The sequence below is a fragment of the Nitratireductor aestuarii genome (assembly GCF_014641695.1).
Classification (GTDB): Bacteria; Pseudomonadota; Alphaproteobacteria; order Rhizobiales; family Rhizobiaceae; genus Chelativorans; species Chelativorans aestuarii.
This window is the reverse complement of the sequence record NZ_BMIF01000010.1, coordinates 112,603-162,734: the sequence shown is the minus strand read 5'-3', so window position 1 is coordinate 162,734 and position 50,132 is coordinate 112,603. Positions and strand designations below refer to the sequence as shown.

Genomic DNA, 50,132 nt, shown 5'->3' with positions numbered 1-50,132 from the left:
ACCATTCACCATTCCAGCTTCTTGATTTTGAAAACATGCGTTTTGCCGACCTGGTGGTTATTGCGGGGTGGCTGCACCCGTTCCCATTCCGAACACGGCCGTGAAACGCCCCTGCGCCAATGGTACTCTGTCTTAAGACACGGGAGAGTAGGTCGCTGCCAGGTCTGCCAAACGCATGTTCTTCAAAACATTCTCTCTTCACAGCTCAAACTCGAAGGCCGCTCACCGCGGCCTCTTGTTGTTGGAACAGAAATACTTTGACGCGGGGTGGAGCAGCCCGGTAGCTCGTCAGGCTCATAACCTGAAGGCCGCAGGTTCAAATCCTGCCCCCGCAACCAAGATCAAAGCGCCGAGGCACAAGCCCGGCGCTTTTTTTGTTTAGCGACACGTCTAAGGCCCGGCATGAGACACGCTGTTCTGTGTGAAGGCCCGCTCGGGTGTTCTTCTGGCTCAGAACCTGAAGGGTGAGGAGGATCAGGAATTGATCCAGTGGACCAATTCCCCGACGAACGGTTCAAATCCTGCCCCCGCAACCAAATCAAAGCGCCGAGGCATCAGCCCGGCGCTTTTTTTGTTTAGCGGCACCTCTAAGGCCCGGCATGAGACACGCTGTTCTGTGTGAAGGCCCGCTCCGGTGTTCTTCTGGCTCAGAACCTGAAGGGTGAGGAGGATCAGGAATTGATCCAGTGGACCAATTCCCCGACGAACGGTTCAAATCCTGCCCCCGCAACTAAATGAAAGCCCGGTCGCTCAACGCGCCGGGCTTTTTCGTTTCCCGCCTGATGTTCTGCAACAAGTGTTCGCTCATGGCTTCCACAAGTGCGTGCTCGCTCAGCTTGGAGAAGCCAACTGCTACATCTGGAAAGAGCAAGCTCGGTGAGTGAGAGGCTACTTTTCAGCTGGTGGCAAATAAAAAAGGCTATGGTCAGCTATCGACTGCGACGAAAGCCAATGTCGTTAAACGGCTGTCGCGCCCGACGTTAAGAGGCTCCCTGTCATATCGCTCATAAGGTGTCTTGTTCACAAAAGTAAGCTGGAAGCCTAGTTGCTGCATAAGTAATATATAGTCCTCCGGGTTTCGATTGAAGACAGGCGGGTTTCCTTCACGACGCCACCGGGTATCCATAATTTCGGAAATAATAATTCTGTGTTTTCCTTTTAGCGCTTCCTCGAGCAGGAATGGCAGCGCCTGGTCGGAGACATGCAAAAGGACCGTGTAAAACAACGCTGTTGGTGCCTGAGGGTAGGCATAACCATCGTCATAGAGTCTGAAATTATGGTGCGGTAGTAAGCGCCGCGCCTGAAGAATAGCATTCGGATTGATGTCGACGCCGATATATTCGGTGGGAGAGAACAGGGAGGCTATCCTGCCAACGCCGCATCCGATTTCGAGGAGTGGCCATTCTCCGTTGATAGCCTCGCGTAATACTTCTGCAATGTCGAACCCCTCCGGGAATTCTGTGCCTGCTTCTGGTTTGATGTGCGCTGTACCTTGTGCAATCCAGAACGCCTCCTCTGATCTCCGCCAGGGAACATGTGAAGTGCGTAATTGAATACCCCGTTCAGTAAGTGCCAACTGAGGTTGAGGGCTTGAACGGCCGTCATTCTTGGGCCGGCGAGATGCCTGCCAATGTTTGATAACGGGCGGACTTTCTTCAGGCGCGTCAAAAATCTGCAGATACGGTCTCGGAAGCCAGTATGTTTTCAAGGCTTCGGTAGCGGCAATGTCGCACCAAGCAGATTGCAAATTGATTTGATCCCAGGCAATAGGATCTGCCTCGCAGCGTAATACCCATTGATCCAGGAGTTTGCGTGCAATAGGCGACTTGCCGAAGTAGGTGGTGCCGCTGCAAAATTCCCAGCCCTGCCATTTATGAATTGCGAAATCAGCGTCAATTTCGGCAAAAAGTGCGGGATATGCCTCCACCGTTGCGTCTGCGTCGAGCCAGACGATGGGTACCGTGGAGTTTTCCCAGGCATCGCGCATGAAGCGCGCTTTCTGAGAGCAATCATACTCCCATACCCCGGAAGTCTTGATGGGCGTAAGGGAATATGGGACGCGCCATTTCTCCAGTGAAGCGCGCAGTTTCGATGCATGGTCCACATATTCATTATCTTCAGTGAAGTAGGACACCACAAGAAACGGATGCGGTGACGCTTTCTCGTCCTTCTGAACCGGGAGGATCCTATCGATCAAATGGGAAATAGGATTTTTTCTCACCGTGAGCTCCATGTAAGCATCCTAATAGTCATCCGCGTTTACTTCCGTCAATCAATCTAGCGGTAAATGCTCGCTAGCACTTCATTAGGAGAATCCGGACAATTCCATCCGTTTGGCAGTAAAGTGCATCAGCCGGATATTTGGTAATAAGAAAAAAGTCGCGGGAATGGATGGGTGTAGTCGGATAAGCAGTGAAGTTATTCGGAAAAGAGGTTTAACCGATAAACGACATTTTTTGGGAGGGGCGGACAATCGCCACTGCGCTTTTCGATGACAGCGATAGCGACGTCCTTGAACCACGCAAGAACCCAGCGCGGGTGGGCTTCGCACCATCATTCGCAACGAAACCGGTGAGAGCGGGTGCGGGGGCTGCGCCCCCGAAAATCAACATCTCGGTTGGGCTTACATCAGGGAAGTCTAGGCGTCGGCTTCATCGGGTGGCGCACGGCTGCTTCTGCTTATTAAACATTATTTCCATACCCTTGACGCTTCGCTCCCGCATGCTACAGGTTCAGGGCGGTTTATTAGCACAGCATACTGTTTATGCGTCGAGCTAACGTATTCGACGCAGTCGATTTAGGGGCATAAGATGAAATTGAGGGGTATGGCGGTTTTGCCGACTGCGATTGTCGCGGTTGGTTCAATCGGTGCAAGCTCAGCGCTTGCAGTCGACATCGTTATTGAAGATGGTCAGATTGCGGGCATAACCCAGACCCTTGAAAGCGTCGGTGATACGCTGACAGTTGAGGCTGGCGGCACTGTTTCCACGGTAGACGGCGCCGTTGTGATGGATGCCGATTCTCAGGTTCTGAACAACGGGGGCCTGATCGAAGCGGCTGATGGAGACGCAGTCACGATCAACGGAGACGGCTCGACCGTCAACAATGATGGGACGATCCAGACCTATGGTTATGCAGCCTATGGGCTTTACTCCACGGGCACTTTCACGACCATCGCCAACGAGGGCGATATCTTCACCTTCGGTGAGTGCGGCTATGGCGTCTACACGACTGCCGGCGACTTCGTCTTCATCAACAACGGCACAGTTGCTACTTTCGCCGATGAAAATTCCTATGGCGTCTATGCCGAAGATGCCGACGATGTAGTAATCACCAACAACGGGCTGATCGAGACGCGGGGAACCGACGCTTACGGCATTTATGTCTACGGTTCGCACGCGGTGATTACAAATAACGGTATCCTGCGTACAAGTGGCGAGGACGGTATCGGTGTCTACGTCTATGATGACACCGAAGACAGTAGGACGATGCTGTTGAACTACGGCAGGATCGAAGCAACCGGTGAGGGCGCCCAGGCCGTCTACGCCAATGCGGCCGGCATGGCCGTGGCGAGCAGCGGCACAGTCATCAGCAAGGACGCGGAAGCCTTCTACATGGGGAAGGCCGACCAGATGCTGATGCTTGTGGCAGGTTCTGTGACTGAGGGCGGGATCTACTTTGCCGAGCCCGATACGGCGACGTTGTACGTGGATTACGGCTTCGATGCGCGGCTGACCATTGACGGCATGCCGACAACGATCATCACCGACCGCCAGATTCTTGCAGAGAACAACGGTGTGCTCACCGTCCTGACCCCGGGCCTCGTACATGGCGGCAATACCGTAGCCATTGAGGCCAACAGTGCGGTTTCGGGCGCGGTTCGCGGCCACATGAGTGGGCGCCGACTTGGCGCGGCGGGCGATATGGTTCCGCTCGGCTATGCCGCGACCCCTGCGGTTGTACGCACGGCAGAGGCTGATGAAGGCTATACCGCCTGGGCTCGCGGATTTGGCGCGGCTTCTTCGCCGCGTGGCAGCAGCGAAGGCTTCAGCACCAGCCTTGGCGGCGGTGTTTTCGGCTTCGACAAGCGCTATGCTGACGGCAGCCTCGTTGGTGCATTCCTCGGCTTTGGCGATGGTGTAGCGCGGCTAGCCATGGGTTCGCGTGTGGACACGACCACGATTATGGGCGGCGCCTATGGATCGTTCGCTCATGGCTCTACCTTTGTTGATGTGACTGCCGGTCTCGGCGCTACCACCAGCAACAGCTCGCGCCGCATGAACGACAATATGGCAGAGGGTGGCATCGTCACGGCCTACGGCGAATACAACGGTATCTTCGTGAGCCCGTCGATCACCGTCGGCATGGATCACGAGCTGGGCAACCTGCGCCTGACCCCGAGCATGACTCTGCTCTATGCCGCCATCCATCAGGATGGCTATTCCGAGACGTTGTCGGAGCTTTCCGTCGGGTCGCAGTTCACCCATGTGTTTTCGGTGAACGGCGAACTCGAACTCGGCACGCTGCGCTTTGGTGCAGGCGAGGAAGGCTGGAGCGCCAGCGGCAAGCTCGGTGCAGAAGGCACGTTCATCGACGGCCGCAAGGTCGACGCGTCGCTGATCAACACCTCCTATGAGATCGCAGGGATGTCGGCTTCGGAAGCCCGTGGCTACGTCGGCGTGGACGTTGGCTTTACCAAGGGCAACTATGATTTCTCGCTGGTTGGCAAAGCGGGTTACAGCTCGGAAGGCGTAGCCTCCGCAAGCGTCCAGGGTGGCCTCAGCTACAAATTCTGAAGGCGTCAGAGAACGTGAAATAACAAACAGCCAGATGGGGGCCCCGTCTGGCTGTTTCTTTTTGAACCTCACGAAGGCAAAAAAGAAGGCGGAAGGAACTTTCCTTCCGCCCCAAGGGGTGCCGCATCTCCTGGATTGGTTTTAGAGCAATTCCAGGAAAAGTGGGAACCTGTTTTTCCGTCCGGAATTGCGTTAAAACAATGGCTTATGTCATTTCAGCGTTTCTGTGAAACACTGAAATGATCAGTGCGTGTCGAAGATCGCCTGATACTTCGTCAGCACCTCTTCCGTAGCCTGCTTTTCCGCGGCAGTCGGGTTGAGCGGATCCTTCGCTGGCGGAAGCATGCCGAACTTCATGATGCATAACATCAGCAGCATGCGCGCCTTCACCGAGGTGAGATTGGAGCCTGCAATGAAGGGGCCGCCACGGATGGCAAAGCCTTCCGTTGTACCACGCCCGACATTGACGACCGGGAAGCCCGAGTAGACGGCCTGGAGCAGAATGCGTGACTTGGCTGTTGCGGCAGGTTTGCCATAGGGGTTGAGGCCTTCGAGCACGAAGCCTGAGAGCGGCGCGTTCTTCAGCTTGTATTCCATGAAGGCAATCGTATCGACTTCCTGCGCCGGATCGCTCTCCCAGTCATCCTCGATGTAGCTTGCGTCCTTGACGATGGAGACCTTCGGGATTGCGGTTTCGAGAAGCTTGCCTTCCGCATCCTTGATGGCAACGGTGATCGTCTCGATGCCCGAAGGGGTGCCGCGGAGGCCTGTCACGCTGGACGGCAGCTTGGTGATGCTCACCTCCGACTGCCAGGTGTGCTTCGTCGCGGGGATGTAGCGCAGCACGGAGCCCGTGCCGCCACCGGCAGCACCCAGAATGCCGCCATGGCCGCCAGCAGCGGCGTAGCCGCCGGGACGCGCGTCCACCTTCGTCACCTCGCGAGCCGCAAATACGCGCTGGTCCTGCACCATCACGATGCCCGCGCGGTTCTTGCCATCTTCGTCGGCCCAGACCTTGGAGCGGAGCCACTCGACAGAGTCGGCGAGGTTTTTCGGCCCGTCGTTGCTGATCTGGCCATGATAACGCTGGGAAGCGTTGCCGCAGATCGGCACCTTGATGTCGAGCGCAAGGCTGAACCAGTAGACCGTTTCCTCAATGCGGGGGCTGCCTTGCGTCCAGATAGCGCCATCATATTCGCCGGAGCCCAGGATTTCCTGCGCCATGTTGGTGATGCGCGCGAGCGTCATGCGGGGCGGCGAGGCGTTGAGATGCGCCGGACGATAGTGGAAGAAATCCTTGCCGGGAGTTTCGGGCGCGATGTCGCCTTCGCCCTGGTCCGAACGCTCTGAAGCTGAAAGGCCCTTGGTGTAGCCGCCGGAAGGGGCCAAGCGGAAGTAATCGACCTCCGCATAGTTGGAGATCGTGTTGCCGATGCCGAGCGAGTCGATGCCGAGCCGGTCGACCTCATCGAAGGTGCGCTTGCCGTCCGGCATGAACGGCTGACGGCTTTTCGCGCGCTCGACGCGCGCGCCGGTGCCGTCCGTCTCCCACGGCGAGCCATCGGCCTGCAGCGCCATATAGGGAAGGGGGTAGTATCCGTCCTCGGGCTTCAGCTCTACCTTGAAAACCGGCTTGTCGGTTTCCGATCGGCGCTCACGGGTAAACTCGCCGTACTCATCAAGGTAGCCGTCCGGTTCGGCGTAGAGTTCGGCCAGATCCTTTTCGAGCGGATGGGCGGAAAACTGTTCGACGTAAACGACAACCGGCGCAGCAAGCTTCTGCGGGCGCAGCACGTCGTAGCGAGAGGGGTTGCCTTCGACGTCTGTGAGCAGCGGCAGACCGTGCCGGGCACGCGCCTTGTTGGAGGTGACGAGCGGCGGCGTGTTCTGGATGGTCGCATTGGGACCTGCCAGATGTGCGATCCGGATCTTCTTGCCCGGTCCAGTGTTGCTTTGGGCCATTTTTCGTTCCCCTTATGGTGTTTGTTCGAGCACGCCCTGGCTCGTAAGGCAGGTCTCGTCATCAAGTTCAAAGATGTGCCGCTCGAAGCGCTCGAGGAGCGCCCCCATCTCTTGCCGCTGGGCGGCGAATGCGGGGCTCTTGTCGCGAGCCGCCAGATCTGCCTGATAGGCTGCCTCATCGGCAAAGCTGCACTCCCAGCGAACGTCCGGGCCGGCACCGCCGCGATTGACGAAGACGCGGCCTGGCGGCAGGCCCATCATCTCTCGCAGGCGGCAGCCTTCCCGCCGCCGCTCCAGCACCGCCTGGGCGAGCCCTTGCCTGGCGAAATAGTTGGTGGATTCGACGATCATCGCGGTTCACTGAAATTCGAGCGTCAGCATGGTTTCCGGCAGCTCTTCCATGCCGAGCGGCTGAGAGCCTGCGGTTTCCTTGAGGATTGCGAAGGTCTTCCTGAGCGTCTCCGCCGTGTCGGGTTCAAAGCTTTTCAGCAGATCGCGGCGCATCTGGTCGCGGTAGACTACCAGTGCTCCGGGCGACAGCTTCATGTTGGCGCCCTGTTCCTGCCACACGCTGTCATCGGTCATCAGGATGTCGAACACTTCCTTGTAGGCGGCGACAAAAGCCTTGAGGTTCTCCGGCTTTTCCTTGGCGTAGCGTTCGGTCGAGGAGATGATCAGGTAGGGCGCGAGCGGCAGGCCGAGCTCTTCGGTCACATCGCGGATCGTGAAGATCTCCTTGAACTTGCCGCCTGCGACCATCTCGGGCGAGATGGAAGAGAACATCAGCGTCGCGTCGATCTGGCCCTGTTCAAGCGCACCGCGAAGAAGGGTTGGCGCACCTTCCTGCAGCTCAGCTTCCTTGGAAAGTTTTATGCCGTATTTCTTGCTGGCGGCGGCTTCGACGAAGATCCAGTCGGTGCTCGTATGCGAGAAGATGCCGAACTTCTTGCCCTTCAGATCGGGGATGCCCTCGATCTCGGAGTCTGCCGGCACGACGATGGTCGTGACATAGGTGATGAAGGGAGCAATGCCGATGACGTCGATGCCCGCGTTGCGCATCAACGCGAGGCCGTTCCAGTCCTGGATCGCGATTTCAGCGCTCCCGGTCTGCAACGCAGCACTCGACGCCTTGCTGTCGGCAAAGGTGATGCGCTCCAGTTCGAAGCCGTATTTCTTGTCCAGTTCGAACTTCTGGATCACGAAGGGAATGAAGGACTGCGAGCCGTAAGGGCTCGCCATCATCCGGATCTTCCCACCATCGCCGATCGGCTCAGCATGGGCGGCGCCCAAGGATGCGGCGGCCAGGAAAAGAGCTGCGGCGGTGGTGTGGAAGCGCTTCAAGAGCGACATGTTAAGCTTCCTTGAGATTTGGATTCCTGGGCTGAGGGGCAGCCCCAAAAGGGCTGTCCGTTAGGCTTTGAGCTTGTCGCTTACGGTTGGTAGTCGAGCGTCAGGATCTTGTCCGGCATGGTGGTCATGCCGATGATTTCCGGGCCAGCGGTATCCAGCAACACCTTGAAGGTCTCGTTTAGGATGCCGTTCATCTCGGGCGTGAAGGTCTTGATGAATTCCTTGCTGGCGTTCTGGCGGAAGACCTCTGTCGCCTCCGGTGCGAGCTTCAGGTTTTCGCCCTGTTCCTTCCAGACTTCCTCGTTGGTGAGCAGAATGTCGATCGCTTCCTGATAGGCCGCGACGAAGGCCTTGGTGTTCTCGGGATGGGCCTCCGCGTATTTCTCGCGCATCGTGTAAACGAGGAAGGGCGCTTCGGAGAAACCGAGCTCTGCCACCACGTCATGGATGGTCATCATGAGCTTCGCCTTGCCGGAAAGCACCATGTCGGGTGTCAGCGAGTTATACTGGAGCGTGGCGTCGAGCTGGCCCTGTTCCAGCGAACCGCGCAGCAGTGACGGTGCGCCCTCCTGGACTTCCACCTCCCTGGCGAGGTCGATGCCATAGTTCTTCTTCGCCACGGCCTGCACGATGATCCAGTCGAACCCGGTCTTGCTGAAGGTGCCGATGCGCTTGCCCTTGAAATCAGCCAGCGTCTTGATCTCGGAGTCTGCCGGCAGCAGAACCGTGTTCACGTAGGAAAGGAACGGCGCCACGCCGATCACCGGCACGTTCTGGTTGCGCAGGCGCGCCAGAGAAATCCAGTCCTGAACGACGGCCTCGATGCTTTCGCTTTGCAGCGCCGCGACGGAAGCCTGCGGATTGGTGAACGGGATGACTTCGAGGTTGAAGCCGTACTTCTTGTCGAGCTCGAACTTCTTGATCACAAATGGCGGATAGGACTGCGTGCCCACTGGATTGGACATGAGCCTGATCGTCGAACCGTCGCCCTTCGGGGCTTCGGCTCCGGCGGAGGTTGCGAGGAGGGCGGAGCCGGCGATGGCTGCCGCTGTCATCAAACTGCGAAAGAGTTTCATGCGAGTATTCCCCTGTGCTTGTTGTTGATGGGCAAGCGCCTGGTCACTCGACCAGCTCGCCCATGTGTCTCCGCAGGCTCTCCACGACCCGCTTGCTCTGCTCGAACAGCGCGCTGTCCTCGTAGCTGCGTGGCCGTGGAATGTGGGTGAGGTTGATCTGCTCCTTGATCCGTCCGCCCGGGCCGGGGCTCATGATGTAAACGCGGTCACCGAGATAGGTGGATTCAAAGGCGTTGTGGCTGACGAAGAGGATGGTCGAGCGGAAGGCAGACCAGATGTGCAGCAGACTTTCGCGCAGGCGGCGTGCGGTCAGCTCGTCAAGCGCGCTGAATGGCTCGTCCATCAGCAGGATGTCCGGTTCGATGGCGAAGGCGCGGGCGATCGAAGCGCGCTGCTGCATGCCGCCCGAAAGCTGGAGCGGATAGAAGTCGGCGAACTTCGAAAGCTCGACGAGGCTCAAAACCTTGTCGATGCGGCCCGGCCATTCGGTGCGGGCAAAATCCGCTGCCTCCAGCACGAACTCGATGTTCTGGCGCAGCGTTCTCCAGGGCATCAGCCGAGCCTCCTGAAAGACATAGGCGATGCGGAAGCCAGCACCGATCTGTTCCGTGAGCGACTTGCCCTGGATGGAGAATTTGCCCTCGAAGGTGGTGTCGAGGCCAGCAACGATGTTGAGCAGCGTGGATTTTCCGCAGCCCGACGGGCCGAGAAGACCGACGATCTCGCCGGCGGCGATTTCGAGTGACACGCCGTCGAGCGCCTTCCAGCCACCCTTCTTTCCCCGTCCGGGAAACTGCTTGTGAATGTCGGTCAGAGAAATCTGGGACATCGTGGGGACCTTGGGTTCGCGGATATGGTAGTTCATGGCTGTCCCCTTACTGCTTCTTCCAGCGGAAGATGCGGCGTTCGATGGTGCCCAGGATGGCGACTTCGATGAAGAGCATGACGAAGACGAAGCTGAGCGCGTAGGCCAGCACCTCGGTCATGTTGAACATCTGGTAGAAGAACTCGATGCGGTAGCCGACGCCGCTGCCACGGCCGAGCAGCTCGACGAAAAGCACCATCTTCCAGATGAGGCCGATGCCGAAGCGGGTGGAGGCCAGCAGCATTGGCGCGATCTGCGGCACCATGACGGAGGCAAACTGCTGGCGGCGCTTGGCGCGGAAGGCCTGCGCCATGCCCAGCAGGCGAGGGTCGATACCCTTGACGCCTTCGCGGATGTTGATGGCGAGAACCGGGATGACCGGTGCGGCCGCTCCGATGACGGCGGCGGTGTCGTTCAGCCCGATTATCATGTAGAGCGTGAGGATCGTCACCAGCGCCGGCACGGTGATGCCGCAGACGATCCAGACGTGGAAGAAGACGCCCGCCGTCTTCGACAGCGCCATGGAGAAGCCCAGCACCAGCGCAACACACATGGAGATGAGAAAGGCGGCGGCGATGCGGCTCAGCGTGATGCCTATGTCGATCCAGATGTCCGGCTTGGCGAGGTTCGCGGCAAGCGCCTGGACCACTGTGGTCGGGGCGGGCAGGACGCTCGAGGGAAGCGACCAGGCGCCAACCTGCCAGATGCCGACCAGCGCCAGGACCGAGAGAAGCGAGATCGCAGTGTTACGGGTCTGCTCGGCATTGATGATGTCTGAAAGTGTCAACTCCCGGCCACTGGCCGCTACACTGCTGAAGAACGTTGTGATGGCCATGGTCGCTTTTCCCTTCGGCTAGCTTTCGAGCAGGTTTTCGCGCAGCGTCTGGTACCGGTATTCCTTGCGGAACCGTCCGCGCCGCTGCAGTTCGGGCACCAGGAAGTCGACGATGTTGAGAAGGTCGCGCGGCACGGCCGGCGGATGGGCGATCATGAAGCCGCCCCGCTCGCCGGTGGCGACAAACACCTCTTCAAGGTAATCGGCCACCTGGGCGGCTGTTCCCACGATCGCATGGTCGTAGCCAGCCGTGTGGTGGCGGATGATCTCGTAGAAGTCCTTCTTGGTGATGGTCTCCTTGGGATCAATGCCGGCTGTCGTATTGAGGAAGGCGACCGGCGAAGCATTACGCTTCACGATCTCCGCGTTGATCTCCTCGACGGTGAAGCGGTCCGGCAGGGTGGAAAGGTCGTAGCCTAGCCCGTGGGACATGAAGGCGCCCACCGCTTCCAGCGGAACGGCTGAGAGCAGCTGCTGGTGACGACGCTTGGCATCCTCTTCGGTCTCGCCGACGATCAGCACCACGTCCCACACAATACCGACGCTCAAGGGGTCGCGCCCCTCGGCGGTGAGTGCCGCATCCAGCGCCTGGCGATGTCTCACCTGCTTTTCGAGCCCGGGGCTTGCCGCAAAGACCATATCGGCGAAGTTTGCAGAAGCCCGGATGCCACGGGGCGAAGCGCCAGCCTGCACCAGCACGGGGCGACCCTGGGGTGAGGGGACGCAGGGAAGCGGTCCCATAACATTGAAGAACTTGCCGCGGTGTTCGATGGCCTTGACCTTCGAGGGGTCAGCCATCTGCCCAGTCTCGCGATCCCAGATAAAGGCATCCGGCTCGACGCTCGCCCAGAGCGACTTGCAGACGTGCACAAACTCTTCCATGCGCTCGTAGCGCTGCTCGTGCGCCATCAGCTCGTCAAAGCCGTAGTTCTGTGCATCGGCCTTGCGCGATGAGGTGACGATGTTGAAGGCCATGCGACCGTTCGTGACGTGGTCGAGCGAGTTTAGAAGCCGCGCCGTGTAGAACGGATGCATGTAGGTGGAGGAATAGGTGAGGCCGAAGCCGATGCGCGAGGTGATCTGCGACAGCGCCGCGATATAGGGGCTCATGTCCTGGCGCGGCCAGCCAACACCCCAGTGTACGGCAGCGTCGCGGTTGCCCTTCCAGGTGCTGGGGATGCCAGTGCCATCGCCCCAGAACATGAAGTCGAGCAGGCCGCGCTCGGCGATCAACGCCAGTTCCTTGAAGATGCGGATATCGGGGTAGGTGGCATTGGTCCAGGAACCAGGAAGGCGCCAGCGGCCTTCAAGCTGTATCCAGGAGAGGTCGTAACCAAGATGCATCTTTGCTGTCATGGAAGGGTCCGTTTGGGTAAGAGTCCGCCCATCCCGCACCGAGACCGGTGCTGGCGAGTTCCTGTTCAGGGTTGCGCGTTGCGCTGGTTCTTGGGCTAAGCCGCAGCCGCCATCGCGGGTGCGTCGGCGACGACAATGTCGTGTCGCGCCAGCATTGACTTCAGCTTCGGCAATACTTCTGTTCCGAAGAACTTCAGATCTTTCACAAAGTCGACGAAAGTAAACTGGATGCCGTCGATGCCGCTCTCGACAATCATCTCGCAGAGCTTCTGTGCCATGGTGTCCGGGGATCCCATGACGGGCGTGCCGGAGCCGAAGCCCACGGTGTTGGGCTGGCGCAGGTGCGAGGTGCGGTCCTTGTAGGAGTCGCGGTTGTCCCGTTCGAAGGAGCGGATCAGGTTTTCGACCGCCTCGACGTCGAGATCGTCACGGATCGCCTCGAATTCCCTGTCGGCTGCCGCGTCCGTTTCGCCATGGACGAGGAACATGGAGGTGACCACCTTCACCTCGCGGCCCTGGGCTGCTGCGGCCTCCCGCATCCGCAGCACGTCCGCAGCGCGGAGGCCGACGAACTGGTAGTCGGAGTGCTTGGCAGCGAAGGCCATTCCGTCGCCGGATAAACCGGCGCTGACGATCTTCGGGTAGGGTTTGCTCAGCGGCTTGGGGTTGGACACGCAATTGTCCAGTGTGAAGAACCGTCCCTCGAAAGTGCTGCGCTCCTCGGACCACAGCATCTTGGCGACCGACAGCCACTCATCCGCATATTCATAGCGATAGTCGCTGTATCCATCCGGCACGACGCCCATCTGCTCAAGTTCTTCGAGCGTATTTCCCGTGACGACATTGATGCCAAAGCGCCCTCCGCTGATGTTGTCCACGGTTGAGATGATCTTGGCCGCGACCGCGGGGTGGAACAGCAGCGGGTTGATGGTGGCGAAGAGCTTCAGCCGTGTCGTGAGCGGCGCCAGCGCACTCGCCATGGAGATAGGCTCGATGGTATTCTCCCAGAAGCCGCTTGCGCCGCCGAAACCCATCCACTTGCCCATCCAGAACAGGTAGTCGAGGCCGATATCCTCGGCCACCTGTGCGATGTCGCGGTGGAGTTCAAATGTCGGATGATATCTTGGTGTCCGCTTGGACATCAGGAACCCGTTGCTTCCGACTGGCATGAATACGCCAAGCTCGACCTTGCGCATGGGCAAGTGCTCCTTCCGGTTTGGGTCGCACCGAGAGAATGTCTGCAGAAGGACTTGCGCTTATCGAGAGTAAGCGCTGCTATTCTGCAAGCGCGACTGAAATTTCAGTTCCCGTTTTATAAACATTTTATACTCAAAATATGGGAGCGATTTTGACCCATGTCAATCAAAATGTTGCAGTGCAAAAAGTAAGCAAAAGCAAAGTATCTTGAGTAAAAAACGGGCAGGGAAACTCATATTTGAAGCAATTCTGCTGCAATGCAGCGGTGTCCGAAACAGTCACCCGACACGTCGAAAATCGCAAGCAATATTGCGGCATTAGCGCCTGCGATAGCAACGCCTGAAAGGTCAATGAGAGAAGAATGGAGAAGGGCCGGACAGACCCCGGCTCTATCTGTCGAGCCCGAGCTGGACGTAGAGAAGGGCAGTGACGACGATGCCCAGGAGGAGGGCGGCCATGCCTGCGCCGCGTCCGACGAACTTCACGGTCGCCCAGACAAGAGCAAGCGTGAGGATAGCGCCTAGAGCAAGGATCAGTTCCATGAGTCCGCCGCTTCAAAAATGATGGCGGGAGCCAATCCCGCCTGAGCGTCACTATACGGCAGTTGCCAGCGCGTCGATACCCGGATCAAGCATGAAGCGGCTGTCGGGATAGTAGCTGAGAAGCCCCCGCATGAGCCGGTCGACCTCGGCAAGATCCTTCTTTTCGATAGCGTCGACCACCTTGAGGTGCTCGCGGATTTGCCGGTAATGGCTCTCGTTTGTCGCCCGCTGGATGTTGAAACACCAGAAGCGTGCCGCGTTGTTGTGCAGGCGGATAATGGTCTCTTCCAGTTGCCTGTTCTTGCAGGCGGCCGCGAGCGAGCGGTGGAAGGCGCGGTCCATCAGCACAATGGCGCGGATGTCACGCGCTTCGATCGCCTTCTCGTGCCCCTCATAGGCCGAGCGGATGGCAGCGAGATCGTCCGGCGAAGCGCGCTGGGCGGCCAGCTTGGCGGCATTGCTCTCCACGATCATGCGAGCCTCGAACACGTCCTGCAACTCGCGCAGGCCAAGGTCGCCGATACGGGTGCCGATGCGTGCCTGCCGTTCCACCAGTCCTTCCAGCGCAAGGCGGGAGAGCGCATCACGCACCGAAGCCTGGCTCAGCCGGAACATTTTCATCAGACCCTTCTCGTCCACGCGCGAGCCCGGTTGCAGGTCGCCCATGATGATCGCCATCAGGATCTGTTCGTAAGCGTCGTTGCGTAGGAGTCCCTTGACCTTCGGCTGGGTGCTTTTGCGTGCCAAGAATGCTTTCCCTGTAGCTGTTGACGAAACTGCATGGGGAAGCGGCCGCTACGCTACAGCGTAGGACGGACGATCCTCCCTGAAGTCGTCATTAACATTTCACATTAGGAAAGACTAGCCTGACGCAAAGCCCGGCAAGCTGAATTCGGTGAACTTTCAGGCCTCTCGACCTGTGAATCAGGCCGCGTGGGCGCAGCGGGCGAACACGCCGTCGATGTAGACAAGCGGCTGGATCGGTTGCGGAGGAAGACGCACCGCCACGACTTCGCCGATGAAAATCGTGTGGGAAGAGGCTTCCACCATATTGGTGATGCGGCAGTCGAAGCTGGCAAGCGCCTCCTCAAGCACGGGCGAACCCGTCTCGAGCTCGCTCCAGTTGCCTTCGGCGAAGCGCACATCGCGAAAACGCGAGGAGCTGAAACGCATGGCGATATCGTCAGCGCCTTCTGGCAGGAGATTGACGCAGAAGAACCCGGCCTTCACCAGCGTGTCATGGCTCGAAGCCGACTTGTTGATGCAGGTCAGCAGCGATGGCGGCGTGAGGCACACCGAGGTGACCGAGGTGGCGATGAGGCCGTGGCGGGCGCCGGTCTCGTCCCTGGTGGTGATCAGCGACACGCCGGCCGCGAGGCGGCGCATTCCAAGCTTGAAGAGATCGGCTCTGTCATCAGTTGAAATGTCAGTCATGCTAGAAGCTTTCCCTGATAGTGGACCAGAGGCTGACGGTCCGAAAAGTTGCTGAATGCGACGATACGGCCGATCAACAGATAGGTGCCGTAGCGTTCAATGACTTCTTCCAGGCGGCAGTCGAGCGCGCCGGTGATGCCCGGCAGGATCGGTGCGCCGGTCTCAAGCGTCGTGAGATCCAGACCCTCGAAGCGAGCCGCACCCTTCGGCCCGTCGCGGCTGGTGAAACGACTGAAGATGTCCTCACCTTCTTGAGCCAGATAGTTGATGGCAAAGCTTTGTCGCTCAAGCAGGTCCGCCCCCGCGCTCGTCTTCTTGTCGAGCGAGACGGTCACCGTCGGCGGAGAGGCGGTGAGATGCGTTGCCGACAAGGCCAGGAAGCCGGCCGGTCCTTCCGCACCATTCACGGTCACGATGGCGACGCCCGCCGCGCGGCAGCCGATCGCGTTCCAGAACGTCGGAGGATCGATGTCGGGAAGATCAGGAATGTCGTTCATCCTACGTCTGCTCCTTGAACTAACATTTCTGATTTTATCGTAACAGACATGTTTTAAGGCGCAAGACGATTTTTGTGCACCTGCTAACAAATCTGCAGATTCCACCAAAGGTTGATCCGCCGATGTGGTGATGGGACAGCGTCTTGCGCCGGGAAACGATCCCGGCACAATGGCCCGCGTTCGGGGCGGGGGCCACCAAATCCAAAGCGGCTGATGCGGGATGCGTTCAAAGCCAGTTGACGCAGCAAAAGGAATGGCGATCATCTTGGTCGTCTATGGCCACTGTCTGCGCGGCCTCACCGCCGGCGGCCTGGTCCCGGAAGACTCATGGCTGCGCGTGACGGACTATGTGGTTTACAGCTTCCACATGCCGCTCTTCTTCTTTGTCTCGGGCCTATTCATCCACAACTCGATGAGACGCGGAGCAGTGCTGTTCTGGCGAAGCAGGATACTCACGATCGTCTATCCATATTTTTTATGGTCAGTGCTGCAAGGCAGTGTCCAGGCCGTTCTGTCGCGAACGGAAGCGACAAACACGGCGTTTTCCTTCGCAGATCTTGCTGCAATTCTTTGGGCTCCGATCAGCCCTTTCTGGTTTCTTTACGCGCTGTTTTTCGCGACATTCGCGGCCTACGTGCTTCGCCGGCACCGGCCGGAACTCCTGTGTGTGCTGGCATTCGCCGCCTTTCTGACAACCGACGAGACCATGCCTTTCATCCTGCAGGATATCGCTTATGGGACGTTCTATCTCTCCCTCGGCGTTCTTGCCCAGGAACGGGGCTTCATCCGGTGGCTTGATCGCGCACAACCAGTAACTGCCGTTGCGACGGCTGGATTGTTTGCCGTCGCGGTATCTATGTCTTATTGGCTGCAGCTGCCGGAACACTTTTCGCTCCCAGCCGCCGTTACGGGGATCGCTGCGTCTCTTATGCTGTGGAGCGTTGTCTGCCGAAAGCAATCAGCGCTCGCACAGCCTATCGCGGCTCTCGGGCAAATCTCCATGGCAGTTTACGTCATGCACATCCTGGCGCTTGGCCTTGCGCGCTATGCGCTTCTTCACGTTTTAGGCGTAACCCACCTGGGGATCCTGCTGTTTGCCGGCACGGTCACCGGTGTCGCAATACCGGTGATCGTGCACGCCGCTCTGGTGCGTCTGCGTCTGGCAGAGATGTTTGGTCTGCCCGGAGAAACGATGCGCCCGGCGACGCAGGAGATCTGAAAAGTCAGAGCTGCGATTCAATCGGCAGCCACCCGATGACCAGCGCCGAGAGCCGCCGCAGCCATTTTGCCTCCGGCTCCTGCCGCCAGGTGCGCACAGAGCTTCCCTCACCATCGTGCCAGACAATCGCATTGCCCTCGAGGGTGACACGGTAGCTTTCGCTTGAAGTTATCTGACGCGCGAAGACCTGATCCACCTCTCGCGCCAGCGGCGCGTGGCGGAAGAGCACGCCCATCTCTGTATTGAGCGACATCGAACGGGGATCGAAGTTGAACGAACCGATGAAGCCGCAGAGCCCATCAACCACATAGGCTTTTGTGTGCAGGCTTGCGTTACTGGAGCCGAAGAGAGAAGGGTGATCGCCCCACCGGATCTGCGGGCGCAATTCGTAGAGTTTCACGCCCTCCGACAGAAGCTTCATGCGGTAGCGCGAATAGCAGCCGTGCACGGCCACAACATCGGTTGCAGCGAGTGAATTGGTCGACACTTTCACATCCACGCCCGACTTTGCGAGGCTTGCGAGCTGGTCCACTCCCTCATGACCGGGAATGAAGTAGGGGGAAATGATGTGCAGGCTCGCTTCTGCCGCCATCATCATCGGGAAGATTTCCTGCTGTAACCACTCGGCATTTCCGCGACCCACGACTTTACCGGGTGGATCGGCGACAACTTCGACATCGGTGCACCAGTGGAATTCCGGGCCACCCGCCAGCATAGCCGATGGATCGTGGATTTCCCGGAGCTTCTGCAGGTAGGGCGAGTTGGCCTTGCGCGCGAGGAATTTTGCCAGGCGCTTGCGAACCCGGGCGAGGCGGCGCGTGCGCTTCAGGAGCCGGCGCACGGGCAGCGCTGCCGCGCTGTTCCAGTACGTATCAAAGATCTGTTCCGTTTGCTGCACGGCCGGGCCGACCATCAGCAGGTCCATGTCACGGAAGTTCGCTTCCTGGGATGCATCGAAATATTCGTCGCCAATATTGCGTCCACCGACGATCGCCAGCCTTCCATCGGCAATCCAAGCCTTGTTGTGCATGCGGCGGGTGGCGCTGAAGGCGCGCAACAGCAATTCAATTCCACGCCTCAATACGTCGCCACGGGAGCGAGCCGGGTTGAACAGCCGCAGCTCGATGTTGGAATGCTGGTCGATGGCGCGATAGATCGGGTCGCGCCCGAGCGTATTCATGTCATCCAGCAGGATACGCACCCGTACGCCCCGGTCTGCCGCCGCAAGCACTTCATGGAACAGCAATTTCCCTGTCAGGTCGTCGTTCCAGTAATAATACATCAGGTCGAGGCTGCGGCCTGCGCTGCGTGCGGCCAGCGCCCGGTAGGCAAGGGCCTGCATGTTCTGCGAAAGAAGTGCGAGCCCCGACTCGCCCTCATGAAAGGAAGTGAGCGTGCCGATGGCGCGGTCGAGGATGGTGTGGTCTTCCTCAACGGGCAGGGCATTGGAGTTTGGCCCCCGGGCCCGGGCGGCAAAACGCCCATAGGAATAAAGGATCAGGAAACCTGCGATCACCAGCAGAGCCATGACGACAAAGACGATGATCATGACGTTCATTCTGTTGCGGCCATCCATCCTGTGCACACCGCGCCTGTGGCGGGAGTGCCTTGTTGTTATGTGTGGCATGGAACGCGAAATTCACTACATAGTTCTACAGTCACACACGAATTATGCTTAATTTGGGTGAAGCACAGTCGAAGAGGCGCTGAGATTGCAGAAGAAGGCCAAGCTCAAGCTAAAGCCAAGAACCAGGATCGGCCCGCTCGTCCGCTCCACGCTTCGTCAGGAGCGTCGGTCCTATATGGACGAGCGGCATCATGACGAGCCTGGGGAACTGCTGGTCGCTTCCTACAATGTGCACAAGTGCGTCGGGCTGGACCGGCGGTTTGACCCTTCGCGCACGGCTGAAGTGATCGCCGAGCTTGGGGCTGATATCGTCGCGCTCCAGGAGGTGGACCAGCGCTTCGGCTCACGGATGGGGCTCCTGAACCTCGAATGGATCAAGGAGAACACGGGACTTTCACCGGTTGGCGTCGTCGGCATGCGCGACAGCCACGGCTGGCACGGCAACATCGTGCTCGCACGCGGGGCTGTTGTGGAAGAGCTCAACCAGTTCGACCTGCCGGGCGCAGAGCCGCGCGGCGCGCTGGTGGTGGACCTTTCGCTTGAGTTCGGGCCCATTCGCATCATCGCCGCGCATCTGGGGCTCCTGCGCCGCTCGAGACAGAAGCAGGTGGAAACGATCCTGACGGCCGCCGAACCGAAGGACGGCAGGCCTGCGCTTGTCATGGGCGATCTCAACGAATGGCGGCTTGGCGGGCGTTCGTCGCTGCAGGCGCTGGCGCCCAAATTCGGTCCGCTGCACGCGGATCTCGCAAGCTTCCCCGCGCGCTTCCCTGTCTGGTCGCTCGACCGGATCCTGGCGAGCCCTGTCGGCCTCGTCTCCAGACTTGAAGTGCACGACACACCGCTCGCCCGCGTTGCCTCCGACCATCTGCCGATCAAGGCGCGTGTCCGCATGGGTACGAAGAACTCCGAAGCGGCGTAGGCCGGCCGCTGCAGGGAAGTGCAGCCGGTTCTCAACTTCTCCTCACGCAAATGTTTAACCGGCTGTCGGATCAAAGGGGACTATTGTCGCGTTGGGGATGCGGGCGGGTGCATCTGTTCCCATAGGAGGAGTACCCAGGATGCGTATGATGATCGCAGCGGCAATCATGGCAGCCGCAATCCCGTTTGCCTACGCGCAGGACCACGCCGGAGGAGCCATCAAGGTTTCCGCGACCGACAAGGGAAATGTCTTGACCGACGCCAACGGCATGACGCTCTACACCTTTGACAAGGACGAAGCCGGCAAGTCGAACTGCTATGACACCTGCGCGACCAACTGGCCGCCAGTGAAGGCCGACGCGGGCGCGCAGCCCGACGGCGATTATACCGTGGTTGAGCGCACGGATGGCACCGCCCAATGGGCCTACAAGGGCAAGCCGCTTTATCTCTGGGTGAAAGACACGAAACCGGGCGACATGACCGGCGATGGCGTCAACGACGTCTGGCACACCGCCGTCGAATAGCAGGCTCGACGTACGACCAATGCTGGCTGCGGTTCTTGCGGGAGCCGCAGCCATTTTATTTGCCAGCTAAGTTCATTCCGCGGAAATTTTGTGTCGTTTTCCCCTGTAAAAGGAAAACTCGCTTCAAAGAAACTTGACACGAATGATACACTTTGGAATGGAGAGCGCATATAACATGAGCAGCGGAGGAAGGATTTCGCTCGATGCCACTCTCCAGATTTTCCCAGGGCTCATTCGCCCTCGCCATGACCTGTGTTGCAGGAGTGGCCTTCGCAGATCCGATCACCATCAACGATCAGGGCGGCCGCACCGTCAAGCTGGAAAAGCCTGCTGAACGGGTTGTGACAATCCCGATGCCGATGGCATCGACGGTGATCGCGATCGATGGCGGCACCTCCAAGCTCGTCGGCATGAACCCTATGTCGAAGACGGCGATTCAGGAAGGCGTTCTGGGCAAGATCTTCCCTGAATCCAAGGGCATTTCTTCCGAAGTCACCGCGCCGAACTTCATCCCGAACATCGAGGAACTGGCTGCAACCAACCCCGATCTCGTCGTCCAGTGGGCGGACTATGGCGCGGATCTCGTCGATCCTCTCACCAATGCGGGGCTAAACGTCATCCTCATCTCCTACGGCACTGAGGAGAAGACGCAAGCCTATCACCAGATGGCGGCCGATGCGATCGGCAAGCCCGAGCGCGCCAAGCTCATCAACGAGTGGCGCGACGCTGTCTCGGCCGAGATCTTCGCCAAGACCAGGGACATTCCCGCTGACAAGCGTCCGAAGGTTCTCTATCTCGGCCGCGCCATGGACAAGCTGACGGCTTCCGGCAGCAAGGGCAACTTTACTGCCTGGTACATCGACATGGTGGGCGGCATCAACGCCTCGGCGGACGTCGAGGGCAACGGCACCACGATCAACCCGGAGCAGATCGCCAGCTGGGATCCGGATGTCATCCTGCTCAACAGCTTCGAGCCGAACCTGAAACTCGAGCGCATCTACGACGACCAGATCCTGTCCTTCACCAAGGCTGCGCAGAACAAGCAGGTCTACAAGCTTCCGCTCGGCGGATACCGCTGGGATCCGCCAAGCCAGGAAAGCCCGCTCACCTGGATGTGGCTGGCTAACCTCCTGCACCCAGAACTCTTCAACTACGACCTGCGGGCCGAGATGAAGAAGGCCTACAAGACGATCTACAACTATGAGCTGACCGACGAAGATATCGACGGCATTCTGTGGGTCGAGATGCAGGGCGACGCGACGAACTACGCGCAGTTCAAGGCGAAGTAATGAGCAACGTGGCTGCTGCACCGGCGGTGCGCCGGATACCAGGCCTGAAGATCGGCATTTTCGGCGCGATGATCATCGCGCTGATTGCCTCCATGCTTCTGGCAATCTCGGCGGGGCGCTTCTCGGTCAGTGTGCCGCGCATTCTCGAAATCATCATGAACTGGGTGGCCTCGCCATCCGTCGCGCCTGCGGAAATGGACGAGCGCATCGTGTTGCTGGTGCGTCTGCCGCGCGTACTTCTGGCGGCCCTTGCGGGCGCTGGTCTGGCCGTTGGTGGCGCAGCGCTCCAGGGTGTATTCCGCAATCCGCTGGTGTCGCCGCAGGTGCTGGGCATCAGCCAGGGTGCTGCCTTCGGCGGCGCCCTCTCGTTGCTTGTGGGCTTTCACGGCTATGTGCTGCTTGGCCTTTCATTCTCCTTTGGCCTGCTTGCGCTCGTGTTGGTGGGGGCACTGGCGCGGATCAACGGACGCACGGAAATCCTGACCGTTATTCTGTCTGGCACCGTCATCGGTGCACTCTTCGGCGCGTTCGTTTCGATCGTCCAGTTCGTCGCCGACCCCAATACCTCTCTTCCGGCAATCGTGTTCTGGCTGATGGGCTCGTTCTCGACTGCCACCTGGGCGCGCCTCTGGCTTGCAGTTCCGGGCATCACCGTCGGCCTTCTGATCGTCTTCGCACTGCGCTACCGCCTTAACCTTCTGGCGCTGGAAGACAGTGAAGCCCGCTCGCTCGGTGTCAATCCGGACAAGGAGCGCTGGTACGTGTTCATCGCGATCTCGCTGATGACGGGTACGTCCGTCGCCGTTGCAGGCATCATCGGGTGGATCGGCCTTGTGGTTCCGCACGCCGCCCGCATCCTCGTTGGTGAGGACCATCGCGCGCTGATCCCGGCCTCCGCACTTCTGGGCGCGGCCTATCTCACTTTCGTGGACACGCTCGCGCGCACCCTGACCTCAGCCGAAATTCCGCTCGGCGTGTTGACGGCCATCATCGGTGCTCCCGTCTTCGGCGTGCTCCTGCGGCGCTACTTCAAGGAGGCGAACCGCGCATGATCGGACTTGAAAATGCGTCCGTAACCTTCGGATCGCGCACGATATTCAGGAACATTTCCTTCCGCGTTCCCAAGGGGCGATCCATGGCTATCCTGGGTCCGAACGGGCGCGGCAAGACCACGCTGCTGCGCGCGCTGCTCGGCTTCCAGTCGCTCGCGTCGGGACGTCGCTTTGCGCCCAAGGTTGCCGGATACGTACCGCAGCATGGCGCGTCGCAGGCGAAGCTCACCGGGCTCGATATCGTGGTGATGGGCAGGGCCGTGCAGCTCGGGCTCTTCGGCCAGCCGACGGCGAAGGACCGAGAAGCAGCCGAGGGTGCGCTTGTGCAGGTCGGCGCCTGCCATCTGGCCGACATGCGCTATGACAGAATGTCGGGCGGCCAGCGCCAGATGGTGCTGATCGCGCGCGCGCTTGCCACGGGTTCGCCGGCGCTTGTGTTTGATGAGCCGACCTCGGCGCTCGACCTCGGCAACCAGTCGCGCACGCTGCAGCTGCTCGACTCGCTCAGGCTGCGCCGTGAATTTGCGATTATTTTCACCACCCACGATCCGAACCATGCGCTGGCAGCGGCTGACGACGTGCTGCTGATGATGCCGGACGGCGGTGAAGTGAGCGGGCCCGTGCACGAGATGATCGAGCCGGGCAAGCTCTCCACGCTCTATGGCGTGCCGATGCGCTGGGTGGATGTTCAGGGACCAGTGGGGGAAATCCGGCGGGCGATCCTGCCGGCATTTGCGGGGATAGAGGCAGCATGACAACAATCTACCTGAAGTCGGCCTATGAGGCTTCGCCGAGGATGGAGGCCGCCGCCGAGCGTGGCGAGGTCGTCATCATCGAGCAACAGGATCTGACGCCGGAAATCCTGCTCGCGCATCGGGGGCTGATTACGGGGCAGCAGCTCGATCAGGACGCATTGCTGAATCTGAAGCCTGCGCTCGAGGCGTTTCTCGACCAGGGCGGACGCTGGTTTTTCAACGGCCACGTGGTTCGCCCGCTGCTCGACGGCCTGAAGCAGTACCGGCCGATCGACAAGCCGCGCCGTCCGGACTTCGACCTTACCGCCGTCAACTCGCATCCTCTCTATGAGGGGATCGAGCTGAAGATGCTTGAGGCGAACAAGGGCGTTGCCGGTTTCTATGGCCGTGGCTGCAATCCGCTGCCGGAAGGCGCTGTCGCGATCAACGGTCTTGGCGAGGCACAGGTGCCAGTCGACTGGGTCTGGGCGCGGCCGCGAGGAGGGCGCTTCTTCTCGCATTCCGGCAACGATCTGGGGTCGATGGGACTGGAGTGGAACCTTGCGCCGGAACTCACCCGCCGCATCATCGCCTGGGCGAATGGCGAGCTCTGCTTCGACCCATGGCCAGAGAACCCTACCGTTCCGGATTACGAATGGCGGCTTGCTGAACCGGAAAACTTCCGTGGCCACCGCGCACTGAAGAGGGACGGCCGCAGGATCGTCGCTCCTTCCTCTGGTACCTATTACAACATCCGCAGCCTGGAAGGACCGATCTTCGAAGGCGCCTTTGACGTGATTTGCGCGCCGGAAGACCTCGGCTCCATGCTGACGCCCGACGACGTTCTCTGGGTCCCCTGCCGCACGCCGGCTCAGCGCATGATTGCGCAGAAGGACGTGCTGCTCGCTCACCTCAACGCAGGTGGCACCATCATTGCGCTGGGCGAAAGCCGTCAGGACTTGTGGCTGCCGTCAATCAAGCTCACCGAAACGCCGACGAACTGGTGGTGGTGGCTCGACCCCAACGCCGACCTTGGCGTGCGCGTCGACAATGCGGATCACCCGCTGCTGCGCGATATCGGCCACAAGGAAGTCACCTGGCATTTACATGGCTGGTTCGACGTTCCGGAGGGTGTGACGGTGCTGGCGCGCGACGGCGAAGGCCGGCCCATCCTCTACGAGGACACTGTGTCTACGCCGGGCCGCATGATCATCTCCTCACTCGACCCGATGTTCCACCACGGCTCGCATTTCATGCCCGCGACTTCGCGCTTCCTCAACCAGTTCGTTCCCAATGTAAGAGACTACCTTAATGCATGACACCATCACCGTTCTTGAGAACGGCAAGGAACTGACCTTCTCATTCAATGACATCAACGACTATCATGGTCGCGGCTTTCCAGGCGGTGTCGTCCATGCGCTGAAGGCAATGCAGGCGGGCTTTGCTGCTCTTTCGGACCAGCCGCTCGAGCGTCGCGAGATCAGCATCGTGACCGCATTTCCGGGTCCGGGTGGACGCGACTGCATGGAGATGGTCACGCGCTGTGTCATCGATAACCGTCTGACGGTTGATCGCAGCATCGGCGGGAAGGACGTTATCACTGATTGTCCAGGGCCTTACGTCTGGCGCTTCACCTATTGCGGTAAGACGGCTGAGGTGAAGATCCGCCCCGGTTACGTGCTGGAAGAGTTTGTCACGCTGGGTGCCAAGCCGGACAAGACGCCCGAGGAAATCGAGCGCCACGAGTACCTGAAGTCGGAGATGGCAAACCGCCTGCTTCCGCTTCCGGCAAGCGATATCTACGAGCTTACGGCTGGCTGAGAACTCGAGAAGGGCGGCGCGAGCCGCCCTTTTTCTTTGCTTTAGATCGCCAGGTGCTTTTCCTTGATCTCAGGATTGGCGATGAACTCCGCCCAGCTTCCGTCAAAAACGATACGCCCGGTATCCATCACGACGACGCGGTCGGTGAGCTGGCGGGCGAACCAAAGGTTCTGTTCGCAGAGCAGGAGGCCCATACCGGTCTGGTCGCACAGGGTGCGAAGCGTGGTTACCATCTCTTCAACGATTGCCGGTGCAACGCCTTCCGTCGGCTCATCGAGCAGCATGATGCGCGGGCTCGCAGCCAGCGCACGGGCGATAGCCAGCACCTGCTGCTGACCGCCGGAAAGTTGGTAACCCAGCCGTTGTTTCAGCGTGCGAAGCATCGGGAACTGTTCGATGATCGCATCCGGGTCAGACTTCACGTGGCCCTTCGGGCGGGCGTGCTCGGCGATCTTGATGTTTTCGCGCACTGTCAGATGATGGTAGATGCGCCGGTCTTCGGGCACTAGCTGCAGCCCTAGCCGTGCGCGCTCGTAGGACGGCAGGCGATTGATCGGTTTGCCGTCGAAAGCGATGTCGCCCCGGACGCTCGGCCCCGCATTCATCAGCGACTTGAGCAGCGTGGACTTGCCCGCGCCATTGCGGCCGACGATCGCCACACGCTCCTTCTCGCCCATGCTGAAGGAGAGGTCGTAAAGGATGTGGCTAGGCCCATAGTAGGCGTTGATGCTGTGCGCGGAAATCATGCGACAATCTCCAAAGTCTGGTCCTCGGTGCCGAGATAGACTTCGCGCACCTGCGGATTGTTGCGGATTTCGTCAACGGTGCCGAGCGCGATCAGCTCGCCCTGGTTCATGACAAGGATGCGTGAGGCGAGGCCGAAGATCACGGACATGTCATGTTCGGTCATCACGACCGTGAGCTTGCGGCCATCGGCAGAAAGCCCGCCTTCAGCCTCCGGCTTCATGATCCGCTCGATGAGCAGGCTCACCTGTTCGCGGTCGCCGGGCGACATGCCGGCGGTCGGCTCATCCATCATCAGGATGCGCGGACGTCCCGCGAGCGTGATGGCAAGTTCCAGCCGCTTCCGGTCGCCGTGCGAAAGGTCAGTCGCCGCGAAGTTCGCCTTGCCTGCAAGCGAAACGCCTTCCAGCAGGTGCAGCGCTTCCTCACGCGTGGAAGCGGATGGCTTCACCGCCCACCAGGGATTGTCGTCCCTGTTCTGCGCCTTCTTGCGCGCCTCGATCGCTACGATCACGTTGCCGATTGCAGTCAGCGGATTGAATACGCGGGCCACCTGAAACGTGCGGCCCACGCCCGCGCGGGTACGCAGGTGCGGCGGCTCAAACGTCACATCGCGGCCATCGAAACGCACGGTCCCGGCGTTTGCGTAGCTTTCACCGGTCATCACCTTGAAAAGCGTGGTCTTGCCCGCGCCATTGGGGCCGATGATGGCGAAGACTTCGCCTTCTTCAACCGTGGCATTTATGCCGTGCAACACCTTGATCGGGCCGTAGCTTTTCTCGATGCCGGAAAGTTCCAGAATGCTCATTGTTCCCCCCGGCCTGGAAAGATGCGGGCAAGAAGGGCGTTCCAGCTGCCGACGATGCCGCCGCGGAACACAAGGATGACGCCAAGCAGAATGCCGCCCGTGATGATTTCCTGTATGCCGATCAGCGTGCGGGTCGCGTAGTCAATGCCCATAAAGGCGAAGGCGCCGACAACCGGACCCCAGAAGGAATGCAGGCCACCCAGCAGTGTGAAGAGGATCGGCTGGGTCGAGCGGATCATGCCGGACAGCTCCGGCGTCACGATCTGCGCCCAAGGCGCATATACGGCTCCGGCGCAGGCCGCCACCGCGCCGGAGATGACGAAGGCGAGGAGGCGATTGCGATGAACGTCGATGCCGACGAACGACGCCCGTTCGATATCATAGCGCACCGCCTGCAGGCGACGACCAAGCGGACCGTGCGAGAGCCACCAGCAGATGCCGAGCATCACGACGGCGAAAGCGCAGATAAACCAATAATATGCCGGTCCACTCTTCAGGTTTAACTCGAAGAAGATGAAGGAGACCGTCGGCCGCGTGATGTTGGGAAGCCCGTCCTCGGAGCCAAGCCACCGCGTGTGCATCAGCGTGTGGCGCAGCAGCTCAGCCAGCGACAGGGTCAGGATGGCCAGGAAGATGCCCGAGGTACGCCGCAGTGCGACAAAGCCCACAAGGAAGGCGACTGCCGCCCCGGCAAGCGTGGCGACGACGATGACCAGCAGAAAATACTGCTCCCAGCCCGCGCGAAGTGCGACGGCGGAGACATATGCACCGATGCAGAACAAGCCGCCCGAACCGAACGAGGCGAGCCCCGCCCAGCTGAACAGAAAATTCCAGCCGACCGAATAGACGGCGAGAATGAGCGTCGTGCCGACGAGATAGAGCAGGCCGGAGTTGGTGAGGTACGGCATGGCTGCAATGATGACGGCTGCAGCCACGAACAGTACCCTGTTGATCTGGGAGAGGGTCAGAGCCTGCTCTCTCCCAGAATGCCGTTCGGCCACAGAAGAAGACATGCAACCATCCCCACATAGATGATGACGCCCGGGAAGCTGGGCAGGAAATAGGTGTTCAGGCCATCGATCACCGCGATGATCAGGGCCGCGACGAAGGCGCCGCGAATGTTGCCGAGTCCGCCGATGACGATGGTGATGAAGGCCATGAGCAGGAACGTGTCACCCAGTGCCGGCGACAGCGTTTGGTTCGGCAGCAGAAGCCCGCCTGCAAGGCCCGCCAGCGCGAAGGATGCTGCGACGACGATCTTTGTGCCGAGCGGTCCGTTCACGCCCATCAGGTTCGTTGTCCAGTTGTCACGGGCAATGGCGACGGCGAGCTTGCCTGCCCACGAACGATGGATCACGTAGTCAAGGATCAGGAAGACAACGCCACCGGCGCAGATGATGAAGAGCGAGAAACTCGGCACGAATGTGCCGAAGATATCAACGCCCAAGTCGAGGCCGGGGGGCGGGTCCACCGAGTGGAATTCCAGCCCCCAAACCGATTTGATGCCGCCCACGGTCATCAGCATGACCGCGTAGGTGGCGATGAGCATGAAATGCTCATCAATCCCATCGAGCTTGCTCAGCACGAAGTGCTGCACGGCCAGACCAAACAGCCCGACTATCACGCCTGCCACCAGCGCCGTGCCGATCAGGATCCAGACCGAACCCGGCATGTCCTGAACCATGGTGCTGGTGAGATAGGCGCCGAGCATGAAGAAGGCACCATGCGCAAAATTGAGGATGCGCATGATCCCGAAGATCAGCGTCAGCCCGGCGGCGACGAGGAACACCGCCATGCCAAGCGTCAGGCTGTTGATCAGCGTAAACAGCATGTTATGCCAAGATCCTAAAGCTTCTGACCCGGTGTCGCAGGCTCAAGAAATTCCGCGCCGGCCATATGAACCGTCTCGAAGACCTCCCAGCCGGTTTCCGTCGTGTCGGAGCGGCCGAAGCGGATGTAGGTGAGGTCACCCGCAAAGGCATGATCTTCCTTGCGGAAGGTCACGTTGCCGGTCGCGCCCTGGAACGAGAGGTTCTCGATTGCCGGGATCAGGTCAGCCGCCTCGATGGACTGGGTGGCCTTGATGCCTTCCGCGATCGTGGCGATGCAGTCGTGCGAAACGCCGACGTACCAGTTCGGGTACGGATCGTTGCGCAGTTCCGTATAGGCCTTGTGCAGGGCGTCGGAGGACGGATTGTCCTTCATGGCCTGCGGATACCAGGCGGTCCAGCTCCAGGTGGATTCCAGCATGTTCTTGCCGAGCGCCTTGGCGACGGTCAGCTCGTTCGCGCTGTCGCAAAGCAGCTTGAAACGCTTGTCTAGCTGGAAGCTGCGTGCCTGCTTGTAGTAGCTGATCGCATCCGCGCCCTGCAGGCAGTTGAACAGGCCGTCAGCACCGGAGTTCGACACTTGCGAGATCTGGTTGCGGAAGTCAGCGCCATTGTATGGCACCAGGATCGGCTCCTGCAGCTCCAGCTTTCGTCCGTCGGCTTCTGCTTTCTTCACCAGGCCCGAGGCGAAGTAGTTCGTGATGTCGGCCAGCGCCTGTACATCGCTGCGCACCAGCGCCCACTTGTTGATCTCCGGGAACCTCTCGGCCATCAGGTGGCCGTAGCCGCCGAAGCACATCGGGGCCGAATAGCCGAGGCGGAACATATTCGGCGTGAAGTTCTCGTGGGTGACGGAGAGTGCTGACGAGCCGACAACCAGCGACGTAACGCCATCGTCCTTCAGCAGAGGCAGCGTTGCCAGCACGTTGGCCGTGAAGGTGCCCTGTGCGATTAACTTGATGCCGCTGCCGGTCAGCTCGCGATAGGCGGCAAGTGCGCTGTCCGGCGAGTTCTTGTCGTCGCGTACGACGAGTTCGATCTGCTGGCCGTTGACGCCGCCTTCGCTGTTGATGCGGGCGACGGAAAGCTCGGCTCCGTCCTTGATGTACTGGCCGTAGACCTGGCCGGGTCCGCTCAGCGTCGTGATGAGGCCGATGCGGATCGGCCCGGATTGCGCCCGCAGCACCGCAGGCACGGAAAGCGCGCCGACCGTGGCCGCGCTGCCAAGCAGGATATGACGTCTATTCAGCATGTTGGTCCTCCTCCCAGAGTAAAAAATGGCTACCCGCTTATTCGGCCACCGCTCTCCCCAGCGGCACTCATGGCCGAGTATTCAATGACGATCTGCTTGATGCGCGAGCGCATGATCTGCCCGGTAGCCGCCGTGCGCGGCAGTTCGGGCAGGGCAAACACCCGGCGGGGATGCTTGAAGGACGCGATGCGGCCTTCCAGATGGCTGCGCAGCCGCTCGACGGGCGGGCACTCGCATCCAGCTTCAAGTTCGGTGACAGCACAGACGATTTCACCCCAGACGGGATCGTCCAAACCGACTACGGCAACGCCGCGCAGGCCCGGGAAATCCCGGAGCGCCAGCTCCACCTCCGCCGGCGCAATGGTCTCGCCGCCCGAGCGGATAACTTCGCGCGCCCGGCCAACGATGGTGATGAACCCGTCCCCATCCACCTCCACGAGGTCGCCGGTGCGGTACCAACCGTCCTGCAGCACCTCGGCGGTCTGTTCCGGCAGGTTGTAGTAGCCCTTCATTACGGTGGGGCCGCGCAGCTGCAGCTCGCCGTCCACCACCCGCGACTCGATGCCAGAGCCGGGCAAACCAACGCTGCCGGGACGTCGCGCGATCTCCTCGTCGATCAGCGAACAGGCGCCGCCAAACTCGGTCGAGCCATAGAAGATGCCGCGATAGGCGTTGGGGAAGCGGGCTTTCAGCCGATCCATCAGTTCGATGTCGAACTTCGAGGTGCCGGAACCGATGTGGCGCAGGCGCGAGCCGTCGAACGGGACCTTGCTGGCGAGCACCCGCTCCCAGATCGCCGGAATGGCATAGATGAAGGCCGGATCATGCTTGTTGATCGCGTGGGCGATCTCGTCGCCGCTGGCGTTCGGTATGAAGTGGGCGGCGCGCTTGTAGGCCCAGTTCTCCATCAGGTAGTTCCAGCCCGCCCAATGGAACATCGGGAAGGTGAGAAGCTCGCCGCGACCGCCGCAATTGACGAAGCGCGATGCGCCGATCATCGAGCGCAGCCAGCTTGCCTGATGGGTAATTTCAACGCCCTTCGGCCTTCCGGTGGAGCCGGAGGTGAGGAAGATCGCATGCGTGTCTTCCGGCATGACTGGCGAGGGCAGGGCGGGAATTGCCGGCTGGCCTTCCGCTGCCGAGGGCAGATTGAGCGAGGTGGAGCTACCGCTTGGGCCGATGATCGCGTGGATCGTGCCGTCGCGCACGACGGGTCCGTTTTTGGCGTGGGAAGCGTCCTGAACCACGAGCGTGGGTTGGAGATAGTCGGCGATGTCGCGCACTTCCGCCACCCGGAAGGCTGGATTGACGGGCGCAAAAATCGCGCCGAGGTACTGCGTGGCGAAATAGAGGGCGATGTGCTCCAGCTCGAAATCGGCCTGCAGCATCACCCGGTCGCCCTTGCTGACGCCGAGACTTGCGAGCAAGTTGATATAACGTCCGGTGTGCGCGTGAACTTCGGCAAAGGTCTGCCGCTCGTCGCGCAGCGTCGCCGCCGTCGCGTTCGGCACCGTATGGGCTGCAACCGAAAGGATCGAATGGATGGTCTGGACCATGGCCAGATTGTCTCTTGGTTCTTACGGGTTGACGGTTTCGGTTTCGCTTGCGACGTCTTTCAGCTCGCCAAGGCCATAGACCTTGCCAAGAGACTCCATCATGTATTCGGCACCCTGTCCCGGTGGCACGAACCATCCGGTCGGGCACATGGTCAGGATCTCCATCAGCGCCAGGCCATGGCCGTGCATCGGGCGCAAAAACGCCTTGCGGATGAGCTTGCGGGTGGCGTTGATCGATGCCGCGTTATGGACCGAACCGCGCGCCACATAGGCGGTGCCGTCCATGTTCGCGAGAATCTCTGCCACCTTGATCGGGTTGCCGTGATAGGCGGCATCGCGGCCTTCGATCGTGTTCTTGGTACGTTGCCCGACTACGGAGGCTGCCGTCATCTGGCCGCCCGTGTCTCCGAACACGCCGTTGTTCAGCATGAAGCAGGTGATGTTCTCGCCACGCGCGGCCGTGTGCATGATTTCAGCAAGTCCTTCGGAGGCCATGTCGCCGTCACCCTGCAGGGTCCAGATCGCCACGTCGGGGCGCATGCGCTTCATGCCCGTTGCCACGGCCGGACCGCGACCGTGCAGACACAGCGTGGAGTCCACGTCCATCTGCATGATGAAGGAGCCGTAGCAGCCGTGGCCCAGGATGCAGACATTGTTCTGCGTCAGGTTGAGCTCCTGGATCACCTCGAGGATGAGGCGGATCGCAACCGGCTCACCGCAGCCGGGGCACAGATGATGGTTCTCTGACAGCAGCAGCGACGGCTTGAAATCCGCTACCTTGGCTGCCGCACGTTCTGGTGGCCGGGATGTGTCGATCACATTCATAGGTAAGCTCCCATGCCAGAGATTGGCAGCTGTCTGATCGGCTCGCCATTGAGCTGGGCCAGAATGCGCTCGCGGATGATACGGGCATCCATCATGGGGCCGATGTTGAGACCAGAGTCATCGAAGCTTACGCCGCCGATGGACTTGATGCGATGCCGTCCTTCGACCGAGAGCATCACGTCCTGGATCATCTGACCGGCATTGAGCTCGAAGACGAAGATGTTCCTGGCGTTGCGCGTCGCAGCTTCCAGCGCCGGGCCGGGGAAGGGCCAGAGCGTGATCGGCCGGAAGTAGCCGACCTTGTAACCTTCCTCACGCAGCTCGCGCACGACATACTCGACGTACTTGCCGCCGCTGCCGAAGGCGACGACGACTGTCTCTGCATCCTCGCAGAAGCCCTGCTCGTGGCGCATCTCCTGGCGGGCAATATGCTCGAACTTTTCCGCGATCTGGCGCCAGTAGCCGTCCGGTCCGAGGCCCGGATTGCCGGCCTTGCCACCGCCGAAGGTCCAGATCCAGCGGGATTTACCGGTACCGCCCATCTTTCCATCGAGCGCCCAGTCCTTGGGCGGCAGGGGATCAAGCTCCGGAACCGGAAGCGATGTACCCATCTGGGTCCGGGCGATGAGATTGTCGCCCATGAAGATGACCGGCACGCGATACTTGTCGGCAATATGGAAGGCGAGGTGGGTGTGCTCCACCGCCTCATGCAGGTCTTTCGGCGCGAGTGTCACGGTGTGGTAGTCGCCCCAGCCACCGCCGCGTGTCGCCTGAAAATAGTCCTGCTGGTTGCGCGCCATGTTGAAGACAACGAGCGGCGTCTCGTTGAGCGCTGCCTCGGCAATCGCTTCCTGCTTGAGCGCCAGACCCTGACCGCAGGAGCCGGTGGCAGCGCGGGCACCCACCTGAGCGGCACCCAGAGCCATGTTCACGGCCTCGATCTCGGTATCGGCATTGATGCAGACACCGCCCGCTGTTGGCAGCTTCGCGGCGAAATATTCAAGAAGTTCGGTCGCAGGTGCGATCGGATAGCCGGCATAGAACTTCATGCCCGCCATGATGGCGGCTTCAGCGATCGCTTCGGAGCCGTCCAGAAGACGCATCTTGCTCATTGCTGGGCCTCCCCGGCGGACAGCTCATCGACGATGGGTTCGTCGTAACGGTAGATCTGGAAAACGAAGTCAGGGCAGACCAGCAGGCAGGCCGTGCAGCCCGTGCAGCCGGGCGCCAGCTCCGGATAGGGGTAGCCGTGCGCATTGACGCCTGCGGACATGGAAAGCACCTGCGGCGGGCAGGCAGGGATACAGAGCTCGCAACCCTTGCAGCGGTCGGCGGCGATCACGACGGTGCCGCGCGTCACCTTGCGGCGTGCTGCCGGGTTGGACGTATGCGTATTCACCTCGCTCATGCGGCAAGCTCCGCCAGATAGGGAGCCGGATGCACGCGCGAGCCATAGTGTTCGCGGGCGCAGTTCACGCCAAGCTGGATAGCCGTCTGGTTGGTTGGTGCATGCTGGCGGCGATAGGGCGGAAGCTGTTCGATCATCGCTTCGGCCAGCGCCTCAGGGGAAACCGCGCCGGTAAGTTCGGAGAATGCGCCCATCATCGCCATGGAGGCGGCGAGGCGGTTGCCTGCCTGAACACCGAGAGAGATGGCGGGCACGGAGACGATGCGGTGGCCTCCATCATTGGGCAGTTCCGCTGCAATGGTCTCTTCGGCAAGGATCAAACTGCCGGACTTCAGGCGCGTGCTGACCTTCTCCCAGTAGGAGTGGGAAAGTGCGATCGCCATCTCGGCTTCGGGAAGGTTGGGCAGGGCACGCACGGGTTCAAGGCCGATCACCACCGCCACGACAGAGCTGCCGCCGCGCATGTGGCCACCATATTCACCTGCGAGCATCACGTGACGGCCTTCCGTCAGGGCCGCAAGCGCGATCGTCTTGCCGATCAGCTGCACGCCCTGTCCTCCAATGCCGGACACAAACAGTTTGAGCTCCAAACTCTCTTCCTCCCAACTGTTTTTTTGAAAACCTAACCCGCTTCGAGACACCCTTCAACTGATTTTTTCATTGTTGATATGAAATTTCTAGTTGAAGAGGAAAAAATCCTGTGCTGGACTTTATGGAAATGATTGAAGCGCCCTGCGCGATAGCGCTGCGGCGAATGTTACGGAGCCTGAAATGACCTATGTCGTGACGGATGCCTGCATCCGCTGCAAGTTCACCGATTGCGTGTCCGTCTGCCCTGTTGACTGCTTCTATGAAGGCGAGAACATGCTCGTTATCCACCCGGACGAGTGCATCGACTGCGGCGTCTGCGAGCCCGAATGTCCCGCCGATGCGATCCGCGCCGACACCGAACCGGGCATGGAAAACTGGCTGGAGTTGAACAGGAAATTTTCAGGCCTTTGGCCCAACATCAGCGAGGCGATAGCGCCGCCGGAAGACGCGCAGAGTTTCGTCGGCGTCGAGGGTAAGTTCGAGGCCTATTTCTCGGAGGCGCCGGCCAAGGAGTCTGCCGCCTGAGCCTTGCCAGACGGGTTGGTCTCCTTTGCTTGCGCGGGCTCGCTAATGAGCCCACCGAGCAGAACCTTCGTCATCTCAGCGGCAATTCGCTCGGGCGCGCCAAGCTCCGGCCGGTACCATTCGCGCGTCCAGATGACGCTCCCCAGCACCACCTGCGTGGCGACCGAAGCGCTGATGCCCGGTGCCAGTTCGCCACGTTGTGCTGCTTCGCCAATCAGATCGCGCCAGATATCGAGAAACTCGCGCAGCAGCGCAAAGTGGCCCATGCGAGCCTCCTGCGGCAGCTGGTTGACGATGTTGCCGTGAGCGATGATGTCGACGCGCTTCTCGGACGCCACATGCATGTAGGAGCGGATTGCGGCGGCGATCTTCTCGCGGCTGGTGGCATCGGACCCTAGTTCTGCAAGCGTTTTACGCAGGTGATCCATGAAGGCCTGGGTCGTCCGGTTCACGATCGCCTCGGCAATCGCATCCTTGGACGGGAAGTGGTAGCGTAGCGCCGTGACATGCGTGCCGATCTTGTCGGAAATGTCGGACAGCTTGGTGAGATTATAGCCCTTTTCCGCAAAGATGCTGCCAGCGGCGGCCAGGATCGCGCTCTGCACGCCTTCGGTCTTGCGGCTGATCTTGCGGTTGGATGCAAGCGGCGAGGTGCGGTTGACGCGCGTCTCCAGGGGCTCCACAGAACTTGCTGCTGCGCTGGTGCTTTTCGCTTTCTTTGCCATCCGTCCTCACGAACTGCCTGAAAATTACTGATAGTTTGATCCAGGCCATTTGCAGGCTGTCTCGCCATAGTCTAATGCACCCGAAATGGAAAGAACATCATTTGTCAGAAAAATTTCACTTGCAACATGAAATAATTGTCCCTTATCACCTAAGTCGATTGGAGAAAGTGTGATGACACAAGGTTCAGCGCCGTCCTGGAACTTTTCCTTCGCTGGCAAGCGTGTGCTTCTGGCTGGTGGCAGCCGCGGGCTTGGCAAGGCTGCAGCGGAGGCTTTTGCTGCCGCTGGTGCGCGGGTGGCGCTGGGTGCACGGACGGCAAATGTGCTTGCGGATGTGGCGAAGAACCTTGCGGGCGAGGGGCATTTTTACCGCGCTGCGGATTTCTCGTCTCCCGACGCCTGCCGCGAATGGGCGAGGGAAGCCCAGGCGGCGCTCGGCGGCGTCGACCTGCTCGTTGTGACGATCACCAACGGTTCGTCGAAGAGCACGCAGGCGGATTATGAGGGCTGCTTCCAGCTCGACGTGCTGGCGCCGATGATGCTTCTGGATGCCTGCCGCGATGCTCTCATTGAAACGCGCGGAGCTGCAATCTTCTGCTCTTCCCGCCTCGCGTGGGAACACTGGCCAAACAATGCCGCCTATGGCGCTGCCAAGAAGGCGCTGGAATATGCGCTACGCTGTGCGGCGGCTGACCTCGCGAAGACTGGCGTGCGCGTCAACGCGATCGCGCCGGGCTCGACCATGACCGAAGGGGGCTTCTGGGATCGCGAACAGACAGTCAACCCGGCCCGCTTCGCCAGCGTAACGGCAAACCAGCCCGCCGGCCGTCTTGGAGCGCCTGAGGATATCATCCCGGCGATGCTGTTCCTGGGATCAGACGCCGCCCGGTGGATCACCGGCCACACGCTGCTGGTCGACGGCGGGCAGACGCTCGCGCACTTCATACAATCCTGAGATGGACTTTTCAGATGGCTGCTGATGCTCAGAAAGTGACGGAAGTAATCCACTGGGACGAGAACCTGTTCTCGTTCCGCGTGACCCGTCCGACGACCCTGCGTTTCCGTTCCGGCGAGTTCGTGATGATCGGATTGCCGGACGAGAACGGCAAGCCGCTCCTGCGTGCCTATTCGATCGCGGCACCGAGCTGGGCAGACGAGCTGGAATTCTACTCGATCAAGGTTGCGAACGGCCCGCTCACCTCCCGCCTGCAGCATATCAAGGCGGGCGACGAGATTATCCTGCGCCCCAAGCCCGTCGGCACGCTGGTGCACGACGCGCTGCTGCCCGGCAAGCGGCTGTGGCTGCTGGCCACCGGAACGGGTTTTGCGCCCTTCGCCTCGATCCTGCGCGACCTTGAGACTTACGAGCGCTTCGAGGAAGTGATCGTGATGCACACCTGCCGCAAGACATCCGAGCTTGCCTATGGCGCGGAGATCATCGAAAGCCTCAATGAGGAACCGCTGAACGAGATCGCCCAGGGCCGCGTGCATTACTACCCGACCACGACACGCGAAGAATCGAAGTACATGGGCCGCATCACCGACAACATCAGCTCGGGCAAGGTTTATGCCGATCTCGGCATCGCGCCGATCGACCCGGCGTCGGACCGGGCGATGGTCTGCGGCTCCTACGCCTTCAACATCGACGTGAAGAGGCTTCTGGAGAGTCTCGGGCTGCGCGAGGGGGCCAATTCCGAGCCGCGCGAATTCGTGGTCGAAAAGGCCTTTGTGGGCGAGGGGCTCTGAGGCCCCATTCCCCGTCTTCATAAAAGATGGGGAAAATTGCCGGTCCCTGACCTGAACATAACGATTTTGCAACGATTGATGGTGGGACACCACTAGTCAGGAATGGAAATTTGTCGCTAGTACCTCGGGATTTTTAACTTGAGGGGCTACAAATGGGATACTTCCCGAACTGGCGTCTGACCGACAACGAGATGGTCCTGCCTGACGAGCGCCTGCCCATGCGGGCGGCCGTGCCGATGGGCGTCCAGCACCTGCTGGCCATGTCCGGTTCCACCATCGTGGCGCCGCTGATCATGGGCTTCGACCCGAACGTCGCGGTGTTCTTTTCCGGCATCGCAACACTCCTGTTCTTCGTGATCACGGCCGGACGCGTACCGAGCTATCTGGGCTCGTCCTTTGCGTTCATCGCGGCTGTGATGGCTGTCACCGCCTATGCCGGCAGCGGGCCGAACCCGAACATCGGCCTGGCGCTCGGCGGCATCATTGCAGCCGGTGCTGTCTACGCGCTGATCGGCGTGGTCGTGATGATGATCGGCACGGCCTGGGTGGAACGCCTGATGCCGCCCGCCGTAACGGGTGCGATCGGCGTCGCCATCGGCCTCAACCTTGCCCCTGTTGCCGTCAATGGCCTCAAGGGCTCCGCCTCGCATGTCAGCATTGCGCTCGCGACCGTTCTGTTCATGGGTCTGATCTCTGCCTATGGTCCGCGCGCCTCGCGCCGCGTTGCGGTGCTGCTGGCGATCCTGATCGGCTACGGCCTCGTTCTGCTCCTGGGCAACGGCATGGGCCTCGTGCCGGGCATCGACTTCGCGACCGTTGCGGCAGCCCCATGGTTCGGCCTGCCCAAGTTCGTGAAGCCCGAGTTCAGCTGGCCCGCGATCACCATGATCGCCCCGATCGCCATCGTTCTGGTGGCCGAGAACCTCGGACACATCAAGGCGCTGGGCGCAATCACCGGCCAGAGTTTTGACCGTTACATCGGCCGCGGCTTCATCGGCGACGGCCTTGCCACCATGCTTGCTGGCTCCGGCGGCGGCACGGGCGTGACCACCTATGCCGAGAACATCGGCGTGATGGCCATGACCAAGGTCTATTCCACGCTCGTCTTCGTCATCGCCGCCGTCATCGCGATCCTGCTCGGCCTTTCGCCAAAGTTCGGCGCGCTGCTGCAGACCATTCCGCCATCCGTTCTGGCCGGCCTGTCGCTTGCCGTCTTCGGCCTCATCGCCTCGGCCATGGCGCGCATCTGGGTCGTCAACAATGTCGACTTCTCCGACCCGCGCAACCTCTTCACGGTTGGCGTGGCGCTGATCTTCGGCGCAGGCGACTTCACGATCAACATCGGCAACTTCGCCCTTGGCGGCATCGCGACGTCCACCTTCGCGGCCCTGGTGCTCTACCAGATCCTGGGCATCGGACGCCCGGCGCCAAAGTCGGCGTAAAACCAGAGTAGGAAACGGGCGGCGTCCGGTTATCCGGGCGAGCCCATTTCGATCCCGTCATGGTAAGCATCCTGAGCTTGTCGAAGGGCGAACCACGAGGCGGTGAGAAATGCAGCTGAACCTGGACCCTCGTGCTTCGACAAGCTCAGCATGAGGGTGTAGAGCTGGCTGACTTGCCCAATGAAGTGAGAACGAACATGACTGCAGGAAACCTCATCACCCGTACGGTCACCGAAAGCGGCATCGCCGTGCTGACGTTCAACGATCCGGACCGGCGCAACGCGCTGTCTCCGGCGCTGCGCGAAGTGTTCCTGCAGGCGCTGCGTGATGAAGCGAAGTCCGGCGAAAGCCGCGCCGTGGTGCTGACGGGCGCGGGTGCGGCCTTCTGCGCGGGCGGCGACATTTCCGCCATGGGCATCGACCCGAAACTCTCGTCCGAGCGCATGAAGCTGCTGCACGACATCGCGCGCGAACTTGCCCGCTTCCCGAAGCCTACGGTCGCCGCCGTCAACGGCCATGCGTTCGGCGCGGGCTGGTCGATCTCGCTTCTGTGCGACTACATCCTGACCGCACCGCAGGCAAAGCACGGCGCGACCTTCGGCAAGCTGGGGCTCGTGCCGGACACGGCGTTCCTCTGGGCCGCCTCCCGCCGCGTCCCGACGGCGAAGGCGATGCAGCTGTTCCTCTCAGCGGGCATCCTGAATGCTGACGAGGTGCTGGCAATGGGTTTGACCGACGAGCTTTCCGACAACGTACTGGAAGCGGCAATCGCGAAGGCCGAGAGCTTCTGCGCAGTCGCGCCGCTCGCCGTAGCCGCCGCCAAGGCCTCGCTGGTCGACGCCCCGGACGGGCTAGAATGGTATCTGACGCGCGAATTCGACGATCAGGCCCGCATGTACCACTCCGCCGACCACCGCGAAGCCGTTGCCGCGTTCAAGGAGAAGCGGGCTCCGGTGTTCAGGGGGGAGTGAGGGGGCGTAAATGCGGGAGGTCTCTTGTCGGGAGTTACAAGGTTGCTGGCTCCCGGATCGCCGAATTGTTATCAGTTGCTTACGCGCGGCTCAAGAAGAAGCCCTGCGTATGAGTCATTGCAACGGCCAATACTTAGAAGTGCCGTATCATGTATGCTAGACTAGCCAAGTTACACGAAGTTCATCTCGTCTTCAGCAATCTTTCGGAATCCTTCCGCTCCGAACTCGCCGAGGCAAGCATTTCAATAGAAGAGGCACAACGGAAGCTGGAAGATTGCGTCAAGTCCGGCATGGCCCTTTCGCTGCTGAGAGGCGACGAGCTACTTGCTCTGCTGGGCTATGAGATCGACGACGGCATCGCGTATACGTCCATGCCATCGACGCCCGCGTTTTTCCGGCCGGATACGGTACGGTTCGGGAAGCGGATCATGGCCGAGCTTCAGACGGCGGCTTGGGAATATCCCGGTCATGTCGTGCAGCTATTCTTTCGACGGGAAAGTCCGGCGGTGGTTCGAGTTGATGGGGTTCCAGCTGATCCCGGAGGAGGGATTGCCGCGTATGTTTCTGCTCAGCCCGCAAGGCACCGGACGGCCCTGATGAGCCGCTCTTTCATTCAATGGGTTTGTGCCGGGGGAGTAGTTTGATTCAGCACTTCTGGACGAATATGTCGCTGTAGCGCTCGTCGTACTGGATCTCGCGAGCTCTCTTCTCAATTGCTTCGTAGTTGTTGCGAATGTACCGGATGTATGAGCCAAGCCTGTCATCCAGGATCGATTCATCCCATGCATAGAGGGTGATCAGCAGCATGATATCGTACAGACACATGTTGTAGACGTTATGCTCCAGCCACTGCGCTCGATATTGCGGGTCAGCCATCGGAGCACGGAGCGGGGTTGATATATTCCACTCCTCAATGATGGAAACTGGGGTGCGGTTGACTTCCAGATCGCCTGCGTTGAGGATGGCCTGCAGCAGCTCCTGCTGGATGATATTATGAGCCAGCATCTTATCGGCTTCCGAAGAGGTGCCGGCGAAGCCGTTGATGGCTGAATAAACCTTTCTATCCTTGCCCGGCGGCGCCAATTGGACAACGAGCCCCGGCGAATACGTTTGGAAGTAGAGACTATGGTCCTGCGGGAATGTCATGCCATGCCTGGCGGTGATATAGGTTAGGTCATCAATTGTGGAGCGGATGACGCTGTCCTCACCCTTATGATGGAATACATAGAAGAACGTTGTCTCCGGGCAATTGGAAACGTCTGTCCGGTATATCAGGTTCGACTGCATCCATGTCTCATTACGGACCATGCCGAAGAAGGTGGCGAATCCGCTTTCCGCAACCGGGTCGCTCATCCCATAGATGCAAACATCGTACCTGCTGGCGAAGCGACCCAACAGGAAATTATCGTCGGTAGACCCCATTGCGAGGGCTTCGCGAAAAAAGCCTTCGAATTTCCGACCTGGATACGAATCGCGCAACGCGTGGTGAAGTGCGGCCGCAAGAGCGGCCACACCGAATAAGATGACTGTGCTAACAGCAAAGTATCTGAAAACGCCGCGCGACCGCGGCTTGCCAGCAGGAGTCTGCATCAATTTGTTCAGACGAAGTTCGTCGGCTTGCCACGGCTGTGCGATCGCGAGCGATCGCCGTATGGATCGTGGCAGGAGCCACAACCATAGGATGCCCCAGCTGGTCCAATGCTACTCGTATTGACTGCGATATGCTGAGCTGCGTCGCGAACGCGGTCAAACAAATCCTTGTTGGCCGCGTCCTTCGTTCCGTCGCGGTTGACCTTATCCGCCCGGTTTACGCCATACGAATTTGAACCACCCCGAGAGTTGTTGCCTCCGCCAATATACATATGAATATCCCTTTACTAAAAATCAAATAGAAAACTTAAGCTAGTTCACAGTGCTTTCTTTGCGGTAGATTTGTCAACTAATTAGCAAAAACAATAACCAGTAATTGTGAATATGTAATTTATACTTAATAAATTTTCGTTGACGAGATATTGTTTAATATGATATTGTTGCGCTGTGAATTGTAGTGCGATGATGCGTAATTCATAGTTTAACGGATGAATAAAAGCCCGGAGCATCGCCCCGGGCTCAATTCATTCAGCACTGAACGTCTCAGCCTAAACCTACATCCCGGCCTTAGCCTGCTTGATCATGTTCCTTGCGATCACCAGCTGCTGGATCTGCGTCGTGCCTTCGTAGATGCGGAAGAGGCGGACGTCGCGGTAGAAGCGCTCGACGGCATATTCCTGCATGTAGCCGGCGCCGCCGTGGATCTGCACGCCACGGTCGGCAACGCGGCCAACCATTTCGGAAGCGAACATCTTGGCACACGCTGCTTCCTGCGAGACGTTCTGGCCGGCGTCACGGCGCCGCGCCGTCTCTTCAACCATGCAGCGGGCGGCATAGGCTTCCGCCTGGCTGTCGGCCAGCATGGCCTGCACCAGCTGCTGCTCGGCGATCGGCTTGCCGAACTGCTTGCGGTCGATCGCATAGGTCAGCGCTTCGTGGATGATGCGCTCGGCCGAGCCCACGCAGATGGCCGAGATGTGCAGGCGGCCACGGTCGAGAATCTTCATGGCCGTCTTGAAACCCTGACCCTCGACGCCGCCGATGATCTGGTCCTTGTGGACGCGCACGTCGTCAAAGATCACGTCGCAGGTGTAGGAACCCTTCTGGCCCATCTTCTTGTCGATCGCGCCGAGCGAGAGGCCCGGGGTGCCGGCTTCCACGAGGAAGGCGGAGACGCCGGCAGCGTTCGTGCTTGAAAGATCCGTGCGAGCAAAGACCGTGAAGAGGCCGGCGCGTGGTCCGTTGGTGATGAAGCGCTTTGTGCCGCGGATCACGTAGTAGTCGCCGTCCTTGCGGGCGGTGGTTTTCAGCGAGCCCGCGTCGGAACCGGCTTCCGGCTCGGTCAGCGCGAAGGAGGCGATGAGTTCGCCGGTGGCGAGGCGGGGCAGGTACTTCTGCTTCTGCTCTTCCGTGCCGTCGATGATGATGCCCTGGCTGCCGATTCCGTTGTTGGTGCCGATCAGCGAACGGAAGGCAGCCGACGTGTAGCCAAGCTCGAAGGCGATCTGCACTTCCTCGGACATGTTGAGGCCGATGCCGCCGTATTCCTCGGGGATGGTCAGGCCGAACAGGCCAAGGTCACGCATCTCCTGGACAACTTCGTCCGGGATCGCATCCTCTTCGGCAACCTGTGCTTCCATAGGGACGAGGCGCTCGCGCACATAGCGGCGGATCATGTCACGGAGCTGGTCAAGGGTTTCGGGATCAAGTGCCATGGTTTGTCTCGGATCTTTTCTCAGCGGTTCAGTTCGCCCATTCGCGCAGCTTGGCGCTCGGGGCATCGGCCAGCTTTGCGGCCGTGAGTTTTTCAAGCGAAGCAACGACGTTGGCGAAGCCTACGGCGCGGCCATATTGCACCAGCCCGCCGCGATAACGCGGGAACCCGTAGCCGTGCACCTTCACGAGGTCGATGTCGGCATCGCGCAGCGCAATGCCTTCCTCGACAATCTTCGCGGCCTCGTTGATCATCGGATAGATGATCGCCTCGACGATCTCGTCAGCCGTCCAGTCGCGCGCCTCGACACCGGAAGCTGCGCGCGCTTCCTCGATGGCGCTTGCAACAGCAGCCGGGATCTCGTTTGAACGTCCGGCGTCGGTGTAATCGTACCAGCCGCCCTTCGTCTTCTGGCCGAGGCGTCCGGCGGCAACGACGAGGTCACCCACGGGCGCAAACGGCGTTTCGCCACGGGCACGCGCTGCCTGACGCTGGAAGGCCGCGATGTCGAGGCCTGCCAGATCCTGCACCTCGAACGGCCCCATGGCGAGACCGAAGCCGCGCAATGCACTGTCGACCTCAGCCGGCGTGCAGCCAGCGAGCAGCAGCTTTTCAGCCTGGGCGCGCGTCACCTTCAGGATGCGGTTGCCAATAAAACCATCGCAGATGCCGGCGCGGACGGGCATCTTGCCGGCCTTCTTTGCCAGCTCGAAGCCGGTCGCCAGAACGTCGATCGCAGTCTGCGACGTCGGCACGATCTCAAGCAGCTTCATGATGTTGGCCGGGCTGAAGAAGTGCAGCCCGATGAAGCGTTCCGGATGAGGCAAGCCTTCGTAGATCAGTTCCGGGTTCAGGTAGGAGGTGTTGGTGGCGAGGATCGCCTTGTCCGAACACACCTTGGCGAGCTCGGCGAAGACCGCGCGCTTGACGTCCAGATCCTCGAACACGGCCTCGATGACGAGGTCGCAGTCGGCGAGGTCCGCATAGTTGGCGGAAGCCGAGAAGCCGGCGAGGCGGGCGTCATGCTGCTCCTGCGTCAGACGACCCTTGGCGAGCGAACCCTTGTAGATCTTCTCGACATTGGCGCGGCCACGGGCAACCGCCTCGTCGTCGCGCTCGACCATGTGGACGGGCAGGCCCGCGTCACGCATGGCGGCTGCAATGCCTGCACCCATGGTGCCACCGCCGACAACGCCGATCTTCGTGAGACTCCGGGGCTCAACGCCCTTGATTTCGGCCGGACGGGCAGCAGCGCGCTCGGCGAAGAAGATATGGCGCAGTGCCGCCGACTGCGGCGAGACGCGCAGCCGCAGGAACGCCTCACGCTCGAAGGCAAGCGCATCGGCAAAGGTCGCGGTGACGGCCTTGCGGATGGAGGCAAGCGCATCCACAGGGCCGGTGTTGCCCTTGGCGGCCTTCTTCACCTTCACTTCCGTCTCGGCCCAATAGCCGTCAGCCGGAGCCTCGATGCCGCGTTCGCAGAGGCGCTGCGGCAGGTCGCGGGTCAGCGCATCCTCAAGGAATTTCTTTGCCTCTTCAACCAGATCGCCTTCAACAACGGCATCGACGAGGCCGAGCTGCAGGGCCTTCGGGGCCTTCACCGGCTTGGCGGAAGTGATGAGGTCAACGGCAGCCTCGACGCCGATCAGGCGGGGCGTGCGCACCGTACCGCCGGAACCCGGAATGATGCCAAGGTTGGTTTCGGGCAGGCCAAGCGACGCGCCCTTGTCAGCGACGCGGAAACGGCAGCCGAGCGCGATTTCCAGACCGCCGCCCAGCGCGTTGCCGTGAATGGCGGCAACCCAAGGCTTCGAGCTGTTCTCGATGGCCGCGATGACATCAGGCAGATGCGGCTCGATTGCCGGCTTGTCGAACTCGGTGACGTCCGCACCGGCGATGAAGGTCTTGCCAGCGCAGGCAAGAACCACGCCTTTCACGTCCGGGTTGTTCTCAAGCGCCGTCGCGGCATCGAGCAGGCCCTTGCGCACCGCCGCAGAAATCGCATTGACGGGCGGATTGTCGATCGTGACGTGGCCGATGGAGCCGATGATTTCAACGGTAACAGGCATATACTCTTCCCAAATGTCTGTAGCCTAGCCGAGCGCGACAAGCGCTTGGTTCGCGCCTCGTGGCGCATATGGATGTGCGCGAAAAAGCCCGTGCACTGTGAGCGCACGGGCGTCAAACCTTATTTCTTGCGCAGCAGGACCGACGCCGCTTCACCCTCAAGGTTGAATTCCCTTGCGATCGCCTCGCTGTCCTCGGCGAAGGAAGGGGGAGCCTTGCGGTAGCTTGCCGGCGTGCGTTCCAGCTTGATGGGGCTTGCGGTGCCGCGATAGGTCTCGCCGATGTCGACGATCATGCCGCGTGCCTGGGTATGCGGATCCTCAACGACCTGATCGAGTGTGCGCACCGGCGCGCAGGGCACGCCTGAGGTGATCAGCGTCTCGGCGATATCGGCGGCAACGTGCCTGGAAAGTGCTGCTTCCAGAACCTCGCGCAGGTAAGGGCGGTTTGTCTTGCGGTCGGCATTGGTGGCGAAGCGCGGCTCGTCTGCCTGTTCCGGAATGCCCAGTACTTCGCAAAGCTTGCGGAACTGGCCGTTGTTGCCCACGGCGAGGAAGATATCCGCGTCCTTGCAGGCATAGGTGTCGTAGGGCGTGATGTTCGGATGCGCGTTGCCCGCGAGCTTCGGCAGGCCGCCGCCCAGATAATAGTTGGGCAGGTGCGGATGCATCAGCGAGATGCCGCAGTCGTAAAGTGCTGCTTCAACGAACTGGCCGAGACCGGACTTCTCCCGCTCCTGCAGCGCCAGAAGGCAGCCGAGGGCCGCGTTGAGGCCCGTGACGATATCAACGACCGGAATGCCGACGCGCAGCGGCTGGCCGCCTGCCTCGCCGTTGACCGACATGATGCCGCAGAGCGCCTGGATTGCAGCGTCATAGCCCGGGCGGCCGCCATAGGGGCCATCCTCACCGAAGCCGGAGACGCGCACATGCACGAGACGCGGGAAGCGCTCGCGCAGCTCGTCGCGGCCGATGCCCCACTTCTCAAGCGTGCCGGTCTTGAAATTTTCGATGAAGACGTCGGCGCCTTCAAGCAGCTGCAAAAGGAAAGCGCGCCCCGATTCCTGACTGAAATCGAGCGCGATGCCTTCCTTGTTGCGGTTGAGGCCGATGAAATAGCTTGCTGCGTCACCCTGAAAGGGCGGGCCCCAAAGTCGGGTCTCATCGCCCTGCGGTGGTTCGATCTTGATTACCCTTGCGCCGTGGTCGGCCAGGATCTGCCCGCAATAAGGGCCACCCAGCACGCGACTGGCGTCAATGACAATCAAACCATCCAATGCACTCATGCACTCAGTCTTTCCGGTAAATGACGCACGCCACCATTGAAATTCACCAGGGGATGGATCGCCTCAGCCGACGAGGAATGACGAATATGGCCGACGATGAACTGGTGGGTGCCAACTGTGGTCGAGCTTATAATGTCGCATTCCAGCGTTGCCAATGCTCCATCGAGCACGGGAAGGCCGTTCTTGCCCTCAAGCCAGGTTCCATTGGAGAAGCGGGCCGGACCCTGCGGCGCGCTGCACATGGTCTGGACGACGTCTTCCTGACCCGTGCCCAGCACATTGGCGGCAAACTTGTTCTCGGCGAGTATCGTTGGCAGGGCGGAGACAGTGCGATTGGCGAAGAAGCCGACCAACGGAGGCTCGGCCGAAATGGAGACGAGGCTGGACACGATGAAGGCTGCGCGGCCGTCGCCCTGACCGGTGGTGATGGCGGCGATGCCGGCGGGCAGCGCCCGCATGGCGGCCTTGAAAACGTCAGGGGTGATCGAGGGCTGCGGCTCGGCGAAGGTGATGTGCGCGCGGACCATGTTCGAGTCGTCGACCCAGCCAGCCTTGGTGGCATAGGCGATCATCTTGTCGAAGTTCTCTTCCCATTCCGCTTCACCGGCGTGGGGCGAGAGGAAACGGAGAACCGATGGAGAAAGGCGGACGTGGCCTTCACCCTCGCGCTTGCCGATCCGGCTGATGGCACGTTCGATCTGGTCCGGCGCCTGCGGATCGATGAGAACATCAAGGCCGCGGAAATTGGCCGGTTCAAGAAGCGTTACAACGCCTGCATTCGTCAGATAAACGCGCATTTTTCAGGACCTCAAGCTGCGGAGCCCAGTCAACATTGGCGACATGACCGACCCGACTTTAGGGGGGGGGGAGTGCCGGGCCGGTCACGTTAGGCCATTGCGAACAACGACCAAAGGAACCCGTGCGCGGCAGCCCGCGCACGGAGGAAGTAACGTTAGGCCGCAGCCTTTTCAGAAGACGTTCCGAGCGCCTTGTTGACGGCGGGGATGATCTTGTCGCCCCAGAGCTCGATCTGCTTCAGCATGGTCTTCTGGTCGAAGTCGCCGAGCTGCGTGTTAACAGCGATGTGCTTCGGCTTCAGGACTTCGATCTCAGCCAGCAGCTTGTCGATGACCTGGTTGACGGAACCGACCGGCAGGTTGTTGCGCAGCTCCTCGATGGTCGGATCGTTCTCGGTCGGAACTTCCTTGACCAGGTATCCGTCGTCGGTCTCGGCGCGGCGGTACTTCAGCGACTCGGAAATGCGGCGCTGGAAGCGGGCGTTATCGAGGTAGGAGTCGATTTCAGCCTGGTTGTCCGAAGCGTAGGCGCAACGCAGGAAGCCGAACTTGACATCCTTGTCGAGGTCCTTGCCTTCACCTTCGGCAACGGCGACCATCTTGTCGCGCTGACGCTGGACGGCGTCCATGCCGCCGAGGAGGGCGGTGGTGAAGAGGGCATAGTCTTCGCGAACGGCGCGGCCGAGCGTTACCGGGTTGCCCGAGGTGACCCAGATCGGAGGCATCGGGTCCTGCACGCAGCGAACGGCGATCGAGGTCGGCGGGATGTCAAGGAACTTGCCGTGGTACTCGAACGTCTTCTCTTTCAGACCCATCGGGATCACGTCGAGGAACTCGTTGTAGATCTTGCCGGAGTCGGCCAGATTGGTGCCGAAGCGCTGGAATTCGAAGTCCTGGTAGCCCGAGCCGACGCCAAGCTCGAGACGACCGTTGGAAACGACGTCAGCGAAGCCTACTTCTGCGAGGAAGCGCAGCGGCTGGTAGAGCGGCAGGATGCAGACGGCGGTACCGAGGCGGATGCGGCTGGTCTTGCCGGCAGCATGCGCAACCATCATCAGTGGGGAAGGGGAGAGTGAGTAGTTGTTGAAGTGGTGCTCGGCGTACCAGGCAGCGTTAAATCCAGCCTGCTCAGCCTGGACGGTCTGCTCGATCGAATTGGTAATAACCTGTTGAGAAGACTGGTGGTATCCACGCTGCTGCGCAAGGATAAATACGCCAAATTCCATTTCGCTACTCCCGAAGGCACGATCAAATTGTCTGGGAGCATTTAAATTCCATACGTAAAAGTTTGGAATTGTGTTAAACAGAGTATCTGTCCTGCGATTTAGGAGGGTAATGATGGACCGCCTACGTGCCATGGAGTTGTTCCTGTCGGTCTCCAGAACCGGCAGCTTTACTGCCACGGCCAAGCAATTTGGCGTCTCGCCCACCTCCGCTTCGCGCGTAATCGCCGATTTCGAAGACTATCTGAAGGTGAAGCTGCTGGTACGCTCCACCCGGCAGGTGATCCTGACGGAAGCGGGACAGGAATATGCGCGTCAGATCGAGAGTATCCTCTGGTCCATCAATGAGGCGGAAAGTTCGATCACCGCGATTTCGTCCGTGCCGCAAGGCATATTGCGCGTTCATTCGCGTACGATGTTCGGACTTGGCGTGCTGACGCCGCTCATCCCCGACTTCCGCAAGGAATTTCCCGAGATCACGGTCGAGCTTACACTATCCGAAACCCTCGTGGACCTGCGCCGGCAGAATATCGACATCGACTTCCGCATCGCACCGCCGGAAGAGGCGGGCCTGAAGCGTCGCCGCCTCTTCGTATCAGAGCGCTATCTGGTTGCGTCACCGGAGCTGATCGCCTCCATGCCGCCGATCAAGTCGCCGGACGACATCAACCGCTGGCCGACGCTCGCCTATATGCTTCCGGGCGGCAGCTACGTCTGGCGCTTCAAGAAGGACGAGAAGCTGCAGGAGCTCGAGATCCATCCGCGCCATATCGCCAACAACGGCATTGCGCTGCTTGAATGGGCGCGGCGGGGAGAGGGGATCGCGCTGCTCGACGACTATACGCTGGCGCAGGATCTCGAAGACGGAACGCTGGTTCGGCTCCTGCCGGACTACCACGTGACGAACACGACCTTCGAAGAGGGTATCTATACGACCATTATCGACACGCCGCTGGTGCCCACCAAGATCCGTGTCTTCCTCGATTTCGTCACCGCGCTGGTTGGCGGTGGTGAGCGGCGGTTCACTTTCCGCGAACCGGCCGTCATCAAGGAGAAGTCTAACGCCCGAAATAAGGCGTCGGAAGACCGCGATAACCCGCACCCGTGATGCGCAGCACCGCGCCATCCATGGGCCCCTCGGCCTTCAGGCGGCCACTGTCGGAAATGGACGTGACGTAGAGTTCATCGAGCGCGGGACCACCGAAGCAGAGCGACGCGGGATGGGCGAGCGGCAGGTCGATGCGCTGACTGACCGATCCGTCAGGCGCAAAGCGAATGATCGCGGCGGCATGGACGAGAGCGGTCCAGAGACCACCCTCGCTGTCGAAACAGCAGCCGTCCGGCGCCGAGCCGAGCGAGTCGGTGCTGGCGAAGAGCTTTTCGTCCGAGAGGCTGCCATCTTCATTGATGGCGTAGCTGTAGATCTGTCGCGGGGTGCTGTCGCAGACGTAGAAACGGCCATCTAGCGGGCTCACCTTCGGTCCGTTGGTAACGCCGAAGGCGCGGCCGATGCGCGTGAGTCTGCCATCAGCGGAGAGACGGTAAAGCCCGCCAAGTGGCTCCTCGCCGAGCTCGCGGAAGACATGCATGGTGCCGACGACGAAACTTCCGTCCGGCATTACTGCCCCGTCGTTCAGCCGCATGTTTGGATGGCTCTCTTCGATCTGTGCGAGAATCTCTTCCTTGCCCTCGCGGAGCCGGACGATGGTTTCCTTGCGGCTGACGATCAAGCTTCCGTCGGCGCAAAGTGCAAAGGAACCGGTCGGCGGCTCGATTTTCGCCTCCAACGAAGCGTTCCAATCGCGATCCATGGAATAGATGCGGCCCTGCCGGCAGTCCATCAGCCACAGCTTCTGGTTAGCCTCTTCCCAGACGGGGCATTCGCCCAGATCGAGCTTCAGGTCGCCACAGCGTGCGATGCTAAGGGACATTGTCAT

Annotated in this window: 48 protein-coding genes, 1 tRNA gene and 1 rRNA gene; 18 read left to right on the top strand and 32 right to left on the bottom strand. The window is 60.5% G+C overall.

The features are described 5' to 3' along the window. Nucleotides 1–49 precede the first annotated feature (49 nt). Together rrf and IEX27_RS16095 are read left to right on the top strand one after the other, a co-directional pair. Nucleotides 50–164: ribosomal RNA gene (gene rrf, locus IEX27_RS16100) — 5S ribosomal RNA — on the top strand. 97 nt (nt 165–261) lie between these two features. Continuing rightward, nucleotides 262–338 (top strand) — tRNA-Met (locus IEX27_RS16095). Nucleotides 339–925: 587 nt separating this feature from the next. On the opposite strand, the gene IEX27_RS16090 is transcribed toward IEX27_RS16095, so the two are convergent. Then, nucleotides 926–2,233, bottom strand: a complete 1,308-nt coding sequence (locus IEX27_RS16090) for a hypothetical protein (RefSeq protein ID WP_188722102.1) — start codon at nt 2,231–2,233, stop codon at nt 926–928. A gap of 577 nt (nt 2,234–2,810) precedes the next feature. Here IEX27_RS16090 and IEX27_RS16085 point away from each other — a divergent pair. Next, entirely contained in the window at nt 2,811–4,796 is a 1,986-nt protein-coding gene (locus IEX27_RS16085) for an autotransporter domain-containing protein (RefSeq protein WP_188722101.1), read from the top strand. Between the two features lie 243 nt (nt 4,797–5,039). On the opposite strand, the gene IEX27_RS16080 is transcribed toward IEX27_RS16085, so the two are convergent. The 12 genes from IEX27_RS16080 to IEX27_RS16025 form a co-directional block, all read right to left on the bottom strand. Next, complete coding sequence (locus tag IEX27_RS16080) at nt 5,040–6,758, bottom strand: asparaginase domain-containing protein (protein ID WP_188722100.1); 1,719 nt, start codon at nt 6,756–6,758, stop codon at nt 5,040–5,042. Between the two features lie 12 nt (nt 6,759–6,770). Further along, the gene (locus IEX27_RS16075; RefSeq protein WP_188722099.1) at nt 6,771–7,109 is read right to left on the bottom strand and encodes a hypothetical protein; all 339 of its coding nucleotides are present in this window, start codon (nt 7,107–7,109) and stop codon (nt 6,771–6,773) included. A 6-nt stretch (nt 7,110–7,115) separates the two neighbouring features. After that, entirely contained in the window at nt 7,116–8,108 is a 993-nt protein-coding gene (locus IEX27_RS16070) for an ABC transporter substrate-binding protein (RefSeq protein ID WP_188722098.1), read from the bottom strand. A gap of 80 nt (nt 8,109–8,188) precedes the next feature. Further along, nucleotides 8,189–9,184 (bottom strand): ABC transporter substrate-binding protein, encoded by a 996-nt coding sequence (locus tag IEX27_RS16065; RefSeq protein WP_188722097.1) that lies wholly within the window; start codon nt 9,182–9,184, stop codon nt 8,189–8,191. 43 nt (nt 9,185–9,227) lie between these two features. Next, nucleotides 9,228–10,049, bottom strand: coding sequence for an ABC transporter ATP-binding protein (locus tag IEX27_RS16060; RefSeq protein WP_188722096.1), 822 nt, complete (start codon nt 10,047–10,049; stop codon nt 9,228–9,230). Nucleotides 10,050–10,059: 10 nt separating this feature from the next. Beyond that, nucleotides 10,060–10,884 carry an ABC transporter permease gene (locus IEX27_RS16055; RefSeq protein WP_188722095.1) on the bottom strand — a complete coding sequence of 275 codons (825 nt, stop codon included), beginning with the start codon at nt 10,882–10,884 and terminating at the stop codon, nt 10,060–10,062. Nucleotides 10,885–10,902: 18 nt separating this feature from the next. Then, nucleotides 10,903–12,240 (bottom strand): NtaA/DmoA family FMN-dependent monooxygenase, encoded by a 1,338-nt coding sequence (locus IEX27_RS16050; protein ID WP_188722094.1) that lies wholly within the window; start codon nt 12,238–12,240, stop codon nt 10,903–10,905. A gap of 95 nt (nt 12,241–12,335) precedes the next feature. Beyond that, complete coding sequence (locus IEX27_RS16045) at nt 12,336–13,436, bottom strand: LLM class flavin-dependent oxidoreductase (protein WP_188722093.1); 1,101 nt, start codon at nt 13,434–13,436, stop codon at nt 12,336–12,338. 390 nt (nt 13,437–13,826) lie between these two features. Further along, on the bottom strand, nt 13,827–13,979 hold the full coding sequence (locus IEX27_RS16040; protein WP_188722092.1) for a hypothetical protein: 153 nt from the start codon (nt 13,977–13,979) through the stop codon (nt 13,827–13,829). A gap of 51 nt (nt 13,980–14,030) precedes the next feature. Further along, nucleotides 14,031–14,726 (bottom strand): GntR family transcriptional regulator, encoded by a 696-nt coding sequence (locus IEX27_RS16035; RefSeq protein ID WP_188722091.1) that lies wholly within the window; start codon nt 14,724–14,726, stop codon nt 14,031–14,033. 177 nt (nt 14,727–14,903) lie between these two features. Continuing rightward, nucleotides 14,904–15,413, bottom strand: coding sequence for a flavin reductase family protein (locus IEX27_RS16030; protein ID WP_188722090.1), 510 nt, complete (start codon nt 15,411–15,413; stop codon nt 14,904–14,906). Then, nucleotides 15,410–15,910, bottom strand: coding sequence for a flavin reductase family protein (locus tag IEX27_RS16025; protein WP_188722089.1), 501 nt, complete (start codon nt 15,908–15,910; stop codon nt 15,410–15,412). The genes IEX27_RS16030 and IEX27_RS16025 overlap by 4 nt, the downstream gene beginning before the upstream one ends. A 220-nt stretch (nt 15,911–16,130) precedes the next feature. Between IEX27_RS16025 and IEX27_RS16020 the strand changes: the two genes are divergently transcribed. Then, nucleotides 16,131–17,129 (top strand): acyltransferase family protein, encoded by a 999-nt coding sequence (locus IEX27_RS16020; protein ID WP_280516496.1) that lies wholly within the window; start codon nt 16,131–16,133, stop codon nt 17,127–17,129. Nucleotides 17,130–17,133: 4 nt separating this feature from the next. On the opposite strand, the gene IEX27_RS16015 is transcribed toward IEX27_RS16020, so the two are convergent. Next, nucleotides 17,134–18,687, bottom strand: coding sequence for a phospholipase D family protein (locus tag IEX27_RS16015; protein WP_188722087.1), 1,554 nt, complete (start codon nt 18,685–18,687; stop codon nt 17,134–17,136). Nucleotides 18,688–18,841: 154 nt separating this feature from the next. Here IEX27_RS16015 and IEX27_RS16010 point away from each other — a divergent pair, with 154 nt between their 5' ends. The 7 genes from IEX27_RS16010 to IEX27_RS15980 all read left to right on the top strand — a co-directional run bounded on the left by IEX27_RS16010 (nt 18,842) and on the right by IEX27_RS15980 (nt 25,097). Then, the gene (locus IEX27_RS16010; RefSeq protein ID WP_244630402.1) at nt 18,842–19,678 is read left to right on the top strand and encodes an endonuclease/exonuclease/phosphatase family protein; all 837 of its coding nucleotides are present in this window, start codon (nt 18,842–18,844) and stop codon (nt 19,676–19,678) included. Between the two features lie 139 nt (nt 19,679–19,817). Next, nucleotides 19,818–20,201, top strand: a complete 384-nt coding sequence (locus IEX27_RS16005; RefSeq protein ID WP_188722086.1) for a COG4315 family predicted lipoprotein — start codon at nt 19,818–19,820, stop codon at nt 20,199–20,201. A gap of 203 nt (nt 20,202–20,404) precedes the next feature. Continuing rightward, complete coding sequence (locus tag IEX27_RS16000) at nt 20,405–21,490, top strand: ABC transporter substrate-binding protein (protein WP_188722085.1); 1,086 nt, start codon at nt 20,405–20,407, stop codon at nt 21,488–21,490. Then, nucleotides 21,490–22,542: a FecCD family ABC transporter permease gene (locus IEX27_RS15995; RefSeq protein ID WP_188722084.1), complete on the top strand. Its 1,053-nt coding sequence runs from the start codon at nt 21,490–21,492 to the stop codon at nt 22,540–22,542. The genes IEX27_RS16000 and IEX27_RS15995 overlap by 1 nt, the downstream gene beginning before the upstream one ends. Next, nucleotides 22,539–23,297: an ABC transporter ATP-binding protein gene (locus IEX27_RS15990; protein WP_188722083.1), complete on the top strand. Its 759-nt coding sequence runs from the start codon at nt 22,539–22,541 to the stop codon at nt 23,295–23,297. Before IEX27_RS15995 ends, IEX27_RS15990 begins: the two co-directional genes overlap by 4 nt. After that, on the top strand, nt 23,294–24,595 hold the full coding sequence (locus tag IEX27_RS21410) for a hypothetical protein (RefSeq protein WP_244630401.1): 1,302 nt from the start codon (nt 23,294–23,296) through the stop codon (nt 24,593–24,595). The genes IEX27_RS15990 and IEX27_RS21410 overlap by 4 nt, the downstream gene beginning before the upstream one ends. Further along, nucleotides 24,588–25,097, top strand: coding sequence for a hypothetical protein (locus IEX27_RS15980; protein ID WP_188722082.1), 510 nt, complete (start codon nt 24,588–24,590; stop codon nt 25,095–25,097). The genes IEX27_RS21410 and IEX27_RS15980 overlap by 8 nt, the downstream gene beginning before the upstream one ends. 41 nt (nt 25,098–25,138) lie before the next feature. Here IEX27_RS15980 and IEX27_RS15975 read toward each other — a convergent pair whose 3' ends face one another. Genes IEX27_RS15975 through IEX27_RS15930 form a run of 10 tightly spaced genes read right to left on the bottom strand, consistent with a single transcriptional unit; the run spans nt 25,139 to nt 34,109 of the window. After that, nucleotides 25,139–25,843 (bottom strand): ABC transporter ATP-binding protein, encoded by a 705-nt coding sequence (locus IEX27_RS15975; protein WP_188722081.1) that lies wholly within the window; start codon nt 25,841–25,843, stop codon nt 25,139–25,141. Continuing rightward, complete coding sequence (locus tag IEX27_RS15970; protein ID WP_188722080.1) at nt 25,840–26,649, bottom strand: ABC transporter ATP-binding protein; 810 nt, start codon at nt 26,647–26,649, stop codon at nt 25,840–25,842. The genes IEX27_RS15975 and IEX27_RS15970 overlap by 4 nt, the downstream gene beginning before the upstream one ends. After that, nucleotides 26,646–27,662 carry a branched-chain amino acid ABC transporter permease gene (locus IEX27_RS15965; protein ID WP_188722079.1) on the bottom strand — a complete coding sequence of 339 codons (1,017 nt, stop codon included), beginning with the start codon at nt 27,660–27,662 and terminating at the stop codon, nt 26,646–26,648. The genes IEX27_RS15970 and IEX27_RS15965 overlap by 4 nt, the downstream gene beginning before the upstream one ends. After that, nucleotides 27,614–28,480, bottom strand: a complete 867-nt coding sequence (locus IEX27_RS15960; RefSeq protein ID WP_244630400.1) for a branched-chain amino acid ABC transporter permease — start codon at nt 28,478–28,480, stop codon at nt 27,614–27,616. Before IEX27_RS15960 ends, IEX27_RS15965 begins: the two co-directional genes overlap by 49 nt. A 14-nt stretch (nt 28,481–28,494) precedes the next feature. Then, nucleotides 28,495–29,730 carry an ABC transporter substrate-binding protein gene (locus IEX27_RS15955; RefSeq protein ID WP_188722078.1) on the bottom strand — a complete coding sequence of 412 codons (1,236 nt, stop codon included), beginning with the start codon at nt 29,728–29,730 and terminating at the stop codon, nt 28,495–28,497. A 29-nt stretch (nt 29,731–29,759) separates the two neighbouring features. Continuing rightward, nucleotides 29,760–31,286, bottom strand: a complete 1,527-nt coding sequence (locus IEX27_RS15950) for a class I adenylate-forming enzyme family protein (RefSeq protein ID WP_188722077.1) — start codon at nt 31,284–31,286, stop codon at nt 29,760–29,762. Between the two features lie 21 nt (nt 31,287–31,307). Further along, the gene (locus tag IEX27_RS15945; protein WP_188722076.1) at nt 31,308–32,111 is read right to left on the bottom strand and encodes a thiamine pyrophosphate-dependent enzyme; all 804 of its coding nucleotides are present in this window, start codon (nt 32,109–32,111) and stop codon (nt 31,308–31,310) included. Continuing rightward, complete coding sequence (locus tag IEX27_RS15940; protein ID WP_188722075.1) at nt 32,108–33,223, bottom strand: hypothetical protein; 1,116 nt, start codon at nt 33,221–33,223, stop codon at nt 32,108–32,110. Before IEX27_RS15940 ends, IEX27_RS15945 begins: the two co-directional genes overlap by 4 nt. Continuing rightward, nucleotides 33,220–33,519 (bottom strand): 4Fe-4S dicluster domain-containing protein, encoded by a 300-nt coding sequence (locus IEX27_RS15935; RefSeq protein ID WP_188722074.1) that lies wholly within the window; start codon nt 33,517–33,519, stop codon nt 33,220–33,222. Before IEX27_RS15935 ends, IEX27_RS15940 begins: the two co-directional genes overlap by 4 nt. Further along, on the bottom strand, nt 33,516–34,109 hold the full coding sequence (locus IEX27_RS15930) for a 2-oxoacid:ferredoxin oxidoreductase subunit gamma family protein (protein WP_188722073.1): 594 nt from the start codon (nt 34,107–34,109) through the stop codon (nt 33,516–33,518). The genes IEX27_RS15935 and IEX27_RS15930 overlap by 4 nt, the downstream gene beginning before the upstream one ends. A 181-nt stretch (nt 34,110–34,290) precedes the next feature. Here IEX27_RS15930 and fdxA point away from each other — a divergent pair, with 181 nt between their 5' ends. Beyond that, nucleotides 34,291–34,635 (top strand): ferredoxin FdxA, encoded by a 345-nt coding sequence (gene fdxA, locus IEX27_RS15925; RefSeq protein ID WP_188722072.1) that lies wholly within the window; start codon nt 34,291–34,293, stop codon nt 34,633–34,635. Here the strand turns inward: fdxA and IEX27_RS15920 are convergent. After that, nucleotides 34,596–35,360, bottom strand: a complete 765-nt coding sequence (locus tag IEX27_RS15920) for a TetR/AcrR family transcriptional regulator (RefSeq protein ID WP_188722071.1) — start codon at nt 35,358–35,360, stop codon at nt 34,596–34,598. The genes fdxA and IEX27_RS15920 overlap by 40 nt on opposite strands. A gap of 172 nt (nt 35,361–35,532) precedes the next feature. On the opposite strand from IEX27_RS15920, the gene IEX27_RS15915 reads away from it, so the two are divergent. The 5 genes from IEX27_RS15915 (at nt 35,533) to IEX27_RS15895 (ending at nt 40,163) form a co-directional block, all read left to right on the top strand. After that, the gene (locus IEX27_RS15915) at nt 35,533–36,315 is read left to right on the top strand and encodes an SDR family NAD(P)-dependent oxidoreductase (protein ID WP_188722070.1); all 783 of its coding nucleotides are present in this window, start codon (nt 35,533–35,535) and stop codon (nt 36,313–36,315) included. Nucleotides 36,316–36,329: 14 nt separating this feature from the next. Then, a complete protein-coding gene (locus IEX27_RS15910; RefSeq protein ID WP_188722069.1) occupies nt 36,330–37,106 on the top strand; it encodes a ferredoxin--NADP reductase in 777 nt (258 codons plus the stop codon). Nucleotides 37,107–37,258: 152 nt separating this feature from the next. Next, nucleotides 37,259–38,548 (top strand): solute carrier family 23 protein, encoded by a 1,290-nt coding sequence (locus IEX27_RS15905; protein ID WP_188722068.1) that lies wholly within the window; start codon nt 37,259–37,261, stop codon nt 38,546–38,548. A gap of 197 nt (nt 38,549–38,745) precedes the next feature. Then, a complete protein-coding gene (locus IEX27_RS15900; protein WP_188722067.1) occupies nt 38,746–39,519 on the top strand; it encodes an enoyl-CoA hydratase/isomerase family protein in 774 nt (257 codons plus the stop codon). Nucleotides 39,520–39,668: 149 nt separating this feature from the next. Then, entirely contained in the window at nt 39,669–40,163 is a 495-nt protein-coding gene (locus IEX27_RS15895) for a hypothetical protein (RefSeq protein WP_188722066.1), read from the top strand. A 1-nt stretch (nt 40,164) separates the two neighbouring features. Here IEX27_RS15895 and IEX27_RS15890 read toward each other — a convergent pair whose 3' ends face one another. From IEX27_RS15890 to IEX27_RS15865, 6 genes are all read right to left on the bottom strand, one after another. Further along, on the bottom strand, nt 40,165–41,109 hold the full coding sequence (locus IEX27_RS15890; protein WP_188722065.1) for a hypothetical protein: 945 nt from the start codon (nt 41,107–41,109) through the stop codon (nt 40,165–40,167). 554 nt (nt 41,110–41,663) lie between these two features. After that, nucleotides 41,664–42,824 carry an acyl-CoA dehydrogenase family protein gene (locus IEX27_RS15885; RefSeq protein ID WP_188722064.1) on the bottom strand — a complete coding sequence of 387 codons (1,161 nt, stop codon included), beginning with the start codon at nt 42,822–42,824 and terminating at the stop codon, nt 41,664–41,666. Nucleotides 42,825–42,852: 28 nt separating this feature from the next. Further along, nucleotides 42,853–44,892 carry a 3-hydroxyacyl-CoA dehydrogenase NAD-binding domain-containing protein gene (locus tag IEX27_RS15880; protein WP_188722063.1) on the bottom strand — a complete coding sequence of 680 codons (2,040 nt, stop codon included), beginning with the start codon at nt 44,890–44,892 and terminating at the stop codon, nt 42,853–42,855. Nucleotides 44,893–45,011: 119 nt separating this feature from the next. Further along, the gene (locus IEX27_RS15875; RefSeq protein WP_188722062.1) at nt 45,012–46,175 is read right to left on the bottom strand and encodes a CaiB/BaiF CoA transferase family protein; all 1,164 of its coding nucleotides are present in this window, start codon (nt 46,173–46,175) and stop codon (nt 45,012–45,014) included. Beyond that, nucleotides 46,172–46,972 (bottom strand): flavin reductase family protein, encoded by an 801-nt coding sequence (locus IEX27_RS15870; RefSeq protein WP_188722061.1) that lies wholly within the window; start codon nt 46,970–46,972, stop codon nt 46,172–46,174. Before IEX27_RS15870 ends, IEX27_RS15875 begins: the two co-directional genes overlap by 4 nt. A 155-nt stretch (nt 46,973–47,127) precedes the next feature. Then, on the bottom strand, nt 47,128–48,198 hold the full coding sequence (locus IEX27_RS15865) for an LLM class flavin-dependent oxidoreductase (RefSeq protein ID WP_188722060.1): 1,071 nt from the start codon (nt 48,196–48,198) through the stop codon (nt 47,128–47,130). A gap of 112 nt (nt 48,199–48,310) precedes the next feature. On the opposite strand from IEX27_RS15865, the gene IEX27_RS15860 reads away from it, so the two are divergent. Beyond that, a complete protein-coding gene (locus IEX27_RS15860) occupies nt 48,311–49,303 on the top strand; it encodes a LysR family transcriptional regulator (protein WP_188722059.1) in 993 nt (330 codons plus the stop codon). Here IEX27_RS15860 and IEX27_RS15855 read toward each other — a convergent pair. Continuing rightward, complete coding sequence (locus tag IEX27_RS15855; RefSeq protein ID WP_188722058.1) at nt 49,254–50,126, bottom strand: SMP-30/gluconolactonase/LRE family protein; 873 nt, start codon at nt 50,124–50,126, stop codon at nt 49,254–49,256. The genes IEX27_RS15860 and IEX27_RS15855 overlap by 50 nt on opposite strands. Nucleotides 50,127–50,132: the final 6 nt, after the last annotated feature.

Bases quoted from the DNA above. Each gene is read 5' to 3' on its own strand.
- IEX27_RS16090 (WP_188722102.1), bottom strand. From the start codon at position 2,233: ATGGAGCTCACGGTGAGAAAAAATCCTATTTCCCATTTGATCGATAGG.
- IEX27_RS16085 (WP_188722101.1), top strand. From the start codon at position 2,811: ATGAAATTGAGGGGTATGGCGGTTTTGCCGACTGCGATTGTCGCGGTT.
- IEX27_RS16080 (WP_188722100.1), bottom strand. From the start codon at position 6,758: ATGGCCCAAAGCAACACTGGACCGGGCAAGAAGATCCGGATCGCACAT.
- IEX27_RS16075 (WP_188722099.1), bottom strand. From the start codon at position 7,109: ATGATCGTCGAATCCACCAACTATTTCGCCAGGCAAGGGCTCGCCCAG.
- IEX27_RS16070 (WP_188722098.1), bottom strand. From the start codon at position 8,108: ATGTCGCTCTTGAAGCGCTTCCACACCACCGCCGCAGCTCTTTTCCTG.
- IEX27_RS16065 (WP_188722097.1), bottom strand. From the start codon at position 9,184: ATGAAACTCTTTCGCAGTTTGATGACAGCGGCAGCCATCGCCGGCTCC.
- IEX27_RS16060 (WP_188722096.1), bottom strand. From the start codon at position 10,049: ATGAACTACCATATCCGCGAACCCAAGGTCCCCACGATGTCCCAGATT.
- IEX27_RS16055 (WP_188722095.1), bottom strand. From the start codon at position 10,884: ATGGCCATCACAACGTTCTTCAGCAGTGTAGCGGCCAGTGGCCGGGAG.
- IEX27_RS16050 (WP_188722094.1), bottom strand. From the start codon at position 12,240: ATGACAGCAAAGATGCATCTTGGTTACGACCTCTCCTGGATACAGCTT.
- IEX27_RS16045 (WP_188722093.1), bottom strand. From the start codon at position 13,436: ATGCGCAAGGTCGAGCTTGGCGTATTCATGCCAGTCGGAAGCAACGGG.
- IEX27_RS16040 (WP_188722092.1), bottom strand. From the start codon at position 13,979: ATGGAACTGATCCTTGCTCTAGGCGCTATCCTCACGCTTGCTCTTGTC.
- IEX27_RS16030 (WP_188722090.1), bottom strand. From the start codon at position 15,413: ATGACTGACATTTCAACTGATGACAGAGCCGATCTCTTCAAGCTTGGA.
- IEX27_RS16025 (WP_188722089.1), bottom strand. From the start codon at position 15,910: ATGAACGACATTCCTGATCTTCCCGACATCGATCCTCCGACGTTCTGG.
- IEX27_RS16020 (WP_280516496.1), top strand. From the start codon at position 16,131: ATGCGTTCAAAGCCAGTTGACGCAGCAAAAGGAATGGCGATCATCTTG.
- IEX27_RS16015 (WP_188722087.1), bottom strand. From the start codon at position 18,687: ATGAACGTCATGATCATCGTCTTTGTCGTCATGGCTCTGCTGGTGATC.
- IEX27_RS16005 (WP_188722086.1), top strand. From the start codon at position 19,818: ATGCGTATGATGATCGCAGCGGCAATCATGGCAGCCGCAATCCCGTTT.
- IEX27_RS16000 (WP_188722085.1), top strand. From the start codon at position 20,405: ATGCCACTCTCCAGATTTTCCCAGGGCTCATTCGCCCTCGCCATGACC.
- IEX27_RS15995 (WP_188722084.1), top strand. From the start codon at position 21,490: ATGAGCAACGTGGCTGCTGCACCGGCGGTGCGCCGGATACCAGGCCTG.
- IEX27_RS15990 (WP_188722083.1), top strand. From the start codon at position 22,539: ATGATCGGACTTGAAAATGCGTCCGTAACCTTCGGATCGCGCACGATA.
- IEX27_RS21410 (WP_244630401.1), top strand. From the start codon at position 23,294: ATGACAACAATCTACCTGAAGTCGGCCTATGAGGCTTCGCCGAGGATG.
- IEX27_RS15980 (WP_188722082.1), top strand. From the start codon at position 24,588: ATGCATGACACCATCACCGTTCTTGAGAACGGCAAGGAACTGACCTTC.
- IEX27_RS15975 (WP_188722081.1), bottom strand. From the start codon at position 25,843: ATGATTTCCGCGCACAGCATCAACGCCTACTATGGGCCTAGCCACATC.
- IEX27_RS15970 (WP_188722080.1), bottom strand. From the start codon at position 26,649: ATGAGCATTCTGGAACTTTCCGGCATCGAGAAAAGCTACGGCCCGATC.
- IEX27_RS15965 (WP_188722079.1), bottom strand. From the start codon at position 27,662: ATGTCTTCTTCTGTGGCCGAACGGCATTCTGGGAGAGAGCAGGCTCTG.
- IEX27_RS15960 (WP_244630400.1), bottom strand. From the start codon at position 28,480: ATGCTGTTTACGCTGATCAACAGCCTGACGCTTGGCATGGCGGTGTTC.
- IEX27_RS15955 (WP_188722078.1), bottom strand. From the start codon at position 29,730: ATGCTGAATAGACGTCATATCCTGCTTGGCAGCGCGGCCACGGTCGGC.
- IEX27_RS15950 (WP_188722077.1), bottom strand. From the start codon at position 31,286: ATGGTCCAGACCATCCATTCGATCCTTTCGGTTGCAGCCCATACGGTG.
- IEX27_RS15945 (WP_188722076.1), bottom strand. From the start codon at position 32,111: ATGAATGTGATCGACACATCCCGGCCACCAGAACGTGCGGCAGCCAAG.
- IEX27_RS15940 (WP_188722075.1), bottom strand. From the start codon at position 33,223: ATGAGCAAGATGCGTCTTCTGGACGGCTCCGAAGCGATCGCTGAAGCC.
- IEX27_RS15935 (WP_188722074.1), bottom strand. From the start codon at position 33,519: ATGAGCGAGGTGAATACGCATACGTCCAACCCGGCAGCACGCCGCAAG.
- fdxA (WP_188722072.1), top strand. From the start codon at position 34,291: ATGACCTATGTCGTGACGGATGCCTGCATCCGCTGCAAGTTCACCGAT.
- IEX27_RS15920 (WP_188722071.1), bottom strand. From the start codon at position 35,360: ATGGCAAAGAAAGCGAAAAGCACCAGCGCAGCAGCAAGTTCTGTGGAG.
- IEX27_RS15915 (WP_188722070.1), top strand. From the start codon at position 35,533: ATGACACAAGGTTCAGCGCCGTCCTGGAACTTTTCCTTCGCTGGCAAG.
- IEX27_RS15910 (WP_188722069.1), top strand. From the start codon at position 36,330: ATGGCTGCTGATGCTCAGAAAGTGACGGAAGTAATCCACTGGGACGAG.
- IEX27_RS15905 (WP_188722068.1), top strand. From the start codon at position 37,259: ATGGGATACTTCCCGAACTGGCGTCTGACCGACAACGAGATGGTCCTG.
- IEX27_RS15900 (WP_188722067.1), top strand. From the start codon at position 38,746: ATGACTGCAGGAAACCTCATCACCCGTACGGTCACCGAAAGCGGCATC.
- IEX27_RS15895 (WP_188722066.1), top strand. From the start codon at position 39,669: ATGTATGCTAGACTAGCCAAGTTACACGAAGTTCATCTCGTCTTCAGC.
- IEX27_RS15890 (WP_188722065.1), bottom strand. From the start codon at position 41,109: ATGCAGACTCCTGCTGGCAAGCCGCGGTCGCGCGGCGTTTTCAGATAC.
- IEX27_RS15885 (WP_188722064.1), bottom strand. From the start codon at position 42,824: ATGGCACTTGATCCCGAAACCCTTGACCAGCTCCGTGACATGATCCGC.
- IEX27_RS15880 (WP_188722063.1), bottom strand. From the start codon at position 44,892: ATGCCTGTTACCGTTGAAATCATCGGCTCCATCGGCCACGTCACGATC.
- IEX27_RS15875 (WP_188722062.1), bottom strand. From the start codon at position 46,175: ATGAGTGCATTGGATGGTTTGATTGTCATTGACGCCAGTCGCGTGCTG.
- IEX27_RS15870 (WP_188722061.1), bottom strand. From the start codon at position 46,972: ATGCGCGTTTATCTGACGAATGCAGGCGTTGTAACGCTTCTTGAACCG.
- IEX27_RS15865 (WP_188722060.1), bottom strand. From the start codon at position 48,198: ATGGAATTTGGCGTATTTATCCTTGCGCAGCAGCGTGGATACCACCAG.
- IEX27_RS15860 (WP_188722059.1), top strand. From the start codon at position 48,311: ATGGACCGCCTACGTGCCATGGAGTTGTTCCTGTCGGTCTCCAGAACC.
- IEX27_RS15855 (WP_188722058.1), bottom strand. From the start codon at position 50,126: ATGTCCCTTAGCATCGCACGCTGTGGCGACCTGAAGCTCGATCTGGGC.